At 67.8% G+C, this 57,671-nt stretch carries 55 protein-coding genes (1 of these 55 running past the window's edge); 22 read left to right on the top strand and 33 right to left on the bottom strand.

Annotation, left to right across the window (positions count from 1 at the left end; genetic code table 11):
• From HY726_09390 to HY726_09235, 32 genes are all read right to left on the bottom strand, one after another.
• On the bottom strand, positions 1–346 hold the 5' end (the start) of the coding sequence (locus HY726_09390; GenBank protein MBI4609211.1) for an alginate lyase family protein. 1,817 nt of this gene lie to the left of the window's left edge; 346 of the gene's 2,163 nt are visible here — the first part of the coding sequence; the start codon lies at positions 344–346; the stop codon falls past the left edge of the window.
• Between the two features lie 72 nt (positions 347–418).
• Positions 419–1,471, bottom strand: a complete 1,053-nt coding sequence (locus tag HY726_09385; protein ID MBI4609210.1) for a glycosyltransferase family 4 protein — start codon at positions 1,469–1,471, stop codon at positions 419–421.
• Positions 1,472–1,637: 166 nt separating this feature from the next.
• Positions 1,638–3,560 (bottom strand): asparagine synthase (glutamine-hydrolyzing), encoded by a 1,923-nt coding sequence (gene asnB, locus HY726_09380; GenBank protein ID MBI4609209.1) that lies wholly within the window; start codon positions 3,558–3,560, stop codon positions 1,638–1,640.
• An 8-nt stretch (positions 3,561–3,568) separates the two neighbouring features.
• On the bottom strand, positions 3,569–5,014 hold the full coding sequence (locus HY726_09375; protein ID MBI4609208.1) for an oligosaccharide flippase family protein: 1,446 nt from the start codon (positions 5,012–5,014) through the stop codon (positions 3,569–3,571).
• Between the two features lie 53 nt (positions 5,015–5,067).
• Positions 5,068–6,120 (bottom strand): polysaccharide deacetylase family protein, encoded by a 1,053-nt coding sequence (locus HY726_09370; GenBank protein ID MBI4609207.1) that lies wholly within the window; start codon positions 6,118–6,120, stop codon positions 5,068–5,070.
• A gap of 82 nt (positions 6,121–6,202) precedes the next feature.
• Positions 6,203–7,384, bottom strand: coding sequence for a GNAT family N-acetyltransferase (locus HY726_09365; protein ID MBI4609206.1), 1,182 nt, complete (start codon positions 7,382–7,384; stop codon positions 6,203–6,205).
• 112 nt (positions 7,385–7,496) lie between these two features.
• Positions 7,497–8,636 (bottom strand): DegT/DnrJ/EryC1/StrS family aminotransferase, encoded by a 1,140-nt coding sequence (locus tag HY726_09360; protein MBI4609205.1) that lies wholly within the window; start codon positions 8,634–8,636, stop codon positions 7,497–7,499.
• A 2-nt stretch (positions 8,637–8,638) separates the two neighbouring features.
• Positions 8,639–9,925, bottom strand: coding sequence for a GNAT family N-acetyltransferase (locus tag HY726_09355; GenBank protein MBI4609204.1), 1,287 nt, complete (start codon positions 9,923–9,925; stop codon positions 8,639–8,641).
• The gene (gene pelF, locus HY726_09350; protein ID MBI4609203.1) at positions 9,922–11,169 is read right to left on the bottom strand and encodes a GT4 family glycosyltransferase PelF; all 1,248 of its coding nucleotides are present in this window, start codon (positions 11,167–11,169) and stop codon (positions 9,922–9,924) included. Before pelF ends, HY726_09355 begins: the two co-directional genes overlap by 4 nt.
• 57 nt (positions 11,170–11,226) lie before the next feature.
• A complete protein-coding gene (locus tag HY726_09345) occupies positions 11,227–12,495 on the bottom strand; it encodes an O-antigen ligase family protein (protein ID MBI4609202.1) in 1,269 nt (422 codons plus the stop codon).
• A gap of 295 nt (positions 12,496–12,790) precedes the next feature.
• Positions 12,791–14,101 (bottom strand): nucleotide sugar dehydrogenase, encoded by a 1,311-nt coding sequence (locus HY726_09340; GenBank protein MBI4609201.1) that lies wholly within the window; start codon positions 14,099–14,101, stop codon positions 12,791–12,793.
• Positions 14,098–15,219: a uridine diphosphate-N-acetylglucosamine-binding protein YvcK gene (yvcK, locus tag HY726_09335; protein ID MBI4609200.1), complete on the bottom strand. Its 1,122-nt coding sequence runs from the start codon at positions 15,217–15,219 to the stop codon at positions 14,098–14,100. The genes HY726_09340 and yvcK overlap by 4 nt, the downstream gene beginning before the upstream one ends.
• Positions 15,216–16,154, bottom strand: a complete 939-nt coding sequence (locus tag HY726_09330) for a methyltransferase domain-containing protein (protein MBI4609199.1) — start codon at positions 16,152–16,154, stop codon at positions 15,216–15,218. Before HY726_09330 ends, yvcK begins: the two co-directional genes overlap by 4 nt.
• Positions 16,151–17,563, bottom strand: a complete 1,413-nt coding sequence (locus tag HY726_09325; GenBank protein MBI4609198.1) for a sugar transferase — start codon at positions 17,561–17,563, stop codon at positions 16,151–16,153. Before HY726_09325 ends, HY726_09330 begins: the two co-directional genes overlap by 4 nt.
• 246 nt (positions 17,564–17,809) lie before the next feature.
• Positions 17,810–18,058, bottom strand: coding sequence for a hypothetical protein (locus HY726_09320; GenBank protein ID MBI4609197.1), 249 nt, complete (start codon positions 18,056–18,058; stop codon positions 17,810–17,812).
• Positions 18,059–18,493: 435 nt separating this feature from the next.
• Positions 18,494–20,326: a glutamine--fructose-6-phosphate transaminase (isomerizing) gene (gene glmS / locus HY726_09315; GenBank protein ID MBI4609196.1), complete on the bottom strand. Its 1,833-nt coding sequence runs from the start codon at positions 20,324–20,326 to the stop codon at positions 18,494–18,496.
• Positions 20,327–20,333: 7 nt separating this feature from the next.
• Positions 20,334–21,368, bottom strand: coding sequence for a CpsD/CapB family tyrosine-protein kinase (locus HY726_09310; protein MBI4609195.1), 1,035 nt, complete (start codon positions 21,366–21,368; stop codon positions 20,334–20,336).
• Entirely contained in the window at positions 21,365–22,369 is a 1,005-nt protein-coding gene (locus HY726_09305) for an AAA family ATPase (protein ID MBI4609194.1), read from the bottom strand. Before HY726_09305 ends, HY726_09310 begins: the two co-directional genes overlap by 4 nt.
• Before the next feature lie 11 nt (positions 22,370–22,380).
• Positions 22,381–23,931, bottom strand: coding sequence for a hypothetical protein (locus HY726_09300; GenBank protein ID MBI4609193.1), 1,551 nt, complete (start codon positions 23,929–23,931; stop codon positions 22,381–22,383).
• A gap of 31 nt (positions 23,932–23,962) precedes the next feature.
• Complete coding sequence (locus HY726_09295) at positions 23,963–24,544, bottom strand: polysaccharide biosynthesis/export family protein (protein ID MBI4609192.1); 582 nt, start codon at positions 24,542–24,544, stop codon at positions 23,963–23,965.
• A 24-nt stretch (positions 24,545–24,568) separates the two neighbouring features.
• Positions 24,569–25,174, bottom strand: coding sequence for a polysaccharide biosynthesis/export family protein (locus HY726_09290; protein MBI4609191.1), 606 nt, complete (start codon positions 25,172–25,174; stop codon positions 24,569–24,571).
• 220 nt (positions 25,175–25,394) lie between these two features.
• Complete coding sequence (locus HY726_09285; GenBank protein ID MBI4609190.1) at positions 25,395–26,525, bottom strand: hypothetical protein; 1,131 nt, start codon at positions 26,523–26,525, stop codon at positions 25,395–25,397.
• Positions 26,526–26,611: 86 nt separating this feature from the next.
• The gene (locus HY726_09280) at positions 26,612–27,190 is read right to left on the bottom strand and encodes a hypothetical protein (protein ID MBI4609189.1); all 579 of its coding nucleotides are present in this window, start codon (positions 27,188–27,190) and stop codon (positions 26,612–26,614) included.
• Between the two features lie 461 nt (positions 27,191–27,651).
• A complete protein-coding gene (locus HY726_09275; protein MBI4609188.1) occupies positions 27,652–28,752 on the bottom strand; it encodes a hypothetical protein in 1,101 nt (366 codons plus the stop codon).
• A gap of 538 nt (positions 28,753–29,290) precedes the next feature.
• The gene (locus HY726_09270; protein MBI4609187.1) at positions 29,291–29,470 is read right to left on the bottom strand and encodes a hypothetical protein; all 180 of its coding nucleotides are present in this window, start codon (positions 29,468–29,470) and stop codon (positions 29,291–29,293) included.
• A gap of 137 nt (positions 29,471–29,607) precedes the next feature.
• A complete protein-coding gene (locus tag HY726_09265; GenBank protein MBI4609186.1) occupies positions 29,608–30,240 on the bottom strand; it encodes a response regulator transcription factor in 633 nt (210 codons plus the stop codon).
• 217 nt (positions 30,241–30,457) lie between these two features.
• Positions 30,458–31,090 (bottom strand): response regulator transcription factor, encoded by a 633-nt coding sequence (locus HY726_09260; protein ID MBI4609185.1) that lies wholly within the window; start codon positions 31,088–31,090, stop codon positions 30,458–30,460.
• A gap of 2 nt (positions 31,091–31,092) precedes the next feature.
• Entirely contained in the window at positions 31,093–32,394 is a 1,302-nt protein-coding gene (locus HY726_09255; protein MBI4609184.1) for a PAS domain S-box protein, read from the bottom strand.
• A complete protein-coding gene (locus HY726_09250) occupies positions 32,391–32,996 on the bottom strand; it encodes a SpoIIE family protein phosphatase (GenBank protein ID MBI4609183.1) in 606 nt (201 codons plus the stop codon). The genes HY726_09255 and HY726_09250 overlap by 4 nt, the downstream gene beginning before the upstream one ends.
• The gene (locus HY726_09245; GenBank protein MBI4609182.1) at positions 32,984–33,403 is read right to left on the bottom strand and encodes an anti-sigma regulatory factor; all 420 of its coding nucleotides are present in this window, start codon (positions 33,401–33,403) and stop codon (positions 32,984–32,986) included. The genes HY726_09250 and HY726_09245 overlap by 13 nt, the downstream gene beginning before the upstream one ends.
• A 15-nt stretch (positions 33,404–33,418) precedes the next feature.
• Positions 33,419–33,790, bottom strand: a complete 372-nt coding sequence (locus tag HY726_09240) for an STAS domain-containing protein (GenBank protein ID MBI4609181.1) — start codon at positions 33,788–33,790, stop codon at positions 33,419–33,421.
• Positions 33,791–33,802: 12 nt separating this feature from the next.
• The gene (locus tag HY726_09235) at positions 33,803–34,714 is read right to left on the bottom strand and encodes an STAS domain-containing protein (GenBank protein ID MBI4609180.1); all 912 of its coding nucleotides are present in this window, start codon (positions 34,712–34,714) and stop codon (positions 33,803–33,805) included.
• An 888-nt stretch (positions 34,715–35,602) separates the two neighbouring features.
• On the opposite strand from HY726_09235, the gene HY726_09230 reads away from it, so the two are divergent.
• The 8 genes from HY726_09230 (at position 35,603) to HY726_09195 (ending at position 42,480) form a co-directional block, all read left to right on the top strand.
• The gene (locus HY726_09230; protein MBI4609179.1) at positions 35,603–37,045 is read left to right on the top strand and encodes a GAF domain-containing protein; all 1,443 of its coding nucleotides are present in this window, start codon (positions 35,603–35,605) and stop codon (positions 37,043–37,045) included.
• A gap of 33 nt (positions 37,046–37,078) precedes the next feature.
• Positions 37,079–37,771: a prepilin-type N-terminal cleavage/methylation domain-containing protein gene (locus tag HY726_09225; GenBank protein MBI4609178.1), complete on the top strand. Its 693-nt coding sequence runs from the start codon at positions 37,079–37,081 to the stop codon at positions 37,769–37,771.
• 264 nt (positions 37,772–38,035) lie between these two features.
• Positions 38,036–38,791 (top strand): PilZ domain-containing protein, encoded by a 756-nt coding sequence (locus HY726_09220; GenBank protein MBI4609177.1) that lies wholly within the window; start codon positions 38,036–38,038, stop codon positions 38,789–38,791.
• A 262-nt stretch (positions 38,792–39,053) separates the two neighbouring features.
• Complete coding sequence (locus HY726_09215) at positions 39,054–39,440, top strand: hypothetical protein (GenBank protein MBI4609176.1); 387 nt, start codon at positions 39,054–39,056, stop codon at positions 39,438–39,440.
• Positions 39,441–39,481: 41 nt separating this feature from the next.
• Positions 39,482–39,760 carry a hypothetical protein gene (locus HY726_09210; protein ID MBI4609175.1) on the top strand — a complete coding sequence of 93 codons (279 nt, stop codon included), beginning with the start codon at positions 39,482–39,484 and terminating at the stop codon, positions 39,758–39,760.
• A 220-nt stretch (positions 39,761–39,980) separates the two neighbouring features.
• Positions 39,981–40,442 carry a prepilin-type N-terminal cleavage/methylation domain-containing protein gene (locus HY726_09205; GenBank protein MBI4609174.1) on the top strand — a complete coding sequence of 154 codons (462 nt, stop codon included), beginning with the start codon at positions 39,981–39,983 and terminating at the stop codon, positions 40,440–40,442.
• Between the two features lie 11 nt (positions 40,443–40,453).
• Complete coding sequence (locus tag HY726_09200) at positions 40,454–41,254, top strand: type II secretion system protein (GenBank protein MBI4609173.1); 801 nt, start codon at positions 40,454–40,456, stop codon at positions 41,252–41,254.
• A complete protein-coding gene (locus HY726_09195; protein MBI4609172.1) occupies positions 41,254–42,480 on the top strand; it encodes a hypothetical protein in 1,227 nt (408 codons plus the stop codon). Before HY726_09200 ends, HY726_09195 begins: the two co-directional genes overlap by 1 nt.
• A 14-nt stretch (positions 42,481–42,494) precedes the next feature.
• On the opposite strand, the gene HY726_09190 is transcribed toward HY726_09195, so the two are convergent.
• The gene (locus tag HY726_09190; protein MBI4609171.1) at positions 42,495–45,554 is read right to left on the bottom strand and encodes a GAF domain-containing protein; all 3,060 of its coding nucleotides are present in this window, start codon (positions 45,552–45,554) and stop codon (positions 42,495–42,497) included.
• A gap of 361 nt (positions 45,555–45,915) precedes the next feature.
• Here HY726_09190 and HY726_09185 point away from each other — a divergent pair, with 361 nt between their 5' ends.
• The 14 genes from HY726_09185 to HY726_09120 form a co-directional block, all read left to right on the top strand.
• Positions 45,916–47,325, top strand: a complete 1,410-nt coding sequence (locus HY726_09185) for an ATP-binding protein (GenBank protein ID MBI4609170.1) — start codon at positions 45,916–45,918, stop codon at positions 47,323–47,325.
• Positions 47,326–47,485: 160 nt separating this feature from the next.
• Positions 47,486–47,992 carry a Na+/H+ antiporter subunit E gene (locus HY726_09180; GenBank protein ID MBI4609169.1) on the top strand — a complete coding sequence of 169 codons (507 nt, stop codon included), beginning with the start codon at positions 47,486–47,488 and terminating at the stop codon, positions 47,990–47,992.
• A gap of 28 nt (positions 47,993–48,020) precedes the next feature.
• Positions 48,021–48,287, top strand: a complete 267-nt coding sequence (locus tag HY726_09175) for a pH regulation protein F (GenBank protein MBI4609168.1) — start codon at positions 48,021–48,023, stop codon at positions 48,285–48,287.
• Between the two features lie 3 nt (positions 48,288–48,290).
• A complete protein-coding gene (locus HY726_09170; GenBank protein ID MBI4609167.1) occupies positions 48,291–48,596 on the top strand; it encodes a monovalent cation/H(+) antiporter subunit G in 306 nt (101 codons plus the stop codon).
• 34 nt (positions 48,597–48,630) lie between these two features.
• A complete protein-coding gene (locus HY726_09165; GenBank protein ID MBI4609166.1) occupies positions 48,631–49,158 on the top strand; it encodes a DUF4040 domain-containing protein in 528 nt (175 codons plus the stop codon).
• On the top strand, positions 49,155–49,601 hold the full coding sequence (locus HY726_09160) for a cation:proton antiporter (GenBank protein ID MBI4609165.1): 447 nt from the start codon (positions 49,155–49,157) through the stop codon (positions 49,599–49,601). The genes HY726_09165 and HY726_09160 overlap by 4 nt, the downstream gene beginning before the upstream one ends.
• 77 nt (positions 49,602–49,678) lie before the next feature.
• A complete protein-coding gene (locus HY726_09155) occupies positions 49,679–49,975 on the top strand; it encodes a cation:proton antiporter subunit C (protein ID MBI4609164.1) in 297 nt (98 codons plus the stop codon).
• Positions 49,975–51,447, top strand: coding sequence for a monovalent cation/H+ antiporter subunit D family protein (locus HY726_09150; GenBank protein MBI4609163.1), 1,473 nt, complete (start codon positions 49,975–49,977; stop codon positions 51,445–51,447). The genes HY726_09155 and HY726_09150 overlap by 1 nt, the downstream gene beginning before the upstream one ends.
• Positions 51,448–51,449: 2 nt before the next feature.
• Positions 51,450–52,913 (top strand): monovalent cation/H+ antiporter subunit D family protein, encoded by a 1,464-nt coding sequence (locus tag HY726_09145; protein ID MBI4609162.1) that lies wholly within the window; start codon positions 51,450–51,452, stop codon positions 52,911–52,913.
• A gap of 4 nt (positions 52,914–52,917) precedes the next feature.
• Positions 52,918–53,124: a hypothetical protein gene (locus HY726_09140; protein ID MBI4609161.1), complete on the top strand. Its 207-nt coding sequence runs from the start codon at positions 52,918–52,920 to the stop codon at positions 53,122–53,124.
• On the top strand, positions 53,117–54,778 hold the full coding sequence (locus HY726_09135; GenBank protein ID MBI4609160.1) for a Na(+)/H(+) antiporter subunit D: 1,662 nt from the start codon (positions 53,117–53,119) through the stop codon (positions 54,776–54,778). Before HY726_09140 ends, HY726_09135 begins: the two co-directional genes overlap by 8 nt.
• 277 nt (positions 54,779–55,055) lie before the next feature.
• Positions 55,056–55,421, top strand: a complete 366-nt coding sequence (locus HY726_09130) for a DUF2294 domain-containing protein (protein ID MBI4609159.1) — start codon at positions 55,056–55,058, stop codon at positions 55,419–55,421.
• A gap of 583 nt (positions 55,422–56,004) precedes the next feature.
• Positions 56,005–56,409: a DUF2294 family protein gene (locus HY726_09125; protein MBI4609158.1), complete on the top strand. Its 405-nt coding sequence runs from the start codon at positions 56,005–56,007 to the stop codon at positions 56,407–56,409.
• A gap of 102 nt (positions 56,410–56,511) precedes the next feature.
• Positions 56,512–57,671: UPF0182 family protein (locus HY726_09120; protein ID MBI4609157.1), on the top strand; the 1,160-nt coding region annotated here is incomplete at its 3' end.

Raw genomic sequence — 57,671 nt, 5'->3', positions numbered from 1 at the left:
CGGAGACAGGGTCCAGGTGCCAGTCCACGGGGTCGCCAAAGAAGAGCCCGCAGTAGCCCAGCAAATCAAACTGACCGCGGCAGGCCGCGTCGGCACGGGCGATCGCCCGCGCGCAGGCCTCGGCCATCCTGTCGCAGAGGAGCCCCGGCGTGTCGGCGCTCACGGCGCCCTCGAAGAAGCGGTCGGGACCGGCCTCCAGAACGCGATCATCAAGCAGCCTCGAGACCCCATCGAGATGTCCCGTCCCGGCACGGGCATGGATCCGCTCCCACCACTTCGAGGCCTCCTGCCGACCTCGAACCGCCAGCTCGGTGATGCCCATCGCCCGAAGCCGGCCCCGCCTCATGCCCCGCCGCGGGCTCCGCTCAGTATGGGGGGAGCCCATGGGTCCTGAGACCCCAGGCCAGCCTGCCCGGCTTCATGTCGCTTCGCCCGAATAGACGGCCGCCCACGCCTCGCGCGTGTGAGGCCAGGTGTGCTTTTCGACTTCCTGCCGGGCGCGCCGGGCCAGGGATCGTGCGCGGTCGGGCTCCTCGAGGAGGGCGGCGATGGCCAAGGCCATCGCCGCCGGGTCTTCCGGGGGGACAGTGAGGCCGGTCTCGCCGTCGCGAACCAGGTTCGCGAGATCACCGGCGGCTGTGGACACCACGGGGAGCCCGGCCGCGAACGCCTCCAGCACCGACACCGGCTGGTTGTCGAGGATGGAAGAGTTGACGAAAATGTCGGCTCCCCCGTAGAGTCCGGGCATCGCGGGGGGCTCGATCCGTCCGACAAACCGGATCCCCGGGGTTCCGATGGAGGCCGCAAGCCGCCGCAGCCTCCCCTCCGCGCTGCCGTAGCCCGCGACGGTCAGGGTCGCGTCCGGATACCGGGCCTTGAGGAGCGCGAAGGCCTCGATGGTGACGTCCACCCGGTAGTAGGGCTCCAGGTTCCGGGTGGACAGAAGCCGCGGCCGCAGCGGCATCCGCTCCCGATAGCCAAAGTGGGACGTGTCCACGACATTCGGGATCACGCGGGCCCGATAGCCGTGGCGCGCGAACACCCCCCGCAGGTACTCCGACGGCACGACAAGCTCGTCGACCAGAGCCAACCAGGGGTGGACCAGCACGCCCCAGCGCGCGAGGTGGTCCTCCGCCTCGCCGCTGTGGTAGTTCAAGACGACCCGTTTCCCGAGCATTCGCCCCGCCAGGATCGCCGGCGCCGGCGCGAGCAGAAAGGACCAGTAGGAGGCGGAAAGAATGTGCACGACGTCAGCCCGGCGAAGGCGAACGAGGCGCGGGAGGTAGAGCGCCTGGTTCAGGAGCGTCCGGACATACGGGCAGCGGCGAATCCACCGGAGCCCCCGCGGAAAGGGGGGGTTGATCGGAACAAAGGTTACCTTGTAGCGATCGTTTCGAAGATTCTCGAGCAGCGCGCGCGCCTGGATCCCCTGGCCCCCGAGAATGTCCAGGCAGGCCGCCACCAGTCCCATTCTCGGACGCATGACGCGGGGCGGCGCGGTCGAGATTTCCGCTCCACGCCGGCTTCCCGCGCGCGCCTCCTCCCCTGTCAACGGATCAAACACACCAACCGGGATCCGGCAACCGCGGCTCCCACCCCGAACACGATCAGGGCAGCAGCGATCAGGTGGGCCACTTTCATGTTGCCCTCCCTTCAGGTTGCCTTCGGAACGCGGCGCTCGCTCCAACAGCGGCTCTCCTCGGCCCGGTATCGAGGAACGTCCGGCACCACAGCTCGAACGAGATCAGCGTCCAGAGCTGCAGGTCCAGCTCACGGCCGCGTTCGGGCCGGCGCAGAAGCTCCTCGATGTAAGCTCCGTTGAAGATCCCGCGGCGCCGGCTCCGCTCGGACAGCAGCAGTTCGCGGACGAACCCGCCGAGCTGCCCTCTGAACCAGCGCCCCAGGGGGATGGCGAAGCCGCGCTTCGGCCTGTCGATGATCGCGTCGGGCAAGATTCCGCGCATGGCGCGCTTGAAGATGTCCTTCGTCGTGCCGTTGCGCAGCTTCAGCTCCGGCGGAATCGTCGCCGCGAACTCGACCAGCTTGTGATCGAGCAGCGGCGGACGCGCTTCGATGGAATGGGCCATGCTCATCCGATCCACTTTGGTGAGGATATCGAGCGGGAGATACGTCTTGAAGTCCAGATACTGGAGCGTCGACAGCCAGTTGCCGTTCGTCCCCACCAGGTATTCCTTCTCCCGCCGCCAGGGGTCATACCCCGAGAACATCTCGACCACCTCGGGCCGGAACAGCTTCTTCTGTTCGCCCAGCCTGAAGAGCGTCCCCGCGTCCAGGTACCGTTCGACATCCGCCAGCGAGATGTGCCGCAAGAAGTTCCGTCCTCTCATCCCCTCCGGCATCATGCCGGCGATGATGCCGAGCCCTCTGCGCATGGGGGCGGGCACGAACCGATATTTCCGTTCCTTCTTTTCCACCACGTACTTGTCGTAGCCGGCGAACAGCTCGTCCCCCCCGTCCCCGGACAGCACCACGGTCACGTGCTCCGACGCCACCTTCGACACCATGTAGGTCGGGATTGCCGAGGAGTCGCCGAACGGCTCGTCCAGGTACCAGGCGAGCTCGTCAAGGATCTCGACCACATCTGGCTGGAGGAGCAGCTCGTGGTGCTCGGTGCCGAAGTCCTCCGCCACGCGGCGGGCATAGCCCAGCTCGTTGTAATCGTCATCTGAGAAGCCGATGGAGAAGGTCTTCACCGGGCCTGAGGCCACCCGGGCCATTGTCGCCACCACCGAGCTCGAATCGATCCCACCGCTCAGAAAGGCTCCCAGCGGCACATCGCTGACCAGGTGCAGGGTCACGGACTCGTCGAGCAGCTCGCGGAGCCGCTCCACGAAATACCCCTCGCTGCGCCCGTAGTCGGGCTCGAACCTCACATCCCAATAGCTCTCGATGACGGACCCGCGCTCCGCTGATACCGTCAACACGTGCCCCGGCTCGAGCTTCCGGATGCCCGCGATGATGCTCTCGGACCGGGACGTGGACAGAGACACGAAGAGGTGGTTGACCGCGTTCCAGTTCAGGCTGCGGCCGGCCTCGGGCAGCTGGAGAATCGCCTTCAGCTCGGAGCCGAAGACCAGCCTCCCGCCAAGCTCCGCGTAATACAGCGGCTTGATCCCCAGGCGGTCGCGAGCGAGCAGCAGTTGCCGGCGCCGCGCGTCCCACACGGCAAACGCGAACATGCCGCGCATTTTCTCCACGCAGCGCGCCCCGTCTTCCTCGTACAGGTGCACGATCGTCTCGCTATCCGTCGCCGTGTAAAAGCGGTGCCCACGCTGCTCCAATTCCCGGCGCAGCTCCCTGAAGTTATAAATTTCCCCGTTGAACACCACCCATACCGACCCGTCCTCGTTCCGGATCGGCTGGCGCCCGGTCTCGAGGTCTATGATGCTCAGGCGGCGCATCCCGAGCGCGACCCCCGGACCCGCGTAGAACCCGTTGTCATCGGGCCCGCGATGGACCAGCGCGTCGCACATCGCCCGCACCTCATCCACCGAAACGGGCCGCCCGCCGAAGCTCGCTATCCCCGCAATGCCGCACATACTCCGCCCTACCCTCGATCCGCCCCGGTGGCCTGGGCCGGGCCCACGGACGGTCGCTGCAGCCACCGCGTGACCACCATTGTTCCCGTCTCGCCGAACAGGCCCAACCACCAGGACAGACCGGCATACGAGGCCGCGTACACGAGGCTGGTCGTCACCAACACCGGGAGCGTCGATAGCTCCATCTGCGATTTCACGCCGAGCGCCACCGCTCCGGCCGCGGCCGCAACCGCGACAATCGCCGCGAGGCTCCTCCACGGCAGAAACTCGGCCACGCCGACCCCCAGGAGCCGCTTGATCCGCGCCAATGCCAGCACCTTGCCGACCACCATCGCGAGGACGGTCACCAGCACCGCGCCCAGCATGTGAAAGGCGGACAGGAACCCGCCGATCAACCCCGTAATCAGCACGAGCCGCAGGGTACTGACCCCGAACAGAAATCGGGTTTCCGCGTACACGCGCAGGGCCGCATCGGTCTGAAACGCAGCCAGCACGAGCGCCGCCGACCAGATCATGAACAGCGGGACGCTGGCGCGGTAGGTCTCCGTGAAGAGGAAGACAATAAGCTCGGGCGCCGCGACCAGTAGCAAACCCACGAGCGGGAAAAAGATCAGCGCGAGGTTCCGCGTCACATCCCGCCATATCCCCGGCACAGACTCCCGTTGGCCGTCCCCGATCTTCTCGCTCATCCGGACCATCATCACGTTGCCCGCGGATGTCGTGACCCAGTCGACCGCCGGTATCTGAAAGCAGCCCACGGCGTAGATCGCGAAGGTCGCCGCGTCGAAGCCATAGGACACCGCGTACTGATGGAAGTTCGCTTGCACGATCTCGACGAGGACCCACAGCTGGAACGGCAAGGCATAGGCCACTTGCTCCTTCAGCAGCGCCGCATCCGGCTTGAGTTCACCGTGAAACTCGCGCCTCAGATACAGAAGGACCGCGCAAAAGCGCAGCGCCGCGGAGACCACCCCACCCAGGATCAGCCACTCCAGCCGGCGCAGCAGGAGTGCGGGAATCAGGAACAGGACCGCTCGCAGCACGTCGAAAAGCGCGTACGAGCTGGACGCCAGGAAGTAGCGCTGCCGCGATATCATGACGATCTCGAGCACGGCCGAGACCAGCAGCAGGAGCAGGTATATCCCGATGAACGGGAGATGCGGTGCCAGCTCGCTGTTGCTCAGCCAGTGCGAAATCGCCGACCCGCCGAGCTCCAGAAGCCCGAGGCAAGCCAGCCCGGCCGCTGCCAGCACGAGCATCGAATTGACGACGTATCTCGCCGCGTCCCGCTGACCCGAGGGGAGGAAGTAAAACAGGCTCTCCGCCATCCCCACCTGAGCGATGCCGTACAACGTCGCGCAAATCAAAAACAGCTGCTTATACGTGCCGAATTCCGCCGGGGCGAAGATCCTGACGAGCACGACGGGGATGAAGAACGTCGCGGCGAAGGCCAATGCCCGTCCTGACATCAACAGCAACGCCGGCCTGAAGGCTGAATCCATGAGGTCTAGCCGCCCGCTGGCCCGAGGTCCAACACGACGCGAGACGCGCCGGTCTGGCCGTTCGGCCAGCCGTGATCCTGCTCGCACGCGGGCGCGAAATGGTCGAAGAGCCCGTGAGCCTGGCAGTGCATGATGGCCGGGGAAAAGAGCCCGCGCCCGTCGAGGCACGAATTCTCCCACAGGACCCGCCGCGGGATCGTCAGCAACGGATAGCGATCGTCACGGTGCCGACACACGGTATAGCCGAAGCGGTACCCGCGAGCCGCGACCGCCCGAACCACCGCCGCATTGAAGCGCCCGCTCGGATACGCGAAATGGTTGACCGGTACTCCGAGTCGGCTCTCCAGTTCTCGCCGCGAGCCCGCGATCTCCTCCAGCACCTTTTCTTCGTGTTCGTTCGGCAGCAGGACATGGCTCCGCGTGTGCGACCCGATCGTCATCCCGGCGCGGCACATCTCGGCGACCATCTCCCAGCTCGCAGGGCGAGCTCCGTCCAGCCCGCGCTGGTCCACCTCGCACCCGGCTTCGAGCGCCTCGATCACGCGCTCGATTTCGCTCTGGGACAACGCATCGAGCAGCGCGCCCAGCACGCCGACAGGGCTCTCGCCCAGACAGGTGGGCACCGTGCCGCGCGGGCTCGCCCGTTTGCCGCTCGCTCGTGGACCAGGCGTGCGGGACATGACCGAACCCCATTTCGCAAACCTCTCTGCGAGCAACAGGTAGAGCCTGTCGTACACCGGCAGGCGCGAGGTGCCGATCAGGTCCGTAATGACGAAAAACGCCGCGGGGATGCCTTTTCGCTTCAGGATCGGGAACGCGTTCTCGTACACATCGCTGTAGCCATCGTCGAACGTGACGGCGGCCACCGGCCCGTCGAACGGCTCCCCGGACTCCAGCCGCGATCCTAGCTCGTCGAGCGAGATGAAGCGGAACCGCAGCCCGATCCAGTCCAGGTGTCGCTCGAGCACTCCGCGACTGATCAGCATCGCGGGCATCACAGTCCTCTCGTCCGGATCAAAATGCTCGACCACCCGGTGGTAACAGACCACCAGAGGCATCCGTTCCCCATCGCCCAGGACGCGCGCCAACCGCTCAGCTCTCGTCCAGGTCGCCGCGCGCGCGACGCCGCTTTTGATCAGGCTACGCAGCCGTACGCCATTTCCACAGATCAATCGGTCCTCCAGTCTCGATCTTCTTCACGATCGCGTTCGGGAGCACGCGCCGCGCCAGTCTTCGCGCGGCTCGACCCAGCTCCACGGCGCCCTCGTAGAGCAGTCCTCGCACGCGAGGGGGGTACAGCTCGACCCGTTCGAGTTCGCGCGCCTCACGCGCCCAATGCAACTTGTACTGCTCGTCCCCGTGCAGCAGATCAAATTCGTCCACGCCCTCTTCGATCGCGTTCTGTATGGCGAGGCCCAGGGTGACGAGACCCACGCTCTGCTTGGTGTAGCAGGGGTCGAAGCCCGCCTGATAGAAGTAAAAGGTCCGTCCGTAGGCGAATCCGTAGAGCGCTGCCGCAGGTTTCCCGTCAACCCGCAGGACAAAGAGGCGCAGCCAGCCGCGCTGAAGCGCTAAACGGCTGACCTCCTCATGGAACGAGCGAAGGCCAGGAGTGCAAAAGGCCGTGGACCCCCCTCGTTCCCGCCAGCGCACGTCGTGCAGCGCGAAGAGGGCCGACAGCGTCGTCCTGCGCTGCTCTTCCCATGCCACTCGTTCGAAACGTACGTCAAACCGCTTCGTCAGGTTCCTCAGCCTCCGGCCGAAGTTGTAGCGGTGTTCCGCGCCCAGGGTCGCGAGATAGGATTGCCAGGAGTGGCCGGATAATCGTATGAACGGGCAGATGTCCGTCGTCGCCCGGCTGCGCCGCCAGCCTCGCAGCATCAGCTGCGTGGCCAGGCCCGCGGCCAGACACGAATGCCTGTTCACCTGGGCCAGCTCCAGCATGAGCTTTCCGTCGGCCAGATGCTCCACGAGGGCGCGTATCGCTTCCCGCTCCCGCCCTCGCCTGATGATGAGGTCCAGGTAATCGGACCCGACGCTGCCGGTTCCAAGGAATTCGAGTACCCGAAACGGAACCAGGCCGGTGACTCGACGCGGCCTCACGGTTAGCGGCGCCACCGCGATCAGCCGGCCCTCGCACCGAACCGCAATCAGCGATAGCTGCCGGCCTTCCCCCAGATGTCTCCACCACGTGTGCAGCCATTCCCAGGTCAGGAACAGACAGTTGGACGCGCTCTCCTCGAGCAGCTCGTCCCACTCGTCCCTGAGCTTCTCAAAGCCCGCCGGATCCTCTATCCTCTCGACCATGCTCGCAAACCGCATCAGGCCTGGCTAAAAGCCTGTCGGAGTATGCCCTTCGAGCGCGGGCTTAGCCCGCGCAACAGATTCCTGGGGGAGGCCTCGGAGGGGGCCGTCCAGGCCCCCTCCGATTGTCCTAGAAATACAGCTTCAGGCGCACCACCTGATCCGCCATGTAACTGACCTGAGCCGGCGTGATGTCCTGATGGATCGGCAGCTCGAGAACATGGGCGCGAAGGAACCGGGCATCCGCGAACTCCTTCCCCTCCGCCCCGGGATCACCGTAGTTCCAGAACTCGACCGCGGCGATTCCGCGCTCGCGTAACGCCCGGGCGGCGAACCGTTTGTCCGGGACCAGAATCGGAAAGAACAGGGGACACACGCCCTCCTCAAGCTCTTTGTCCAACAGCGTGGCTTTGCCAACCAGCTTCTCGCGCAGCCGCCGGAAATTCTCCCGACGTCTCCGGCGTATGGCCTCATAGTCAAACCGCCGCAACAGGCCGAGATTCAGGGGCGAGATCCCGACGTTCACGCTCGACAGATCGAACCCGATCTCACCGACCGGCAATCGGTCGACGCCGAGCGCAGTCAGCACCCGCCCGGTCCCTCGCTTGAGGGAAAACAGCATCCGCGCGGGAGAATCCGACCGCGCCCGGAGCCACTCCAGCATCAACTCCGCGGTTCTGCCCGCGACCGACGCCACACCGCATGGCTTCAGCTCGAGCCTGGTCAGCTCCTCCAGCACGTGATCGTTCTGGACGAGCAGCCCGCCGTGCGGCAGCGGCAAGCTCTTGTACAGGCAGAACACCGCGTACTGGCCGAACGTCCCGAGGGGTCGCCCACGGGTCTCGCTGAGGAGCGAAAGCGCACAATCCTCGATCAGGAGCATTCCCCGCTCCTGACACAAGGCCAGGAGTTCCTTCACCGGTTGAGGCCAGCCCAGATAGTGAATGATGAACAACGCGCCCGGGTCGGCGGATCTGCACACGCGTCTCAAGTACTCGAGATCCGGTTCCAGGTTCCGACCCACGCGGTAATAGCGTATGGCGGCCCCGGCGGCGCGGATCGCCCAGACTTCGTTGCCACTGTGGTAGTCGGGCACGAGAACGGTCTTCCCGTTCTGGCCGCCCAGGGCACGGAACAGGTGGTAAATCGCATTCCGCGCCCGATAGAAATACGCGCGCTTCGGCGCGTTCAGCGGGAACGGAGCGTGTTCTGCGGTGCGCCACCGAACGAGGTAGGCTGGGTCGAGGCCCGGCCATGCCGGCACGTACATCTTTATGGGGCTTCCCCCCCGCCGATCAGCGGCCGCGCGGTCGCGACCTGGCTACCGGCGCCGTCGCCGGAGGTTCTTCGGTCTGGAGGCGTCAGTCCGTTGGTCCTGCCTCTTGCGCGCAACACGGTATCGCGAAGCGACAGGTAAAGCCGGTGCCGCTGAAGTCTCGGGACCAGCTGGAACTTCGCCCAGTGGATGAGCCGCGGGCCCATGGCGTTGGGGAACAGAAACAGCCAGTAGTGCGGCCGCGTTTCCCTTGTCCATTCCAGTTTCCACTTGTCCTTCGTCCCCATGAAATCACATTCGGCCAACCCCTCCGCGAACGCCTTGCGCAGGACCCCGTCGCAAAGCAGATTGAACGGCGAATACTGGGCATACTCCGGGTCGTAGCCGATCTTGAGCAGATAGAGTCTGTTCCTGTAGCACAGGGAGTAACTGAATGCGATCCGCCGGTCACCAATGGCCATGAAGGACAGGCGCAGCCAGCCGCGCCGCGCCGCTCGCTCCGCAAGCCTTGTGTAAAACGCGTGGACCGCGGGGTGGCAGCGAATGGCGGTCCCGGCTTCTCCCTTCCACGCGGCGGCCTCGAGTCGCAGCCCCGCTTCCAGGGCGCTTCCCAGTCGCTCATCCGGCGCAACGACCTCGAGCTCCACCTGTCCGAGCCGGCTCAGCCGTTTGAGCCGGTTGCGCAGATTGGCCCGGTGATGGCTGCGGAGCCCCTTCAGGTAGCTCTCCCACGTTCCGACCAGGGGCACGTAAGGAGACTCGGCCGAGCGCCAGAGACCGATGCGGAATCCGTCCCGGGCCGCCAGCCTCGAAAGCTCGTCCAGACTGCGCGAGCCGGCCTGTAGCTGATTCAGCTCGAGCACGTCCCAGAGGCCCTGCTCCCTCGACAGCGCGCGCCAGATCGCCCGGTACGCGTCGCCTGCTCGACGCGCGATGATGAAGTCGCAGCGGGGGGTGTGGTCGTTCGAGATGAACTGGAGCCGGCGCACCCGCACGCCATACATCCACCCGACGCTCCGCATCAACGGAGCGATCGCGACCGGCTCCCCGCCGGCCTTCACGACGAGAATGTGAAGCTCCTTGCCGGCGCCGAAGGACTCCCACCACGTGCGCACCCACTCGTGGCTCAGAAACGGGTGATCGATCCCGGCGGCTTCGACAACGTCATTCCAGGCCGCCTCCGCATCCAGGAAGGAGTTGAAATCGGAGATGGTTTCCACACGCCACGCGGGAGTCGCGGGCGATCTATCCCCGGGCACGACGACCGCTGCCGCCGCCTTCACCGTGCCTCCCTCATGACCGGGTCCGTCTCGCCTGGCCCAGCGTCACCTGCCGCGCCGGCTTCGGCAGCGGGCGTCGACCGGCCGTCTCCCACCAGCTTGAGGTACAGGCGCTCCGTCTCCCGTACCATGCCTTGGAGCGAGAAGTGCTCGGCGACCCGCTGCCGTCCGGCTCGGCCGAAGCGCGCCGCCAGAGCCGGGTTCCCGAGCAGCACGCCAACCGCATGCGCCAGCGCCCGCGCGTCACGCGGCGGCACCAGCCATCCCGTGACCCCGTCCTCCACGGCCTCCCGGTTGCCCCCCACGTTCGTGGCGACGACGGGCACCCCGGCCGCCATCGATTCGAGCAGCACGTTGGAGAGCCCTTCGCTCAGCGACGGAAGCACGGAGATCGCGGCCTCCGAAAGCAGGTCGGGCACATCCAGCCTGAACCCGGTGAACACCACGCGCTGGCCCACGCCCAGGCGGCGCGCGTACTCCTCCAGCTCACTCCGATACGCGCGGTCCCCCACCACCTGCGTCCGATCCCGGTAACACACGCTGTCTCCGACGATCAGAAACCGCGCCTCGGGAATCCGCCGCGACACGATGGCGGCCGCTTCCAGGAAGTACTCGATTCCTTTCATGCGGATTAACCGTGACAGCACGACCACCACGGGCGCGGCCGGCGGAAGTCCGATCTCCCGACGCACCGCCGCCCCTTCGCGCTGCCGCTGGAACCTGGACAGCGCGATCCCGTTTCTGATGACCGCGATCTTCTTCGGGCTGTACCCCTCCGCGATCAGCCGCTGCTTCACCGCCTCCGCGTTCACCAGGACACAGTGGGCCAGACGGCAGACGGCCCGCTGGAGGCGCCGCTGGATGGGAGTCCACACATCCCCCATGTCCCGGATCGAAGCCACGATGACGGGCACGCCGGCCAGGCGGGCGGCCGGTATCGCGAAGACGTTGCAGTAGAAGCCGTACGAATGCATGATCCCGATCCGGTTATCTCTCAGGAACCTGGCAAATCTCAGCTGCGCTTTGAAGGTATTGAGCTTGTAGAGGCTGTTGATCCCGTATTCCAGGATCGGGACCCGGCATGCCTCGAGCTCGCCGAGGAAGTGTCCAGACCGCTTCAAGCACGCCAGCTGCAGCTCGAACCGTGCGGGGTCGAGTCCCCGCGCCAGGTTGACCACATGCCGTTCCGTCCCGCCGACGGCAAACAGCGCGACGAACTCGAGGAGCCTGATCCGTTCCCCGTCCATGGCCCGCCTCCCTGGATGCTCCACGGATACCGATCCCACTCCCGGTCGCTGGAGCGATTACCGGTCCAGGCCGGTCCGGTGGGCGCCCGCCTCGTACACCGCCTTGACCGCCACCGCCAGGCCGCCGAGGTAATAGAAGTAGAAGTGGTAGGCGGCCGGATAGAAGAGAGCGGCAACGGCAAACGCGGCGAGACTGATCTGGATTCCTTCCGCGAGGTAGAACAGTTCCCGGAGCGCCGGCACTCCGGCGGAGCGCCGCTGAACGAACGTCGCGCACCTGAGGCAGCCGAACACGAGGACCAGGAACAGCACGAGCCCGGGAAGGCCCAGGTCCACCGCGTACTCGAGATACACGTTATGGACTTCCCTCCACGTCGCCCCTCTCAGCTCGTTCAGGGCCAGCGCGTTCATGCCTACCCCGGCTCCGACGATCGGATTTGCGAGCACGAAGCTCGTCGCGGCGTTCAAGTCGGTCCACCGCGCCTGTGCGGATCCGGTCGGGTCAGACTGAATATCGGTAATCGTCTCCAGGCGTCCGACGTACCCCTCCGGGAGGAACGGCAGACCCGCCAGCACGACGAGGGGCACCGCCAGGGCCCAGCCCCATTCCCGCCGCCCCCGGAGCTTCCACAGATACATGGCGACGATCGTCGACAGGGCCAGAAACCCTCCCCGGGAGAACGTCACGATCACCCCGACCACGCTCAGCACCACGCTGCCGAGCAGCAGGACACGAAGCAGGGGCCTCCGGGTTGCCAGCACGAGCGCCACGCTCAACGGGAGGATCAGGCTGAGCATCAGCGCCAGATCGTTTGGATTGCCGGTCAGCGGCGCGTCGAAGCCGTGGATGCGCCTGTGCACTCCCCCGGCGATGAACTCACCCGAGAGATAGTTGCTGACCCCCGAGACGGCCAGGGGCACCGCCATCAGGCTCAGCCCCTGCGTCAGCAGCCGGACCCTCGGAAGGCTGGTCACGACGTTGCCGATCAGCCAGAAGACCGCGAGCGCTTTGAAGTACTGGCCGAGAAGAAGCGACACGCTCCCTCCCGGCCAGTAGGAGAGCGGGAGTGTGACGATCGCCCATCCGACCAGGCACGCGGTGATCCACACCTCCCGGGTGAGGCTCATGAACGGCCGCCCGCGGACGAAGCGACCACCCAGATGCGCCGCGATGGCCAGGCCGGCCGTGACCAGCGCGATGCGTAAGGGGGCGAGGGCCGGAACGAGGCTCTGGGGCGCGAGCAACAAAATGAAGGTGAACGTCATGAGGCCCCAGAACGGCACGGAGCCATCAGGGACGTTGGGAGCGGCCACGGCAGGAGCCACCGACCGATCACGGCGTTCCTGCACCAAACCGGACCGCCACCCTGCCGGAGGGGAATTCGGGTTCATCCTAGCCCCATCGGAGGGGGACACCCACGCCTCCGGCGTGGGTACCCGGGCCCCCTCCGAGGCCTCCCCCAGGAATGGTGGTTCGAGCGTGGCGGGTTCGGCCATGCCGCGAGGCAGGCCACCCGCCGCACGAGCCCGGAGTCAATTGCGCGGGCAGAGCCCGCGCTCGGACGCGATGGAATTTCCCCGGCGGCATTACTCGGACACGCTCCTGGGATTCGCGGTTCATCTACAACGTGACGACCCGCCCGTCCGGCGCGGGGATCCCCCGGGTGGCACTCCGCGTGTCCACGACAAGGGACGCCATCTCCACGACCCGTCGGTAATCGAACTCGCGGTGGTCGGTGAGGATCAGCACACAGTCGGCCGACGCGAGGACCTGATCCGTGGGCTCCACGGCCTTGAGGACGACCCCGCCGAGCGTGACCGCGGGGACGTAGGGGTCCGCGTACGAAGCCTGCGCCCCTTTTTCGCGGAGCCGCGCGAGGATCTCCAGAGCCGGAGACTCGCGGATGTCCCCGACCCCGCGCTTGTACGCGACCCCGAGCACGAGGATCCTGGCGCCGTTCAGGCAGCGCCGCCGCCGGTTCAAGGCGTCGGCCACCAGCTCCACCACGTAGGCGGGCATGGCGCGGTTGATTTCGTCGGCGAGGTGGATGAAGCGGGCCTCGTACCCGTTCAGGCGGATCTTCCACGCAAGGTAGAACGGGTCCACGCCGATGCAATGGCCCCCGATGCCCGGGCCCGGATAGAAGGCGAGAAAGCCGAAGGGCTTCGTGGCGGCCGCGTCAATCACCTCGCGCGTACTCACGCCCAGGCGGCGGCACATGAGGGCGAACTCGTTCGCCAGCGCGATGTTGACGTTCCTGAAGACGTTCTCGTAGAGCTTGGCAAGCTCGGCCACCTTGGGGCTCGAGACCTCGATGACCGTGACGCTGATCTGCCGGTAGAGCAAGGCCGCCATGCGGCCGCAGGCCGGGGTGACGCCCCCCACCACCTTCGGAATGTCGCGGAGCCTGAAGGTCCGGTTCCCCGGGTCGATTCGCTCGGGCGAGAAGGCCAGGAACACGTCCACCCCGACCTTGGCTCCCCGGGCCTCGAACATGGGGCGGAGCAGCTCCTCGGTGGTCCCCGGGTAGGTCGTGGATTCCAGAACAACGAGCTGGCCAGGCCTGGACCTGGCGGCGACCTGCTCTGCCGCCGCGACGACGAAGGAGATGTCCGGGTCCTTCGACTTCCGGAGCGGCGTCGGCACGCAGATCACCACGACGTCGCTCCGGTCGAGGACGGAGACGTCCGACGTCGCCGCGTACCGACCGTCGCGGAGCAGCGCCACCAGGTCTTTCACGTCCACGTCCGGGCTGTGCAGCCCGCCCGCGTTGAGAGCGGTGACCCGGTGCGCATCCGTGTCGAGGCCGCTCACGGGAAATCCCGCACGGGCGAACTCGACCGCCAGCGGGAGACCCACGTACCCCTGGCCGACGACGGTCAGGCGTGCGGTGTGATTTCGGATCAGCTCCGCAAGCTCCGCCTGATTCATTCCGGCACCCCAGCCGCCAGCTCCAGCACCGCCCGCGCGAGCTTCTGCGGATCGTGCCGAACCAGCGGACCCCCGCCAAGGAGATCCCGCTCCACCGGCCGGCACCCGACCGCCTTGAGGACTTCCACCTCCACGGGCATCGGGGCGGCGCCCTCCGCCGCGTACCGCTCGCTCAGCTCCCCGGGGATCCTGGCGCTGTTGACGAGCACCGCGTGAATGGGCACCTGGGGGGTATGACGGCGTAGCGCCTGGAGGAAGTCCGCGGCGGTGTAGCCGTCGGTGTCTCCCGGCTCGGTCATGAGGTTCATCACCAGCACCACCCGGGCCCGAGAGCGAGCGATGGCCTCCGCCAGCTCTTTCACCAGCAGGGTTGGCAAAAGGCTCGTGTAGAGGCTCCCCGGCCCGATCACGATCAGGTCCGCCGCAGCGATGGCGTCCAGGGCCTGGGGCAGCGCCCGGGCGGTTTCCGGCTGAAGACGGACTCGCCGGATGGGGCGACGGACCGCCGCGATCCGTGATTCGCCTTCCACTCGGCTCCCGTCGGCGAACTCGGCCAGGAGGGTGACGTCGTCCAGTGTGGACGGCAGGACCCGCCCCCGGATCGCGAGGATGTCGCTCGCCCGCTCGACCGCCTTGAGAAAGTCGCTCTCGAGCTGGCTCAGGGCCGTCAGGATGAGATTGCCGAGCGTGTGGCCCGCCAGCTCGTTCCCGCCATTGAAGCGGAAGCCGAAGATCGCCCCCACCGTGGAATCGCCTTCCGCGAGGGCGAGGAGGCAGTTGCGGATATCGCCGGGGGCGAGCACCCGGTACGCCTGTCGGAGGCGGCCCGAGCTTCCCCCGTCGTCCGCAACCGTCACGATGGCGGTGAGACGGTCCCGGTCCTGATCCCGCGGCGATTCCCCCGGCCATCGGCGGGGAAGGAGGGCTTGCTTCAGGCCTTGCAGGACGACGGGGAGCCCGGTTCCGCCTCCCAGCGCGACGACGTTGGGAGCTCGGCGGGCAGGTCGCCCCGTCGGGAGCAAAAGCCGCTCCCCGGGGGCGACCCGCCACCGGTAGAGGCCGGTGTGCTCGTGGTACTCGACCACGTAGTGCGGCGCGCTCAAGGCCTCACCCTTCACCCGGTCTTGATCCCGCGGATCCGAATCGCGTCATCGAAGGCTTCGATATCGAGGAACCCGTTCGCCCGAAACCAGCGGATCACTTCGGGATAGCGAAACTTCCACTGGTACGTCGGCGTGTACCAGTCGAACGTGTCCAGCCAGCGCCAGCGCCAGCTCGGGTGCAACGAGATCGGGCAGACAAGCTGCAGCACCTTGCCGAGTCCGGGCACCCCATAGAGGTAGTAGAGAGGGATCGCTGCCGCGGCGAGCGCGATCATGAGCGGGGCGGGCAGGCGCGTGGTCAGCCTCCGAATCAGGTCGGAAGAACGCTGCGCGAAGCCGTAGCCGTGATACACGTAGATGGCGAGCCCGCCGCCCTTCTTGACCGTGGCGGCAACGCGCTCGAAGGCGGCCCGCGGATCCGGGGTGTGATGCAGCACGCCGATCGAGTAGGCCAGGTCGAATGTGCTCTCGCGAAACGGCATCGCGAAGATGTCGGCCTGAATCAGGTGGACTCTCTCGTGTCGGCCGATGTTGAGGTATGCCGCGTCCACCGCCGTCGTCAGGTCGATCCCGACCACCTCTCCGCCCTTCTTCGCGACGATCTCCGCGAACCGGCCGGCGCCGACCCCCGCGTCGAGCACGAGGCGACCCCCGTAATCCGCGTCCGTCCACCCCGTTGTGGACTCCAGGGCCCGCTCCGACCGGCTCGTTCCGCTGACGGAGTCCAGCTGCACCGTCCGAAACCGATGCCACTGGTACCCGAAGCTGGACGCGTACGCGCCGGACCTCACGAACCTGGGAACACCGCCGACGATCGGGTACCCGACACCACATCCCCGGCACTCCAGAGCGCCCTCGACGACCTCGCGGCCTTCATGGATCTGCGCGCGGAGACCCAGCTCCGACTTGCATTCAGGGCAGACGAGGAACTTCGTCGCGGCAGGCTTCATGCGGAGCGTGATATGTGGCGCGTTCTGCGCGCGCCAAAGACACCCGCCACCCTCGCTCCGATGCGCTTCGGATCTCCTCCGTCACCCGCGCCGTCGGAGCCGCTTCCACCGGCGCTCGAGAGCGCTGCGAGCCCCCGTTGCCGGCCCGTTCCGGCGGGGACCTCGCGCCTCGAGGCAGCGGCCGCCTCGGCCCCATGACCCAGGAGGATGACCCTGACGGTTTCGAACACGATGCGGAGATCCAGCCACAGCGACATGTGCTTGATGTAGTACAGGTCGTAGCGCATCTTCTCCGTCTCTTCCGCGAGGTTGTTGGCGTAGCCGTAGCGGATCTGCGCCCAGCCCGTCACCCCGGGCCGAACCGCGGACCGGAGGGAGTAGTACGGAATCTCCTGGCCGGAGATGTCGTTGAGATTCCGATGCACCAGCACGAACAGCTCGTAGTTCGAGACCGGGTGCGGTCGCGGACCGACCAGGTTCATGTCGCCGTGGAGGATATTCGCGAACTGGGGAAGCTCGTCGAGGCGAAACTTTCGCAGCCACCTCCCGGCCCGCGTGATGCGATCGACGTTGTCCTGCACCCACTCGGATGTCGCGCGGTCCGCCGGGTGCATGGTGCGGAACTTGATGAGTTTGAAGCGCCGGCCGCGGAGACCCACCCGCTCCTGGACGAAGAACACCGGGCCGCGTGAATCCAGCTTGATGGCCAGGACGATCAGGCCGAGGAGCGGGGCGAGGCCGACGAGGCCGATCAGCGCGGCGAGGATGCTCAGCCCGCGGCCGACCACCAGGGCGACCCGGGACTTCCGGAAATCCCTGGAGAAGATCAGGCTGCTCGGCGTGAGCGATTCGATGGCGAGCTTCCCCGTGAGGCGCTCGTAGACCTCCACCGCGTCCTCGACGACGATCCCGGCGCGCACGCGGGCCGCCAGCAGCTCGCGGACCGGCAACCGCCCCCGTTGCTCGGCCAGCGCGACGATGATCCGGTCGGGGTGGACTTCGCCGATGATCTTGCCGAGACGCTCGAGCCGCCCCAGGAGCAGGTGGCGGAACGCTTCGGCGGAGGCCGTGGCCTCATCCACCACGCCGACGATAGTGTAGCGGCAGCATGGCCGGGCCTCGATCTCCTCGATCAACTTCCGGGCAACGGGGCCGGTCCCCACGATCAGCACGCGCTCGCGGCGCGGACGGGCTCGCGGGACTCGATCGGAGACCGCGCGGAGCAACAGGAGGAGCCCGGCACCGATCAGGAGGCCCGCGACCGCGACCCGGGCGTTCGGAGAGAGCGCGTACAAGGTCCCTAGCAGGGTGAAGGCGACGCCCAGCGCGGGCGCCAACCTGGAGGTAAGCCCGGCAAGGCTCCGGGTGACCCGGAAGCTATGGAAATCGTCGGTGTGGTCAGCGAACATGGGACCAGATGCGGATCATTGCCCTCGGCCGCACACGCGACTCAGCGCTGACCCGAACGCGCCTCGCGGCTCGATCGCAGGGGCCTCCCGTCTTCGTCCACTCTCCGCAGCGCCAGGGTCAACCGCCTGTGCGCCTTCCGCCGCGCCTCGCGCTCGCGAGAGGCCGACGGCGGCTGCGGGGGGTAGAGTGCCTGGTAGCCGACCCACCAGTCGGCGAACAATACGTGGTGACGAACCGTTCCGTCGCTATGAACCATCGCTGGTTCCGCCATCGTTCTCCTCCTCCTTCTGTCTGCGTGCCTCCACGGTGTGTCCCGCGGTCTCACGCTGTGCCTGCTCGATCTTTAGCGTTCCGATCCCGTGGGTACTCGGCATGACCTCGTCCGCCGACTCCGACGCTTCACCGGTCGCCGATCGTTCCCGATAGAACTCGCTGATGCCCTCCCTAATCTCGCGGAGCAGCTCCCGTCGTCTTCGCCTCAGCACGAGAAGCATCACGCACCTCCGGTTCCCCTGCGGTGGAGAGGTCCCCGCATGTCCCGGCGATCTTCTCCTTTCGCCTCCGGCACAGCTCGCAGAAGCGGTCACCGGGCCCCTGGGACATGTGGAGCCGGTTGCACCACCCGAGACAGGGAGCCATCTTGGGATACCCCTGCCGGTACGCCGGACCCGTGCCGCGGAGTTTCTCCTTGCGAACCATCATCGATCCTCGGAGGGGGGCTCCGCCCCCCTTCCGAACCTCCCCCCGAGATTGCGCGGGCCAAGCCCGCGCCCGAAGCGCTTCGGCTGTCCCCAAGTGGACCCTTCGAGCATTCGCGTGGAGTTTTTCAGCACGCTGTTAGAGGGTCTTGGCTGCCTGTGGGCTGGAGCGAACGGGCGGCGCGAGCGCGATCAGGTTCGACGGATCGGCTCTAACGTGAGAGCTGCGCGTCACTCCACCGTCACGCTCTTGGCGAGGTTCCGCGGCTGATCCACGTCGCAACCCCGCAAGACCCCCGCGTGATAGGCGAGGAGCTGGAGCGGCAGCGCAACCAGCAGCGGCTGGATCCAGTGCAGAGCTGGCGGGATGGGGATGACGATGTCGGCCTTGGCTCTGATCTCCTCGTCCCCTTCCGTCGCGACCGCGACCACAGTCCCGTCCCGGGCTTTCACCTCTTCGATGTTGCTCGCCATCTTCTCGTAGGTGGGCCCCAGCGGGGCGACAGCGACGACGGGCATATGCCGGTCGATGAGGGCGATCGGGCCGTGCTTCATCTCGCCCGCCGGGTACCCTTCGGCATGGATGTAGGAGATCTCTTTGAGCTTGAGGGCCCCCTCCAGGGCCAGAGGGTAGTGGATGCCGCGCCCGAGGTAGAGGAAGTTCCGGCTCCCGGCGAAGCCGGCCGCGATCCTGCCGATCTCGTCGCTCTGCTGGAGCACCGCGGTCATGAGGTCGGGCGTCTCCGCCAGCGCCTTGACCGCCTGGCGAACCAGCGCGGGCTCGGTGAAGCCCCTCGCGAGGCCCAGCTTCAGGGCGAGGAGGATGAGCGCGGTGATCTGCGCCGTGAACGCCTTGGTGGACGCCACACCGATCTCGACCCCGGCACGGGTGTAGAGGACGCCGTGGGCCTCGCGGGCCAGCGAGCTGCCGACCACGTTACAGACGGCCACCACCCAGGATCCCTGCTCCCTGGCCTCGCGTAGCGCCGCCAGCGTATCGGCGGTCTCTCCCGACTGCGAGATCGGGACCGTGAGCACGCGGCCGTCGAGGACGGGCCGACGATAGCGGAACTCCGACGCGATATCCACCTCCACGGGAAGCCGGGCGAACTCTTCGACCAGATACTTTCCGACCAGCGCCGCGTGCCAGGACGTGCCACAGGCGACGAAGCAGAGACGGTTCAGCCCGGCCAGCTCCCAGTCCCTGAGTCCCAGCTCGGGGATGTGGATCTCCCCCGCCTCGGCGTCCACGCGATCCCGCATCGTGTTCCGGACAGCCTCGGGTTGCTCGAAGATCTCCTTGAGCATGAAGTGCGGATACCCCCCTTTCTCGGCCGCTTCTGCGTCCCAGGGCACGACGGACGGGGTCCGCCGCACGGGAATCCCGTCGAGCCTGCGGATGCTGATCTCGCCACGGGTCAGGAGGGCGACCTCACCCTCCTCGAGGACCAGGATTTCCCGCGTCTCCCCCAGCAGTGCCGGGATATCCGAGGCGAGGAACATCTCCCGATTCCCGAAGCCGATGACCAGGGGGCTGCTGCCCCGACGGAGAGCGACCAGCAGATCGGGGGCATCGTCCCCGATGCAGGCCACGGCATACGTGCCCCGCAGGTCCCGGGCAGCCCGGCATACGGCCTCGGGCAGCCCGTTCGCCCGGTAGCGCTCGATGAGATGCGCGATGACCTCCGTATCCGTCTGGGAGCGAAAGCGATGCCCCTGGGCGCCCAGGGACTGGCGGAGCTCCCGGTAGTTCTCGATGATTCCGTTGTGGACGATGGCGAGTCGCGAGCCACAATCCACGTGCGGGTGCGCGTTGGCATCCGACGGGCGTCCGTGGGTCGCCCAGCGCGTGTGGGCGATCCCGAGGGTTCCCTGGGGCCGGCCCGCGGCGATCAAGGCCTCCAGCGCGGCGATCTTCCCCACCGTCTTCCGCACGTCGAGACGGCTCCCGTCGAGCGTGGCGATCCCGGCGGAGTCGTACCCCCGGTACTCCAGGCGGTGAAGGCCCCCGATCAGGAACGAGATCGCCTCGCGCTGGCCGATGTATCCGACGATGCCGCACATAGCGTGATCAGCGTCGCGGCGCCCGGGCGGGCCGCGCTCCCCGGAGGAACCGCCGCCCCCGGATCGACCCCTCGAGCTTTTTCGCGGCGCGGCCCCACCATCCCAGCAGGTCGCCCTCGGCGGGCCCGTAGCCGTAGTAGTACGCGTAGTACCCGGAGAGCGGTCGATCGTCTCGGTTGAATACGAACCCGACAACCTTGTTCGGCTCGATGAGGTTCAGGGATTCCTCGACGAGCTTGCGCGGCGTCCTGTTGGCGGCCACGACGATGAGGAAGCCGTCCACCCACTGCGCGAGCTCCTGGCAATCGGGCACCGCCAGCAAGGGAGGCATATCGAGCACCAGGTACTCGTAACGACGGCGCGCGTCCGCGATCAGCTCTCCGAGCCGCGGCGATTTCAGCAACTCGTACGGAGCGGCCTCGCTCCGGCCGGCGTGGAGGATCGACAGATTGAACACCGGATGGCGGCACACCACGCTCTCCAGGGTCAGGTTCGGGTCCAGGATCGCCCGCACGAGCCCGGGCCCCGCGGATTCGCCGAGCGCCAGCTTATGGGCGACGGACGGCCGGCGCAGGTCCGCTTCGACGAGGAGCACCTTCCCGTCGACCGCCTGCGCGAGGGCGCCGGCGAGATTGATGGCGGTGACGGACTTGCCATCACCGACCGAGGGACTCGTGACCGCGACGACCGAAAGGTTGGCATTCGCATGGAGCTGCTCGACTACATAGCGAAGCCGCCGATACTGCTCCGCCGCGAACGCCCTCGGGGTGATGAGGCTCACCATGTGGCCATCGACGCCAGCGGGAACCGCTCCGTCTTCGGACCGCGCCTCCGGCTGGCTGACCTCCACCTCGACCGGCCGCTCGACGCCCGTTGACACCGGCTCCTGGACCGTCGGCGGGGCCGCTGCCGGCGGGGTCTCTTCTGGTGCGACGTCACCGGGAGGCTCGACCGCGACCGCACCGGCTTCCCGTTGGCGCGCCTGCTCCCGCAGGATGCGCTCCTGTTCGGCTCGCTCGAGCGCCCTGAAAAATTCGCTCATTGGGCGCCCAGCGCGTCCGCGAGGCTCGAGAGCGATCCGGACACCAAATCGGACACGTACGCCACCGCATCGGGCTGCAACGCCAACCCCGCGAGGATGCCGATCACGGAGGCGATGAGCGCTCCGACGAGCCACCGGAATCCCCGCAGCGGCGCGAGCGCGGCGAACCCCTGTCGCCGCGGGAGCGCCAGCGCGCCCTCCTCGAAGTACTCGATCGCCCGCTCCACGATGTCGCGATCGATCCGCCGCGTCTGGTCGGCGTACCCGATGAGGAGACAGTGGTCGCAGACCAGGTTCACGACACGCGGAATCCCGCCCGCGTACTGCGCGATCCGGCGCACCGCGCGCTCGGTAAAGAGGCTGAGATCCCGCGCCCCCGCGATCCGGAGGCGGCTCCGGATGTAGTCCCCGGTCTCCGCCGCCGTCAACGGCGAGATGGCGCAGCGGAGCCCGATCCGCTGCCTGAGCTGGCGCAGCTCCGCAAGCTCCAGCTTGGCCCCGAGCTCCGGCTGGCCCACCAGCACGATCTGCAGCAGCTTGTCCGTGGCCGTCTCGGCATTCGAGAGGAGCCGGATCTGCTCGAGCGTCGACGGATGCAGGTTCTGGGCCTCGTCGAGGATCACGGCGGTGTTCTGGCCGACGCGCCGCCGCTCGATCAGGAAGTCGTTCAGCGCGACCAGGCATTCGACCCGGCTCTTCCCGACCTTCCCCAGGCCGAAGTCCTCGAGCATGTACTCGAGGACGTCGTCGAACGAGAGGGCCGAGTGGAAGACGAAGGCAACCGCCGTGTTGCTGCCGTCGAGCCGCTCAAGCAGGGCGCGGAGCAGCGTCGTCTTGCCGGTCCCCACCTCACCCGTGAGCACGATGAACCCTTTCTGCTCCTGGACCCCGTACACGAGGTGCGCCAGCGCCTCGCGATGACCCGGCGTGAGGTAGAGAAACTTCGGGTCAGGCGTGTTGTTGAACGGCTTCGCCTTCAGGCCGAAGAATTCCAGGTACATGGAGCTCGGCCCTACGACCCGCCGCGCGCCAGCATCGACACGAGCTGCTCGTTGCCGTGCGCGATGAAATAGGACATCCCGACGATGAGGAGCAGACCCACAGCCGAAGCGGCCGCGATGAGCCAGGCGCGCCGGCGCTGCCGGACGATATCGTCGTCGGTGACGATCGGCGGAATGCTCACCAGCACCGGGACGCTCGTGAAGCCCCGCAGGCTGTCCACCGTGTGGAACGACGTGTCGACCTGCTCGGCCGCCACCACCACGCCGACGGCCAGCGCCAGGGAAAGCATCAGGCCCATGGCGATCAGCCGGAAGTGGTTCGGCGCGACCGCATGGTTCGGCACCACGGCGCGATCCAGCATGCTGAACTTCTCCCCCTTCTGGTCCTGCTCCAAATGTTCCGCCTGCTGGGCGTCCGTGTACCGCCTCAGCAGCGAGCTGTAGAGGTCTTTCATCGTCTCGTAATCCCGCAGGAGCTGGGTGAACTCCTGCTCCCGGACCGCCGTGTTCTCGATCCGCCGCTGGTACGCGGCGATCGCCTCTTTCAGCCGCTTCTCCTCGTCCTTGAGGGCGTCGATATCGGTCTCCGCCTCGCGGAGTGACCGCCGCAGCCGCTGGACAGCGGGGTCCGCCTCCGCGTCCGGCTTCGCCTCGGCCTCGCGCTCCCGGGCGGCGATCTCCGCTTTCAACCGGATCACATCCGGGTACTTCTCGGTGTAACTCCGGCGAAGCTCGATCAGCTCTTCCTTCAGCTTGCCGAGCCGATCCGCTCTGGCGCTGGGCCCGCCCCCCGCGCCGCGCGGAGCCGCCTCGGCGAGCTGCCGCGCCAGGATTTCCCTCCGCTCCATGAGCCGGGTCAGCCGTTCGATGTTCAGCCGAAGCTGAGCGCTGAGCCGCTCCAGCGTGAGCAGGTTCGCCTGCATCTGAGGAGGAGACTCGCCGGGATACCGTCGCTTCGCCTCGCCGACCCGGCGTTCCTGCTCCTCCAGCCGCTTCCGCATCTCGTCGAGCTGGACTTTGAAGAACTCGGTCGTCTCCGTCGCCTGCCGCCCGCGGATCTTCCAGTTCTCCTCGATGTAGAACGACGCCAGCGTGTTGGCCACGTTGGCGACTTTCTGCGGATCGCGCCCGCGGTAGCTGAGCGCGAAGGCGACGGTCGCGCCGCGCCCGACCGTGTGCTCGACCTGCTTGAGCTCGAGCTTGATATCGCGCCGCATCCGCTCGACGATGTGCTCAAGCGGAGCTCGGCCTTTCACCTCCGGGTAGAGGTCGAAGAGGTTGACCAGCTCCAGCAGCCGCGCGCGGCTCAGGGTCTGCTCGCTGATGGTCTGAAGCCTCGTGTCGAGCTCCACGGTGACCGCGGGCCTGACAAACGTCGCAGGGACCTGCTCGCGCTCGATGAGCACCGTGGCCGTGGCGCGGTAAATGCTCGGGAGGAAGTTCACGACGCTGACCACCAGGCTGAACGTCGCCATGAAGACCAGGATGGCCGACCACTTCCGGCGCGACCACACTTCCTGCGCCAGGTGGACCCCGGACCCCTGTTGCGCCTGATCGGCCATGCCGTGCGCCACGCGTCCCCCCCCGGACCGCCTACGGCACCACGATGACGTCGCCGGGCCGGAGGAAGAAGTTCTCCTGCTGCCCGTCCGCCAAGACGGCCTTGTTGTAGTTGAACGGGATCCGCTTGGTCTTCCCGCCCTCGTTGCGCAGGATCACGATCCGCGAGCGGGCGGCAAAGTCGCTGAACGGGCCGGCGATGGCAAGGGCATCCAGCACCGTGCTCCGAGTCGTGAGCTCGTAGCGGCCGGGTGTCTTCACCTCGCCAACGACCGAGACCGCGAAGCTGTGCACCTCCCGGACAATCACGGAGACCTCCGGAGCGGCGACGTAGGCGGCCAGGCTTTTCTTCAGGATGTTCCGCAGCTCCACCGTGGTGAGGCCCGCCGCCTGCACGTCGTTCAGGACCGGGAGGGAGATCTTGCCGTCCGGCCGCACGGGGACCGTTCGGCTGAGCGCCGCGTTGTTCCACACGGAGATCTCCAGGACGTCCCCGGGCCCGATCCGGAATTCACCCGGCTCCTGAGCCTTGCCGGGTTGCTGGGCCGAGACCAGACCCGGCCCGCCCACCGCCAGGATCACCAGCAATGCACCGAGTCGCGCGCGAGTCGTCATGTCGTTCCCCCCCGAGGGTGCCGGCTACGGCACCAGGATGATGTCCCCGGGCTGGAGGAAGAAGCTCTCCCCGTTCACGTGCCCCGAGATGGCCGTGTTGTAGTTGAACGGGATCCGCTTGATGCTGCTGCTGCCGTCGTGGCGGAGGATGATGATCCGCGAGCGGGCGGCGAACTCGCTGAACGGGCCGGCCATGGCAAGGACATCCAGCACGGTGCTCCGGCTCCGCAGCTCGTACCGACCCGGCGTCTTCACCTCGCCGAGAACCGATACCTTGAAGCTGCGCACCTCCCGCACGATGACCGACACTTCGGGCTGAGGCATGTACTCCACGAGCTTCTTCATCAGGACATCCCGGAGCTGCATCGGCGTCAGGCCCGCCGCCCGGATGTCGTTCACGAGCGGGAGCGAGATCTTGCCGTCCGGCCGCACGGGGACCGTTCGGCTGACCGCCGTGTTGTTCCAGACCGCGATGTCGAGCACGTCCTCCGGCCCGATCCGGTAATCGCCGGGCTCGACGGCGGCGGCCCCTTCCTCACCGCACGCGCGGCCGTGTCCCACGGCCAGCGCGGTCGCGCCGACGATGAGCGCCGGGATCACGAGTCGCCAAACGAGCCGCGCAATCACCATGGCGTTCCTCCGGATCGGGAGGCGTGTCGCTTGAAGAATCGGGGTGGGGCGAAGGCCGCCTGCCGCTCAAGCCGACAGGCGCGGCCCTCGAGGAACGGGGGCGGAAACCGACCGCCTAGTAGCGTGTCGGAGTCAATGCCCTTCGAGCGCGGGCTTCGCCCGCGCAACCGATTCGTGGGGGAGGCTTCGGAGGGGGCCGTCGAGGCCCCCTCCGACTGTCTTAGTAAATGCGGTAGGGCTGCTTGACGGTCAGCCGCAGCAGGATGATATTGTGGGAGATCTCCTCGTCGCGTATCGCGTTGACGCCGCCCTCCTGGAAACTGAACTCGTAGGCGCCTTCGAGGGAAAGCCACGCCGTGATCTTGTATTCGGCCGTCAGATCCAGCGCGTACACCCTGGCTTCCCGGTCGGCGTCGAAGGTCCGAAGGAGGCTCGGCGCGGCGCGTACCTCCAGCGACGGCAGGGGCTCGAGCACCGCGGTGGCGATGAAGGCCTCGTTGTCCACGCTGCCCGCCCGCCCGATGACCGTGGTCTGGCTGCGCGAGTACGTGAACGAGACCTCCCCGAGCCTGAGCCGATGGCGGATCGAGGCCGAGACTTCCGGGTCCACCGACCCCTCGCTGAAGCGGGGTCCGCCGCGAAGCGTGAGGCTCGTCAGCGGCGTGAGCTGGCGCGTCCAGCCGAGCGTGACCGCATGGGAGGTGGTGGTGCCGCCCGGGTCGAAGTCGAACTCGCGGAGGGTATAGCCCACGCTCCCCGTGTCCAGCGGCGTGATCCGCCGGTCGAGGCGAAGGTCGCCGACATGGGTCAGGATCGTGACACCCCCCGACAGCTCGTCCTCCGTCAACGTGTACTCCGCAGCCCCGGCCGTGAGGGGGTCGAACTCGTAGGCGACGCCGGGCTTGGCGGAGAGGCGCTGGGCGCGCACCCGCCCCACCAGAATGCCGGTCGCCACGTTGAGCTGGCCGGGCGTTTGCGTTTCCAGGAATGCCCCGTCGAACGACAGCGTCAGCGTCCGGTTTGGCCGGGACCGGAACTCGATCCCGGCTTCCTGGCGCACCTGGGCGTCGTCCAGCTCCGGGTGGTCGGGATAGATCTCCGCGTCGAACGTGTAGCGACCCAGGAGCGTGAGCGGGACGGACTGGTAGCCGGCCTGAATCCCCGGGCTGAAGCGCGAGATCAGGTCCTTCTCGCGTCGGGAGGGAGTGAAGAACAGGTTGTCGTCGTACACCTCGGCGATGGAGAAGGAGGGAGTCACGAAGACGCCAGGCTGAGCGCCGGCGAGGCCCGGGACGAGCACCGCTCCCAGGAGCACGACCGCCAGCGCGGCCCCTCCCGCCCGCATCGCCATGCTGTCGCTTATAGCATCCCACTGCGCGCTTCTTCAACTCCTAAAGCACACGCCCTGCCGGTGCCGCGGACCGCCGGTCCAGGCGCCTACGCGGCGGCCACGCGCGTACAATCGACCTCCACCGCGATGCTCCGCTTGAGCAGGTCCACGGAGAGAACCAGCAGCCCTTTGTTCGGTCTGCGCTGCACCAGGATGCCCTCGATATCTGCCAGCGGCCCGCCGGTGATGCGCACCCGCTGGCCTTCCCGCAAGTACGCATACGGCAGAACCGGGATGCGCACGCGCAGAACCCGCTGGATCGCTTCGATCTCGCTGTCCGGGACCACCTCCAGGCGATCCCACCGCTCCCCCAGAACGCGGACCACGCCCCGCGTCTTGAGCACCTCGATGTAACTGGACTTGTCCATCGTGTGGTTCAGGAAGAGGTACCCGCGGAACATCGGAACGTCGATGAGACGCCGCACGCCCCCGCGCCTGGACCAGGCGCCCAGCTTCGGAAGAAACGGATGATACCCCTTCGCCGCCAGCTGATCGTGTACGAGCTGCTCGCAGTTGCTCTGGGTCCAGAGCGCGTACCACTTTGCCTCGGCCGACCGGGCGCTCTCCGCTCGACTGTTCACCGGCCAGCCGCGCATCTCTCCCTCGAACTCGACGTCCCCTGGCAAGGCTTCGCCCCCTTTGGTTCGCGCCCCGTCTCGAAGGCCGAACCCCGCACGCGTCTTGGACCTTCTTTGCTCCGGCGACCAAGTCCCTGCCTGAGAAGGCAAGAGGTCTCGTCGCCCCTGCCCCTGCGACCCGAGCGCCGAGGCCGGGCGCCTCGTTACCGGTCTATGCCGCCAGGATACTCAGCGAACGCGAGCGATGGCTGGTCCGAGGGCACTTCACGGCGACTCTCACGTTCAGCCTGGAGGTCAGCGCCGATTTAAAGTCGCTCAGAGCGTTCCGGTTCAGCGTTTCGCTCCCCTCAAAGGCAGCCGCGCTCGCGTCGATTCTTTCTCACCGTAGCGCACGGTACCGAAGACCCGGAATCGGGTGAATCCCGGAAAGGAAACGAGGAAAATGCCCTAAAGGCGAAGCGGGGGAGAGCCCCGCACGGAGCTCTCCCCCTGGGTCCGGTCAGCGGCCGCTACTTGTGGGCCTGATGGTTGCCAAAAGTCAGCGTCTTACCCGGCTCGGGAATCAAGAGGACGACGGCTCCGCTGGCGTCCCTGATGATCAGCCTGCGGATCCTGTCGCTCGTGCCGGGTTCCCCGGCATCGGTGAACACCCACTCCGCCGTGGCCCCGGGCTGTCCGTCAACGAGCCCGGTCCCCCTGCCTTCGTAGGTGTCGAACGGCGCCGCCGGGGGATTAGGCGAGATGGTCGGGTCGTCGGTGCACTGGGCAAAGGTGAGCGTCTGCAGGTGGAACCGATGGCTTGCCTCGCCGCCCGGATGCCAGTTGACCTGCAGGCGGTTAGGTTTCCGATTCACATCACAATGCAGCTCGAAGCCATGGGTCACCCGCATGCCGGTGTCCGTGAACACGCTCCCGCCACCCGTCATGCGCCCCTCGACCTGCGGCGGAGGCGGCACCTCCTCCTCGGCCCTGATGATCAGCTCGGCCGCCGCGCCTTGCCCGATCGGGCCGCCCTCCAGGTTGACCTGAGGGAAGAAGAAGACCTCGGCGACGTTGCGGGCGACGCGCGGGAAGCTCACGCCGGAGGTGCCGATCAGGGTCGAGGTCAGATCGAGCCGGAAGAGGATCGACTCCCCAAGGTCGAGCGCCCGCCCGATGGCCGCGGGCATGTTCAAGATCGTCACGACCACCACGTTGCCCATCACGACCACGTCGAGCTGGGCCGACGGGACCTCGGCCAGGACCTCCCCGGTGTCACTGACGTGAACGGCCCCGACGGCACTCACGTCGGGCGAGGTCAGCCGGAACTCCTCGGGCAGCGTGTCAAACATCCGCGCCGAGTTGGCCTGGAACCCCGTCTCGTTCAGGGCGGCCACGACGGCAATGACGCGCGGCGGAACCGTCGCGACGACCGTCCCGCTTCCGTCCACCACCGCTCGCACGAGCGGAAGCCCCGTGGCGGCGTCGGTCGGCAGTGGGGCGCCGTCCGGCGCGGTGAAGAACTTCTCGACCAGGACATGGCTCAGCGCGGGCGTGGGAAGTGCGAGCAAGGCGATCGGGAGGATCGTGAGAAGGAGCAAGCAAAACTTACGAGTAACGCTTCCTGCCATAGCGTTTCTCCTCTGGCCGTTTACCGGCTATTTTTCCCTGCTAGCTGTGGACTTGAATGGTTCGTCCGCTCCGTTCTTTACATCTTCCGCCCCTCCTGTTTGTGCTTCCCGAGTTGTCGGCAGCCTCGAAATTCCGCCCTCCGTAAAGGCTAGGCGGCGAGCCAGCAGGCTTACAATCCGTCGAACGCTCCAATCGGGGGGCGGAAAATCCCCGAACCTAACGCAGTTCGATCGGGAATTGCGCTGAAAGATCTCTGAGGATGGCGGGCCGGGAGAGGGCGGCTGAAGGCCGGGCTGCAGCTAGAACAATCGAAGGGGGCCTCGACGGCCCCCTCCGAGGCCTCCCCCAGGAATGGTGGTTCGAGCGTGGCGGGTTCGGCCATGCCGCGAGGCAGGCCACCCGCCGCGCGAGGCCCGAGTCAATTGCACGGGCGAAGCCCGCGCTCGAAGGGCATTACTCCGACACGCTCCTAATCATCACGGCCTATCTAGAAACGCGGCTCCGCTTCAGGAGGGCGCTGCGCCCGGGTGAGGGGACCTATTGCGCAGCCTGCTCGGCCCAGTCAAGGCATCTCACGCCGAGCACGATGACGCCGGGTTCCTCTTCTTTGGCGTAGGCGTAGGCCAGGTTGGTCTTGCAGCCACGCTTCACAAGGGCCTGAACCATCTCAACGAAGGCGGCCTGCCCCTGCTCCAGGAAGTTTCTGCTGTAGCGCATCTCGCGAGTCACCTCGGCGTCCATGCCGTCGGCGCTCCGGACGGGTCCCCCTCCCAGGAGCGCGGAGGCGAGGAGGCATGCCGCGACGACGGGCCATTCGTGCCTCGTCAGAGGCAGCCCGCGCGAGCCAGGGCGGCTCACGGCTGAATCAGGCCGTGGCGGACGGCGTAGCGGACCAGGCTGGCGGTCTCGTGAATGTTCAGCTTCTCCATGACCCGCGCCCGGTGAGACTCGGCGGTCTTCACCCCTATTCCCAAGAGCTGGGCGATCTCCTTCGTCCGCTTCCCCTGGGCGATCAGCTGTAGGACCTCGCGTTCCCGCGGGGTCAGCGGGTCGGGGGGGAGGTCGCTCTTAGCCAGATAGGCCTCGACGACCGTGCGGGAGACGCCGGGGCTCAGGTAGATCGCTCCCCGGGAGACCTCCTGGATCGCCCGCACGAGGTCCGCCGCAGCCTGGGTCTTCAACACGTAGCCGCTGATCCCCGCCTGCAGCGCCTTCACGACGTACGGATCGTCGGCGTACACCGTCAGCAGGATCGTTCGCGTCCGCGGCGAGACGGGGGGAATCTCGCGCGCCGCATCCAGGCCGTTCAGCAGCGGCATGGCAAGATCCAGGACTGCCACGTCGGGATGATGCTCCCGGGCCATCTGGACCGCCTCGTGGCCGTCTCCCGCCTCGGCGACCACCTCGAACCCCTCGCGCTCGAGGACCGCCTTGACGCCCTGGCGAACAATCAGGTGGTCGTCAGCTAAGAGGATGCGTAGCGGCAACTCGAAGTCTCCCCTGCAGACGACGATCCCCGTCCTTGTGGGGCACCCAGCCCTCCGACGGCTTCCACCGTGCCTGACGATCAACCGTGCTCAACATAGTAAAGTACGAAGAAAGTGTGGCCTTTCCACGCAGGGCAGGGCAATCCGGTGAACTCTGGATTACAAGGGAGGGGAACCCCTGAACGGGAAAGGGGGCGGCCCGCGGGGGCCGCCGGGGTCAGGGCTCGACCAGGCCCCGACGGATGGCGTAGCGGACCAGGCTGGCGGTCTCGTGGATGTCGAGCTTGTCCATGAGCCGGGTCCGGTGGGACTCCGCGGTCTTGACGCTGACCCCGAGCAGGGTCGCGATCTCCTTCGTCGTCTTTCCTTCGGCGATCAGCTGGAGGACTTCTTGCTCCCGGGGAGTGAGGGGATCGGCGACAAGCTCGGTCTTGGCCCGATACGCCTCGACCACCGCGCGGGAGACGCCGGGGCTCAGGTAGATCCCTCCCCGGGAAACCTCCCGGATCGCCTGGACCAGGTCCGCGGCGGCCTGACTCTTTAAGACGATCCCCTTGAATCCGGCCCGGAGGGCCTCCAGGATGTACTGGTCCTCGGTATGCATGGTCAGCAGGATCGTTCGCGTCCGGGGGGAAGCCGGGTGGATTTCGCGCGCTGCGCCCAGCCCGTTCAGCAGCGGCATCGCGAGATCGAGGACGGCCACATCGGGGGACACCTCCCGGGCCAGCCGGACTGCCTCGTGGCCGTCCGCCGCCTCGCCGGCGATGCCGAACCCCTCCCGCTCGAGGATGGCTTTCAACCCCTGACGGACGATCTGATGATCGTCGGCCAAGAGGATCCGAAGTGGCATCGTCAGGTCCCCAGGGGAATCGTGATGAGCAGCTCGGTTCCCCGGCCGGGGGCGGAAATGACCTCGAGCGTGCCCCCTAACGCGCCGGCCCGCTCCCGAATCCCGACCAACCCCAGGCCGCGGTCGCCCCGTCGCGCCAGGACGGTCCCCACGTCGAAGCCGACACCGTCATCCCGGACGGAACACCGGATCGCGCGGGCCTCCCGCCGGAGGTGGACCCTCACGCGGGTGGCCTGAGCGTGTCTCGCCACGTTGGCCAGGGCCTCCTGCACGCTCCGGTACAGGGCGGTCTCCATCAACGGTGGCAGCCGCCCCCCCGTCGAGCCCTCGACGCCGATCCGGAGTCCACTCCGCTTGGCGACCCTTCCTGCCAGGAATTCGACCGCAGGCACGAGCCCCAGGTCGTCCAGAATCGTGGGACGGAGCTCGTGGGAGAGCCTCCGCAGTTGCTCCTCGATCTGGTCGAGCAACGCCGTCACCTCCTGGAGACGCCCGCGGGCCCGAGCGGGCAGCTCGCGTCCGATCTCTTCCAGCGCGAGGTACACGGAGACCAGGAGCTGCCCCGCCTCGTCGTGGAGCGCATGGGCGAGCCGTCTCGTTTCCTCCTCCAGCACCTCGTTCAGCCGGCGCACCGCCTGCTCGGCCCGCTTGCGCTCGGTCACATCGCGGGCAATGCCCTGGATCCCGGCGGGCTTCCCCTCGTGGTAGATCAGCCGGGTACTGACTTCGAGCGGGACACGGCGCCCGTCCTTCGTAAGGATCTCTAACTCGTAACTGGTGCGTTCCGCCTGGCCCGTGAGCTTCCGCTGGAGCATCGTCCACGCCCGCTCGAGGTCCTCGGGTGCGATGACCGCCGCGAAGCTCATCGAAGCCGTCTCGTCGCGCTGGTAGCCGCTGAGTTGCTCGCCGGCCCGATTGATCGAGGTGAAGTTCCCCTCGAGATCCGTGGTGAAGATGATGTCGTTGGCGTTCTCGAACAGCTCGCGATAGCGCGCCTCGCTCACCTGCAGCGCGGCATTCGCTTCGCGGAACCCGCGGTGCGTCATCTCGAAGGGCGACAGGCTCTCCGCCAGGAAGTTCCCCGCCGCGCTCACAGCCTCCGCGACTTGATCGAGCGCGGCAGGCGAGACGTTCACCATGGCCTCCCGGTGGAGCGTGACCATTTCCACCACGCCCAACCCGCCGGCGAGCGCTTTGCGTCCGAGTTCGTAGGCGCGCTGCAGAAGCGCTTCCTCCCGGCCGGCCAGGTACTCCTTCAACGCCGCCGTATACTCTTCCGCGAGCGCCTGCACGGCGTCCTTCATCCCGCCTTGCCCACGTACCGCGCGACCACCACCAGCGCGTCGTCCGTGCCCTTACCGTACTCCGCCAGGATGTGATCGGCGATCTGCTGGGGCTCACCGATCGTGTTCGCCGTGTCGGCGAACTCGGGGCGGATCCCGTCGGTGGCGAGCATCAGGGTGTCGCCAGGCGCCACCGTGAAAATGCTGCCGCGGAGGTCCGGTAATTGGCCCCCGACAACGCCGCCCCGGAGGAGGAGCGCCTCCCGCCGCGGGTTGGCGTCAGGGTCGGCGCGAACCAGGATCCCTTCGACGTTCCCAACGCCCAGCCACGTCATCGTCTCGTCGCGCGGGTTGAACGCTGCCAGGCTCATCACGACGCCCCGGGTCGCGCGGAGCATTTCGTGGCACCGTTTCAGCAGCGGGATGAGGGACTCGTGGGAGAAGGTTTCCAGCGTGGTGACCGCGATTTGGGCCGCGAAGGCGGCCTCCCCGCCGTGTCCTAAGCCGTCGATCGCCGCGACCAGGACGCCGTGGGAGAAGGGCTTGACGACATGGCGATCACCGGATGCGGTTTGCCCGGGCAGCGGGAGCGCCCCAACGGCCCACTCGATCACCGTTTCCATTTCCTGATGGTGACGGTCGTGCCCTTGCCGAGCTCCGACGAGATGTCGAACTCGTCCATCAGCCGTCTCACCCCCGGCAAACCCAGCCCCAGGCCGCCGGAGGTGGAGTAGCCGTCCACGACGGCCCGCCGGACGTCGGCGATGCCCGGCCCTTCGTCGCGAGCCACGATAACCATCCCGCGCTTCTTGCTCTCCTCCACGAGCCCCAGCACCATTTCCCCGGTGCCTGCATAGAGGACGATGTTCCGCGCCAGCTCCGAGATCGCCGTGGCGATCAGCGTCACCTCGGTCGGCGAAAATCCCAACAGCAACGCCACGCCGCGCCCCTGCTCGCGGGCGGTCACGATGTCCCGATCCGACCGGATGGGCACAATCGTCTTCTCAACGAGCGTACGCGCGCTGGCCACGGTGCGCTGACCCGCTTATCTTACCGTCGTTTTCCGCTTCGTCTTTCGGTCGAGGTACGCGAGCCCTTCCTCAAGGTCGAGTGCGGTGGCCACACCCTCGAGCGTCAGACCCAGCTGGGTCATCGCAAATGCCACCTCCGGCTGAATGCCGACGATGACCGTCTCGGCGCCACGCAAGCGGCTCATGTGCGCGAGATCGCGCAGGGTGCGGACGGCGAACGAGTCCATCACGTCCAACGCCGTGACGTCCACGATGACGCCGCGGGAGCGGAACTCGCCGACCTGCGCGACCAATGCGTCGCGGAGTTTCCTCAGGTCGTCGTCTGTGAGCGCCGCTTGAATGTTCGCGATCAGATAGTCACGCTGCTTGAGGATGGGGACTGCCATGGGCCCCTCGCGCTATGAGGTCGCTACCGGCGCCTCAACCGTGATCGGGATGACCTTGTAACCCAACAGCCGCTCGGCCTCCTCGATGCCGCCCTGCAGGTCGCCCACCGTGTTCATCTTGCCCAGGTCCACGCCGATGTTGACCAGCGTCTGGGCGATTTCGGGCGACAGGCCGGTGACGATGACAGTGGCCCCCAGGAGCCGCGAGGCCTCCACCGTCTGCACCAGGTGGTTGGCCACCGTGGCGTCCATGGCCGGCACGCCCGTGATGTCCATGACCACCACCTTCGCGCGGTTGATCCGGATGCCGCGGAGGAGCTGCTCCGTCAGCTGCCTGGCGCGCTGGGGGTCGATGATACCGATAACCGGGAGGACCAGCAGCCGCTCCCGAACCGGCAGCACCGGAGTGGACAGCTCACGGATCGCCTCCTGCTGCTGGCGGATGACCCGCTCCCGCTCCTGGACGAAGCCCACGGCCACCGTGTTGGCGATCCGGTTGGCCGCAGGCTCGTAGGCGTCCAGGATGCGGTTGAGCTGATGGAAGTCTTGCTGGTACTTGGCGAACAGCGACCGGGCGAGCACGTCGCGGAGCAGGAGCACGATACCCACGACCTCGTGCGTCTCGACCCCTCGCGGAATGATCCGCTCTGACAGGTTGCGGGCGTAGGTTTCCAGGGCCTCGATCGATCCAGTCTCCAGGGCCTCGAGGTAGTTGTCGTACACGGCCGTGGCCTCGGCGAAGATCTCCTCCGGGGTCATCGCCGTCAGCAACTTGGCCTCGGTGATGCGCCGCGCCCATTCCTCGCGGAGCTGGGTGCGGCTCTGCCGAAGGTGCGCCACCAGCTCGCGGAGGAGCACCGTGGTGGATTCGTCTCGAGCGGGCGGACTGATAACCGGGGTCGAGCTCATTCGAGTGTCAGCCATAGACACCTTCCTCCTTAGCAGACCTCAGGGGAGGCCTGGACTATCTTGGTCAAGTCGATGGGAGCCTCCGAGGCCAGCAAGGAGACCCACCTCGTCAGGGACCACCGGGCGCCATTCGCGGGAAAGGCCTCCGGGTTGCTCTCCCTTCGAGGGACGAGGGATGCCCGCGCATAAGGAAACCAATCGTCTCATAGCTGGACCGAAGGGAGAAGTCCGAATGTCATCTTTTACTCTGCTGTGATCCCGCCAACGTTGTCAAGGCCGGCCATGGCGCCGAGAGCATCCCCACCACCTGCTCGGCGCGCTCCAACCCGGCGGTCGCGCGGGCGGCGCCCGAAGACGCTGCTGGCCGTCGCACCTGGTTCGGCGACGCCGCGGGGATGGATCCGTCTGGTCCGGCTTCATCGCGTCTCTCCCCGGGCTGGCGCTTCGATATTGGGCCTCGCCTCGTGACGGGCCTGCCTGCGGCATGGCCGACGCCCCTCGGCTCGAACCTCATTGGGCCTCGCCTCGTGACGGGCCTGCCTCCGGCATGGCCGACGCCCCTCGGCTCGAACCTCGCAGCAGTGCAGCATGAGGTGAACCTAGGCGAGCTGCGCGACGTGCGAAATCAGGTAAATACCTGATTCCATGCTCCGGAGAATCCCTGAAGCCGCGGCGCGGCCGAGGCCTGCCAGCGAGGGGCGAAGCCCCCGAAATTAAAGGCAAGTCAGAACGCTCAGGCTCGCCGCTTGGACGACGGCCGGGAATACGCGAAACCCCCGAGCCGGCAGCAGCGAACACCTGCTCCCCCCGTCAGGGTTTTTCTCGTCCTCGGCTGAGGGATTGACCGGATTCATGCCGCGGGGCTCAGAGTTTATTCATGGGGTGACAAGGCTAGGAGTAGGTGTGACGACGCTGGGAGAGAGCGGTGCCATGAACTCGACCGGTAGGGCTTCATCGGCTCAGGGCCCCAATCGAGAAGATTGGGGCGAGCCTCGTCCCGCTGAAAGCCCACAGCAGGCAACCTCCACCATCCTCAGCCTCAAGACCCCGCCGGATGCGGAACGGCCCTTCTCCGGGCCGCTCGATCCGAAGCAGGTCTGGCAGAAGACAGCAGCCAGCATCCACGCGCTGCTCCGGGCCCTGAACGCCACCCTCTACCGCGTGGACCGGGAGTCAGGGGCCCTCGAGGTGCTGGCCTGGGCCGGCGAGGTGGGGCCGACCGTCGGTCCGCACGTAGTCTTTCCGCGGCGCACCGGCCTGGCCGGTCTCGCCGTTCGCAAGCGCCGTCCGGTCGTCACGCCGAACCAGCTCACCGATCCCCGCGTCAGGCTCACGCCCGACGTGCGCGCCCACCTCGAGCTGGCTGGCCATCGCGCGGCGCTGGCCGTGCCGCTGATCGCCGCGGGGGTGGTGATCGGCGCGCTTGAGGTCGGGGACCGGGCGGGGCGCGTATTCAAGGACAAGGAGATCCACCTCGCGCAAACCGTGTGCGAGCTGGCGGCCTTGGCTCTCGAACACGCGCGTCTCCATGCGGAAGCTCAGCGGGCATTGGCCGGTCTCAAGGCGACCCATGAGGAGTGCCTGCGCGATGAAACGCTGCGAGCTCTGGGGGAGCTGGGGGCCGGGGCCGCCCACCACCTGAACAACCTGCTGACGGTCCTGCTCTTGCGAATCGAGCTGCTGCTCCCGACGGTACACGCGCCCGCCACCCGGGACTCCCTGAAGATGATGGAGCAGGCGGCCACGGATGCGGCGGAGGTGGTGCGGCGTCTCCAGCGATTCGTGCAGATGCAGCCGGTGGATGAGGCGGAGGCCGTGGACCTGAACCAGGTGGCTGCCGACGCGCTGGAAATGACGCGAGTCCGCTGGCTGGCGCCGATCCAGGGCCAGGGCATCCCGATCGATGCGGCCCTGGAGGCGGGGGATGTCCCACCGGTGATGGCGAGCGCCGTCGCCCTGCGGGAAGTGGTCATGAACCTGATCCTGAACGCCCTGGAGGCCGTACCGGGGGGCGGCCGGATCACGCTTCGGACTGTCCTCGCGAACCGGATGGTCTGCCTCGCGGTCAGCGATACCGGCGCCGGGATGTCCGAGGAAGTGCGGCGGCGAGCGCTGGAGCCGTTCTTCACCACCAAGGGGCCCCAGCGCACGGGGCTCGGGCTCAGCCTGGCCTACGGGATCCTCCAGCAGTACAGGGGCGAGCTCGCCATGGAGAGCGCCACGGGACGGGGGACCACCGTCACCATCCGCCTCCCGGCGGCTCAGACGACGGCACCATCGCACGGGCAACGAACGCGATCGGAACGGTCGGACGACCGAGACATGGTCCGAACCGCTCACGGCTAGCCAGGGCGGCACTCGAGCGCGGAGGGACAGAAGATGAACCGAATGAGGGACCAGGGTGGGTTCACGCTGATGGAGATGGTCTTCGTTCTGGCGGTCGTGGGGATCCTCGCGTCCATCTTCTTGCCGCTCGCGATCGACCTGCTCGATGATGCGCGCCTCACGCAGGCGGACGTGGACGTGGCGGAGCTGGCGACCGCCTTGAGCCAGTTCTTGAGGGACATGCGGCACTACCCGACGTGCAACACCGCCGACTGTGACCCGATCAATGGCACCGGGCCCGGCGACAACAACAACCTCAAGTTCCTGCGGGTGGGCGAGAGCTCCGGCGTGCCGGCGAGCGTCACGTCTCCCGATCCGACGGACGCCACCGGCGCATGGAACTTCGCGCTCAACCAGGAGCCGACCCCCGCGAGGAACAATACGTTCAACCACCTTGTCGTAAACAACCCCAACGCCGATGGAATTATAGCCGGCATCAACACCGACTACTCATCGACCGGCACGGTGATCTGGAGGGGCGCGTACGTCGCGCGGCTCCACGCCGATCCCTGGGGGAACAACTATATCATCAGCGTGGGGGCGATGGAGGCGAGCGGGTCCCCGATCGTCCCCAACGCCAAGGGGTGGATCCTCTCGGCGGGCCCCAACGGCGTGCTCGAGACCGCACCCACCGATTTGACCCTCGGCGGCGACGACCGGGGCATACTCTTCTTCACGGCCCGATAGGAGCGCCTCGAAGTGAAGCCCTTCGAGCGCGGGCTTCGCCCGCGCAACCCATTCCTGGGGGAGGCCTCGGAGGGGGCCGTCGAGGCCCCCTCCGATTGTCCGGTGGCGGCCCCCTCGGCCCGGGGGTTTTCCTCCACCCGATTCCGGGATTTCCCGGATAGCACTTCCCATGCCCGCGGGCTATGGTTCGTAGCACAGGGGGAGAAAACCCGCATCGTGGAGCCCGGGGATCCTATGAGACCGAATCGACGACGACACCCTCGAGTGCGCGCGACGTTTGACGTCGCCCTGGAAGCCGCCGGCTATCAGTGGCGAGGAAAGACGATAGACGTGAGCCCGGATGGGATCAGAGTGGCTTTGCCGATCGACACGGGGAAGCTGCCGCACGCGACCTGCGTACAGGTGCGCTTTCGCCTCCCCGGCGAGGACCGTCCAGTGGCCCTCGTGGGGCGTGTGCGTCGAACGACTCCCGAGAGCCTGATCGTCCACTTCACCGATGTCGAGGACCAACAGTACCTCCAAGATCTCGTGGGGTGCCTCGTTCTCGACGAATGGCAGGAGTTGCTTCGCCAGCTCGGAGGCGCGCGATCGCCGGACAGCCACCCGAGCAGTCCCAGGGGCGCCGGAGTGCAGCCAGACCTCCTGCCAGCCAACCCACCGGTGGAGCGGGGCGGCGGATCCAACGGGGCAGCGCCCGCGAGCTCCACGGCCGGCCAGCGGGGGCAGCCCGCCGCGTTGAAGACGTCGTCCATCATGCCCAGCGACGAAGAATTCGATCAGGGCAGATGGCAGGCCCTGCTCCGGAAATTCGGGCTCGAGCTCCGCCTCCCCCCCAGCCGCATGCTCAGCCTTCAATGGCGGAACTTCCTGAGGCAGCTTGAGGCTGAGGCCCATGGGACGCGAACCGCCAAGCGCGTGGCGGACGACGGAGGCAAGCAACCGGCGGGAAAGGACCTCGCCGCTCGAGCACGTCGGGGCGTGAGCCGTACGGCACATCCGGGAGTGAGCCAGGGGAGATGAGCGGGTCTTGCGCCCGTACTGGACAGCCTTGAGCAGATTTTTCAAGGCGCTCGCGCAAGCTGAACGGGATCGCGCCCTGCTGCAAGGGGCGCGCAGGCAGGACGCCCCCGCGGTCGCCCCCGAGCGTCCCGCGTCGGATCGGGACAGCGGTGGAGCGAGATGGGAGACCGCGGACAGGACGGGCGTTCGAAACCAGGATGGTTCGGCGTCGCCGCACGACGGCGAGAAGGACGCGGGGGTCGATATGGAAGGAACGCATGTGATGGAGACGCGACAGCGACTGACCAAGTGGTCCGAAGACGGCCAGCACATCCTCGGCCGGGTCCAGGGACTTCTCCAGGAGAGCCAGAGTCTGGTCAGCCTCATCCATGGACTGCTCGAGCAGAACGAGCAGTTGCGGGCGAGGGTGGAGGCCACCGAGCAAGAATGCGAGAGGCTCCGCCTGGAGAGCACTACGATCCGGAGCGAGCGCGACGATATCATCGGGGCGTTCGGAAAGCTTCTGGGCGAGATGCTGCAGCCGATGAACGAGATGATGCAGAAAATCCGCGGGATGCAGCGACGGAGCCCCTTTGAACGCGATCGCAGGCCAGCGCCAGCGAGCGAGCTGACCCCCGTGGCGTCTTCGCAGCCATCGGCTGGGCGATAGCCATCGCCCAGCTTCAGGCCTGCAATCCCTGAAGACGAGGGGTGCCGGATCCCGCCGGCAAGCAGGGGAGCGGTGTGACGGAGGGCAAATCCGTAGTGCGGGACGACCCGGTTGCGGCCGTCAAGCTGATCGCCTGGGATGAAGCCGCCGCACAGGCCATCAGCCGCTACCGGACCAAGCGTGGGTCCCTCGTCATCAAAGGAAAAGTCGTCCTGGAGCCGGTCGACGGAAACAACGGGAACCCGCCGCGGCTCCGGGTGATCACGGACGACGTGATCTTCCTCGAGGAGCATGCGGCGAGGCTGCTTCGCCCGGAGTGACGGCGTGCCCCGCACCGGATCCGATTTCCCCGAGCCCCGGCCGACACCGCCGCGCTGGCGGCTCGGGGTTTTTCCCCCGTTCGATTCGGGACTTCACCTGATTCCGCTTCCCCAGGGTTTTTCCTACCCTTCCTCTCAGTAGGGCACCGGATCGGCGGCGGCGTTTCATTCTCGACCGCCGCGCGTACCCGGGCCCCCAAGCGGAGGAGGAGGACCAAGCGTGGATGAGCGTGGCCTGACGCTTGTCGAGGTGCTGGTCGCGATCGTGATCCTCGTGGTCGGCCTGCTGGGGCTGGCCGGCACACTGGCCGTTCAGGGTGGCGGCGCGGCAGCCGCCGTCTCCGCTGGCCACGCCGGGATTACGCGGGGCTACTACGTCTCGACCGCCACGATGCTGGCCCAGCAGCGGCTCGAGGCGGTCAAACGACTCCAGTACTGGGTCGGACCACCCGCGGGCGATGAGTACGGGAGCGACCCGACTCCGACGGGGTTCCCCGATGAGCCGGCGGGCACGATCCCGGGGTATCCGAACTTCATCCGGCAGGTGAGAGTCCAGACCGGAGTCCCGGCCGCGAACATGAAGACCGTGACGGTCACGGTCGGCTTCAACCTGCCGACCCAGATGGGCATCAATCGGGAGGGCGGCGTGGCGGTGAGCACGCTCATCGCCGCGCGGCCGTAGGAGAACCTGCCGTGGTGCGCGTGCTGACTCGCAACGACGGCTATTCCCTGGTCGAGCTGCTCGTGACCATGGCGCTCGTCGGGCTGATCGCGAGCTCGAGTCTGGGGATCTACCAGGTTGCCCAGCAGACCTACACCCGCGCGGTCTCCCTGGAAGACGCCCAGAGCGCCTCCCGGGCCGTCCTCGACCGCATGGCGTCCGACTTTCGCTTCATCGGGTCCTTCTGGACCGGCGCGAGCGGCGCAGGCTCGGCCATCACCGCAGCCACGTCCGGCAGCATCACGTTTTACGGCGACACCGACGCCAACACCCTCGACAGCGACGGCAACGAAGACACGCTGGCGCTGGACGCCTCCAGCGGGAGCACCGTGATCACGGTGAGCCGGGCGACAGGGGCCGACGGCGCGGCCGCCTTCGTCCCGGGCGCCTACGTGTACCTCGACAGCGGTGCGGCACGGGAGGTCCGATCCATCACCGCCGTCCTGGGGACCGCGATCACCCTGGGCACTGCCCTCGCCAAGACCTATCCCGCGGGCAGTCTTGTTCGGGCGGTGGAAACCGTGACCTACACCTTCAATCCCGCCCCGGCGAACACGCTCACCCGGAGCCTGAATGGGGGGACAGCCGAGGTCCTGGCCGCCAACGTGACCGGGCTGACGCTGACGTACTTCGACGGATCGAGTCCGCCCGCTGTCACGACCACCCTCGATGCGATCCGGCAGATCGAGGTCACGCTCACCGTCCGGGGCCCCGACGGGAGCGCCCGCCGGATGACCACGCGGGTGAAGCCCCCGAACCTGGCGTTGACCTGATGACGCGCGCGCGGCTCCCGTGGTCCCGGTGCTGGCGCGACGAAGGCGGAGTCGCCTTCGTCCTGACGCTGATGGTCTTCCTGCTCCTGGCTGCCCTGTCCAGCGCCCTCCTCAGCATCGGGGGGAGCGAGGTCCAGATCGCGGCCAACCTGCTCCGGAGCACGCAGGCGCAGTACCTCGCCGAAGCCGGCTTCGAGGACGCGTTCAACGTGTTCAGGACCGACCCTACGCTTATCGGGTCGGCCCCGAGCACCGCGACGGCTGTGCCCGGTCTCGCGGGGCCCGGGGCCACGCTGGAGCGCGTCGGCAGCTACACCGTCCAGTACCAGAGCGCCGGCCCCAACTCCGCCCGGGTCGTGGCAGTCGGGACGACCAGCGGCTCCAGCGCTGCAGCGAGCCGGGCCGTCAGGGCGCTCCTGAGCTTCCAGAACCGGTACGCGATGCTGGTCAACGGCAACCTCTCCCTGTCCGGCAGCGCGAACGTGAGCGGGGCCTGCGGCAACGTCCATGCGAACAACGCGCTCAGTGTGGGCGGGAGCGCGATCGTGACGGGAAGCGCGACCGCGAGCGGCTCATATGCCCTCAGCGGGAGTGCTTCCGTGGGACCCGGCAGCGGCGGAGGAAAGCGGCCCCGGAGGATCGGGGCCATCAATCCCGGGGATTTCCTGGCCACGGCCCAAGCGACCCTGCCGGCCAACCAGATCTTCCAGATGAAGGCCACCGGCCAGGTGCTCGACGGCAGCGGGATGCCGCTCACGCTCCTGCTTCCCGGAATGAGCTACCAGGGCTGGACCTACAAGGGGGGCATCCCGGCGACCTGGGAGTACGGCACCAGCTCGACGTACACGGGCGTCTACTACCTGGAAGATAACGCGACAGTCTCGGGCAGCCCCGGCACCACTTCGACCCCGTGGCAGACCACGATCCTGGCCACCGGCGACGTCTCCATCCCCGGACAGCCGCAGATCCAACCGCTCCTCCCGAATACCCTCACCGTCGCCGGGGGGAACGCGACCATCAGCGGAAATCCCCTGGGAGGCTACCAGGGGCTCATCGCAGCGGCGGGCGCGGTGACCATCAAGACCAACCGCACCGTCACCGGCACCGTCATCGCCGGCTCGGGGACGGTCGAGGATGCGCTGCTGGGGAGCCCCAAGATCGCCTACGACTGCGGCCTCAACACGCCGGTCGTGGCCGAGGTCACGATTCTCGCGCTCGGACGCTGACCCGTCCGGCCGGCTCAGGATAGGACCGCGGCCTCGCTGAGGGCCTGCCGGATCGCGCGGCGGATGTCGTCCATGCTGAAGGGCTTGCTCAGGCAGCGCGCCCTGGTCTGCTCGAGGAACTTGAGCGTCTCGGCGCCGAGCACGTCCCCGGTCATGAACACAAAGATCGGCGGGCTGGACAACCGGCGCCGCTCCACCTCGCGGTAGAGGGCGGGACCGTCGAGGCCCGGCATGCGGATGTCGCTGACGATCAGGTCGTAGAGGCCGTCGTCCAGCATGCGGAGGGCGGTCCGCGCGTCCGGCGCGGCACCGACCCGGTGGCCGTCCAGGGCCAGCACGTCCGAGAGGAGGCTGCGCACCGGCGCCTCGTCGTCCACCACCAGGATGGTCCTGGCCGGGACCGCAGCGGGCGTCGCCGTCTCCGCTCCCCCCGGCTCCAGAGCCAGCGGGCGCTCCACGGGCACCTCCACACGGAACACCGCACCGTAACCTGGGAGGCTCTCCAGTGCGATGGAGCCGCCGTGGCTCTCCACGATGCCCTGGCAGAGGGAGAGGCCGAGACCGGTGCCCTGCCCCACGGGCTTGGTGGTGAAGAACGGCTCGAAGATGCGCGCGCCGATCTCCGGCGGCACCCCGGGCCCGGTGTCGGCCACCCGAAGCACGGCCCGGCCGCGCCCGGCGTCGAGGCGCGTCATCACGCTGAGGCGGCGGGTGGCGACCTGCCGCACGGCGTGGTGGGCGTTGGTGAGCAGGTTGACCACGACCTGCTGCAGCTGGTGGGGGTCCGCCCACAGGTCCGGCAGATCGCCGGCCAGGTCCTGGGTGATCTTGACGTCGTCCACCCTGAGCGGGTAGGCCAGCAGCTCCACCGACTCGGTCACCACCTCGTTGAGGGCCACACGCTTGCGCTCGGGTGGGCGCTTGCGGGCCAGGGCCAGGAAGTTGCGGACGATGCGTCCGCAGCGGTGGGCGGCGGTCTCGATGTGCCCGGCAGCGCTCTTGGCCGAGCCGTCGGGCAGCGTCGAGCTCAGCAGCGTGGCGTAGCCCACGATGGCCGTCAGCGGGTTGTTCAGCTCGTGAGCCACGCCGGCCAGCAGCTGGCCCATGGTGGCCAGCTTCTCCCCCTGCCGCAGCGCCTCCTCAGCCTGCTTGCGCTCGGCGGCCATGCGGCTTTTCTCCAGGAGTACCGAGGTCTGGTCTGCGAAGGCTCCCAGGAGCGACACCTCATCGGCGCTGAACGGCCGCCGCCGCGCGTAGACGTACAGGACGCCTGCCGCGGCGCCGTCGCTGCCCGCGATGGGCACGCCCAGGAAGCTGTGCAGCCCCGCGGCCTCGGCCGCCCGACGGTGGTCGGGGTCGTAGCGGGGCTCGGCCAGGACGTCGTCCACTACCAGGGGGGCGTTGGTGGCCACCACCCGCCCGGTGAGGCTCTCCCCGATCCGGAGCCGGGGGCGTACGGGGAAGCCCCCCGGCGATCCCGTCCAGGCCTTGAGAACCAGATCCCCCTCCTCGACCAGGCGCAGGCCTGCCACCTCCACGCCCAACAACCGGCTGGTCTCCTCCACGATCAGGTCGAGGATCCGGTCGGCCTCGTTCGCGGTGGCCAGCCGCCGGGCCAGCTCGTAAAGGACCTTGATGCGCCGGCGCTCGCGCTCGGCCTCCTCGTAGAGCCGGGCGTTGCCCATGGCGATCGCCGCCTGGTTGGCCAGCACCGACAGCAGCTCCAGCTCCTGGCCGTCGAAGATGGCGCCCGAGAGCTTTTCGCCCAGGAGCAGGATGCCCGTCACCCGGGTCTCCAGCTTCATGGGCACGATGAGGGAGGCGTTGACCTCCTCCAGCTCGCTCAGGGCCGGCTCGAAGTGCTGGGCGATGCGCCGGTCCAGGATGGCCTCCTCCTTGACCAGCACCCCCTCGGTCCGCTCCAGCCAGCAGACGATTCGCCCGCTCCGTGGGATGGTCCGCACCCCCGCCGTCTCCCCGCTGGTGGTCTCTTCCCGGCAGACCACGAAGCCGTCGGCCTTGTCGTCGTAGACCAGCAGCGCGCAGTGGGTGACGGGGATGCCCCGGAGCAGGCCGCGAACCAGGGTGTCCACCAACCTGCCGACCTCCAGCATCATGCTCATGCGCTTGCTGAGGTCCACCAGCGTGTCGTGGCAGCCCCGAGGCTTGTCGAAGGCCAGCCGCTCGATCCAGTCCTCCAGGGGGCGCCCCAGGGGCGTGCGCACCAGCGTGAGGATCAGCCCCAGGGGCGCGACGATCCACACCGCGCTGACGCCGTGGAGCCCGAACGCCTGCTCCACCACCCAGGTCAGCGCGATGAGGACCGCCGTCACCGCCGCGCCGACCGCGCCGTAGACGGCGACCTTCTTCACCACCACGCTGAGATCGAACATCCGGTAGCGCACGATGGCAGTCCCGAACATGACGGCGCAGATCAGGTTGGCCGGGATCCCGACCGGGTAGACGCGCTCGAGCCCGGGCACCACGGGGGCCAGCGTGAAGCGGATGATGTCCACGAACCCGCCAGCGATCGTGAGCGTGGCGCCCAGCAGCACGAGCTTGATGCGGTTGCGGCGGAAGCCGGAGCCGGCCCGGCGGTAGGCGGCGGCCAGGTGAAGCAGGCCGGCCAGCAGGAAGAAGTAGAAATAGGCGAAGAAGACGTTGTAAAGCGGGCCAGCCGCCGGCGCCCAGCCCCAGGGCGTGGCCAGCACGCCCTGCATGAAGGCCGAGGCGCCGCTGAGGTTGATGGCGGAGAAGACGACCGACACCAAGTAGGCCGTCACCAGCCAGGGGCGCCGCCGCACGGTGCTGTCCAGGAAGATCAGCACGAAGTGGTAGTAGAAGGCGGGCATCGCGATGACGCCGACGTGGATCGCCACCTCCCAGAAGTAAGCGGCGGAGGGGTCGGGCGCGCGGCGCAGCATGAAGACGCCCAGGTTCCATACCGCCATGGCCGACACGAAGTAGGTGAACACCCGGTGGAGCCGGCTGCCGGCGTTGTGGAAGAGGGCGAGGGCGGCCAGGGCCAGGTTCAGCCCGAAGGCCACCAGCGGAAGGACATGGTGGAGGCTCACCGGCCCGGCCTCCGGCCCCGCTCCCGGCCCACCGCCGTCGATTCGCCCGCCCTGGGGTCGCGCATGGCAGTCCTCCCAAGAGTTATCGGCCGGAGGGCACCAGGCGCGGAGGGGCCCAGACAAACTATTTCGTCACGCTCGCCGGGCCTCCAGCGCCGGATCGCATCGGAGCCTGCTCTGAAGGAACCGGACCCTACTCCTGGGTCGTATACTCCAGAGTAGACTTGGAGGTGGGTCCGGGCGTCCAGGCGGGGAACGCCCGAAGCGCTAGCCGGGCGAGGCGGAGTGCCCTGTAATATCGCGTAAACAGTCTACTTTGGAGTATACTACTTTAGAGTAGACTCCTGTGGGCCAGGGGCCAATGAAGTTCATCGACCGGGAGATCGATCTGAGGTGGCTGGAGCAGCGCTGGAGCGCCCGCGATCCGCAGCTGCTCATCGTTTACGGAAAGCGCCGGGTCGGGAAAACGGAGCTTCTCAAGCGATTCATCCGCGACAAGCCGGCTGTCTACGTGCTCGCCGACCGCCGGCCGGACCCGGACCAGCTCAAGGAGGTCGCCGCCCGCCTCGGGACACACTTTGACGATCCGTTTATCGGGCGTAAAGGCTTCGCTGGCTGGCTGGAGGCCTTCGAGTACCTGAATGCAAGGCTGCCTCGAGGGAAGACCAGGAAACCTCATGAGCTCGTGCTCGCCATTGACGAGTATCCCTACCTTGTCGAGAACAACCCCGCCACCTCCTCGCTGTTCCAGAAGGGGTGGGACGAGACCCTGAGCCGTCTTCCCCTCTGCCTGATCCTCTGCGGATCCTCGATGGCGATGATGGAGTCGGAGACCCTGGTCCAGCGCGCCCCGCTCTACGGACGGCGCACGGGCGACCTCCTGGTGCTGCCGTTGGATTTCTCAGGCGTCCGCGAGTTTCTTCCAAAGCGCTGGTCGTTCGAAAAGTGCGTCGAGGTTTACGCGCTGCTGGGGGGAATGCCCGGCTACCTCCGCCAGTTCGACCTGAGGGCCGGCCTGGACGAAAACGTGCGGGGGCAGATCCTCACGCCCGGCGCCTTTCTTTTCCGCGAGGTGGATTTCCTTTTGAAGGAAGAACTCCGCGAGCCCCGCAACTACGCGGCCATTCTCCGGGCCCTCAGCCAGGGCAAGCGCAAGTTCGGCGAAATAATCAACGACACCGGGCTGGCCAAGAACGTCCTCCATAAGTACCTCCATGTGCTCGAGAACCTCCAGCTCATCGTGCGCGAAGTGCCGGTCACCGAGAAGGCGCCCCAGCGATCCAAGCGGTCGCTCTACAGCATCCAGGACCCCTTCATTGCCCTCTGGTTCGAGTGCGTGTACCCCTTCGTCAGCGACCTAGCCCTGGGCGAGACCGGACCGGCGCTCCAGCGGTTCCGCCAGATCCTCCCGCATCTCCTGGGCCGGGCCTACGAGCGCATCGCGCGGGAGACGATCCGCCGCAGCGACGCGCTTCCGTTCCGGCTCCAAAGGGTCGGCCGCTGGTGGGATGACCAGGGCGGGATCGATATCGTGGGCGTCAACGAGGCGGAGAACGCGATTCTGTTCGGAGAGGTGAAGTGGAGCCCGAAACCCCTTGGCACCAATATTCTTCAGGAATTGAAGGCCAAGGCCGCCCGCGTCCAGTGGGGACGGAAGGGGCGTCAGGAAGCGTTCGCCCTCTTCAGCCGGAAAGGATTTACGCCAGAGACGCGGAAGGTGGCACGCGAAGGAGGGCTGCTCCTTGTTGAGCGCGACCTGCAGGTCGTGTAGTCGTCGCGCCCAGGCCGACGGGCTCAACGCGAGGCCGTGAGGCGTCCGGGTGCCCCGCAGGAGCCTCGATCGAGCCGACGGGCTTGCAGGCAACCACGGGACAGGGCATAGTAGTGAAGCTGTCAGCGCGGGAAACGGAAAGAACGCGAGCCCGGTCGAGATGAAACCTACCGCCGTCATCTTTCTCATGTCCCTCGGCTTCTGGTTCGTGTTTTCGGGGGAGCTCGACGCGTTGCACGTGGGCTTCGGCGTCGTTTCCGCCGCGCTCGTGACCTTCCTGACCCGGGACCTCGCGTGGATCGGCACGCGCCTGGACCGGACCGGGCGGCCCGTGCCCGTCTACACCTTCTCGATCCGGTGGGGGCACTTTCTTGCGTACCTGCCGTGGCTCCTCTGGCAGATCGTCCTGGCGAACCTCCAGATCGCCTGGGTCATCATGCACCCCCGGCTTCCCATCGCGCCCGCGCTGGTGCGGTTCCGCACGACGCTCGTCGGGGATGTGGCCCGGACCACGCTGGGCAACTCCATCACGCTGACGCCGGGGACCATCACGGTGGACGTCGAAGGGGACGAGTTCGTCGTCCATGCGCTGACGCGCGAGGCCGCGCGGGGCGTGCTCGGCCGCGCGATGGAGGAACGCGTCGCGCGGGCTGTGGGCCCGGCGTGAGCGTGCCGATGAACGGAAGCCGGTGGACCTGACCTCGACCTTCGTGGCGGTGGCCGCCTGCGCGACCGCCTTGGCGCTGGCCTACGTCCACAGGCTGGCGGCCGGGCCCACGGTGTTCGACCGGCTGCTCGGACTCAGCGGATTCGGGACCAGCACGACCACCATCCTGGTGCTCGTGGGCTCCGTCTACGGCCGGCTGGACATGTTTGTGGACATCGCTCTCGGATACGCGCTGCTCAATTTCGTGGGCGTGGTCGCGGGTGCCCGCTACTTCGAGCGCCTGGACGGGCGGTGAGCGATGGGGGTGCTGATCACGGCGCTCCTGGCGGTCGGCCTACTCTTCTCCGCCATCGCGAGCTTCGGGGTGCTCAGGCTGCCCGACTTCTACACGCGGCTGCACGCCCTCAGCAAGGCCGAGACGCTGGGCGTGCTGTTCACCCTCGCGGGCGTGGCCGTGTCGCAGGGTCTCTCGCCGACTACCGTGAAGGTCCTGCTGGTGGCGCTCTTCTTCTTTCTGACCAACCCCATCGCGAGCCACGCCATCGCGCGGGCCGCCCTCCGCACCGGCCAGCGCCCGCTCGGCGAGACCCTGGACCACCGATGAGACTCACTGCGTCGAACGCGCCCCCCTCCGAAGGATGAGCGTCCTCCTGACCGATCTCTTCCTCACGCTCCTGATGGTGCTGGCGCTCGCCGCCGTGCGCGTCAGGGACCTCGTGGGAGCGGTCTTCCTTCTCAGCGCCTACGGGCTCGTGATGTCGATGGTCTGGGCCGGGATGGGAGCGGTGGACGTCGCCTTCACGGAAGCGATGGTGGGGGCTGGGGCTTCCACGGTCTTCTTCCTGGCGACCCTTCTCCGGACCGTGCGGACCGAACGGGCTCGCCCCCCGCGCGGCCGGATCGCGAGCCTGGCGACCGCGCTGGCGCTCGGCGGCCTGCTCGTCGTCGCCATCCACGAGTTCCCCGCGTGGGGCGATCCGGGCTCCCCGGCGAGCCTGCATGTCTCCCCCCGCTACCTGAGCGAGGGGTACCGCGAGACGGGAGCGCCGAACATCGTGACGGCCGTGCTGGCGGACTACCGGGGCTACGACACCCTGATCGAGACCGTCGTGATCTTCACCGCGGGCCTGGCTTGCTGGCTGCTGCTGGAGAGGCGCGAGCCGTGATCCGGGAGCACGACAGCGTCATCGTCCGGACCGGCGCCCGCATGCTCGTCCCCCCGATCCAGATCTTCGCCCTCTACGTCGTGATCCACGGGCACGGAAGCCCGGGGGGTGGGTTCCAGGGCGGCCTGATCCTCGCGGCAAGCTACATCCTCATCGGGCTCACGCTTGGCAGGCAGGAGCTCCGCCGCCGGGCCCGTGAAGGGGTCCTGCTCGCCCTCGCCTGCCTCGGCGTGTTGGTGTTCGCCCTGACCGGCGTCGCGACCCTCGCCCTGGGCGGCGCGCTCCTCGACTACACGGCCCTGCCATTCCCGGGGGGCGGAACCGCGGCGCGCTCGCTCGGCATCCTGGTGATCGAGATCGGCGTCGCCATCGGGGTCGCAGGCACGCTCACGCTTATCTTCTGCCGTCTGGCGAAGGCCGGGGAAGGAGAAGAGGCGCCGTGATCGACCAGCTGACCTATGCGGCTCACCACTACGCCTACTGGGTGTACGTGTTCCTCCTGCTGGTGGGGTTCCACGCGATGATCACCCACGGCAACCTGCTGAAGAAGCTCATCGGGATGAACATCTTCCAGACCGCCGTCATCCTCTTCTTCGTCGCCACCAGCACCAAGCGGGGCGCCACCCTCCCCATTGTCCCAAAGGACGCGGCCGGGACCGGTGCGGCGGCTGCCTTCATGAACCCGCTCCCCCACGCCCTCATGCTGACCGCCATCGTCGTGATGGTCGCCACGCTCGGGGTGGGCCTGGCCGTGCTGATCCGCATCTACCGGACCTACGAGTCATTCGAAGAGGACGTCATCCAGGCGCGGATGTAATGCTCCTCGATCACCTCCCGGCCCTCCTGCCGGTCGTCCCCCTCTCCGTCGCCCTGGCACTCCCCGTGGCCGGGCTGGTTCGCCGGGGCGTCGTCTACCCCACGGCCGTCGCCACCGGGGTGGCCACCACCCTGCTGGCCCTCCTCGCCCTCCAGCGCGTCCTCGCGGAGGGAGAACTGCGCTACGCGGTGGGCGGCTGGCCGGCACCCTGGGGGATCGAGCTGGTGGTGGATCACCTGAGCGCCTTCGTCGCCGTTGCGGTCTCGGGAATGGTGGCGCTCGCGATCGTCTACGCCGCCCCGCCCCGCCGGGCGCCCGAGAGCGCGGGAGCGTTCTACGGGCTGGTCCTCCTCTTTCTGGCGAGCCTCATGGGCATCGTCGTGACGGGCGACCTCTTCAACCTCTTCGTCTTCCTCGAGGTGGCCTCGCTGTCGAGCTACGCGCTCGTGGCCTCGGGCGGCGGGCGCGCGCTGCTGGCGGCCTTCCGCTACCTCCTCCTCGGCACCGTGGGCGCCTCCTTCTATCTCCTCGGCGTCGGGCACCTCTACGTCCTGACCGGAACGCTCAACATGGCCGACCTCGCGGCCCGTCTCCCGGAGCTGGCCGGCTCCCGCGTCTTCGCGGTCGCCGTGGGATTCCTCGTCATTGGCCTCGGCATCAAGATGGCGCTCTTCCCGCTCCACGGCTGGCTTCCCGACGCCTACACCTACGCTCCGCCGGCCGTGACGGCGCTCCTGGCGCCGGTGACGACGAAGGTGGCCGCCTACGCGCTCGCCCGGGTCCTCTTCTCGGTGCTCGGGGGCCCTGAGACGCTCGGTCGGATCCCGCTCGGCGTCCTCGCGTGGGCCGGAGCCGTGGCGGTCGTCGCGGGCGGTGTCCTCGCCCTGCGCCAGTCCGACCTGCGGCGGCTCCTGGCTTACTCGAGCGTGAGCCAGGTCGGTTTCATCGCCCTGGGCCTGGGGCTGGCGAACCAGCCGGGACTGGCGGGGGCGTACCTCCACATTCTGAGCCACGCCCTGATGAAGGGCTGCCTCTTCTTTGTCGCCGGGGCGGTCGTGGTGCGGCTCGGCGGTCCGGCCCTCGCCGACCTCCGCCTCATGCGGGAGCGCATGCCCTGGACGACCGTGTGCCTCGTCGTCGCCGCGCTCTCCATGATCGGTATCCCGCCGACGGCGGGCTTCTTCAGCAAGTGGTACCTGCTGGTCGGGGCGATCGAGGCGGGCCAGCCCCTCCTCGCCGCGGTGATCGCGGGGGGCGGGCTCCTCACGGCCGTCTACATGTGGCGCGTCGTCGAGCACGCGTGCCTCGCGCGCCACGGGGACAGCCGCTCGCACGCGGGCCCGCGCGCCGAGGCGCCTCCAGCGATGCTTGTGGCGCTCCTCGCCGCCGTGGCTGGCATCCTAGCCGTTGGGATCTGGAGCGCGCCCCTCGTGGCGCGGGTGCTGCTTCCGGCCGCCTCGAGCGTCGGGTAGCCGTGCCCGCGCTCGCGCTGCTCCCGTCGCTGCTGGCCGCCGTCCTCATCCCGCTCTCGGCCCGGCGCCCCGCCCTCCGAGAGGCCTGGAGTGTCTTGGCGGCAGGGCTCCAAGCGGCGCTGGCCATCGCCTTGATGCCGGCAGCAGGCCGGGGGATCGTGCGCGAGACGATGCTCGTGGAGCTGGCCCCGGGCCTCCCGCTCGTGCTCCGGGCCGACGCCCTCGGGTGCGTCTTCGCGGCGCTCTCCTCCGGGCTCTGGGTGCTTACCACCGTCTACTCGATCGGCTACGTGCGGGGTCTCAGGGAGCACGCGCAGACCCGCTACTTCTGCGCCTTCGCGCTCTGCCTCTTCGCGACGCTCGGCGTGGCCTTCGCGGGAAACCTCCTTACCTTCTTCCTCTTCTACGAGATCCTCACGATCGCGACCTACCCGCTGGTGATCCACAAGGAGACCCTCGAGGCCGTGCGGGCGGGCCGGATGTACCTGGCCTACACGCTGGGCGCGGGGGTGGCGCTGTTCGCGGCCGTCGCCTGGACGCTCGGGCTCGCCGGCACCGTGGAGTTCCGGCCAGGCGGGATCCTGGATCCCGCCCTGCCGCCGGGGACGCTCTGGTCCCTCGGGGCGCTCTTCCTCCTCGGCGTCGGGGTGAAGGCCGCGGTCATGCCGCTTCACTCATGGCTCCCCGTCGCGATGATCGCGCCCACACCCGTCAGCGCCCTCCTTCACGCGGTCGCGGTGGTCAAGGCCGGCGTTTTCGGCGTCGTGCGCGTGGTCGGCTACGTCATGGGGCCAGATCTTCTGGCCGAGCTCGGGGCCGGCCGCGCGCTCGCGTGGCTCGCCGCGGCCACGATCCTGGGCGCCTCCCTCCTGGCCCTCGCCCAGGACAACCTGAAGCGGCTCCTCGCCTTCTCCACGGTGAGCCAGCTCTCGTACGTCGTCCTCGGGGCCGCCCTCGGGACGCCCAGCGGGCTGGCCGGGGCCATCCAGCACATCGTCAACCACGGGGTGAGCAAGATCACCCTCTTCTTCTGCGCCGGGGCCATCTACGTGGCGACGGGCAAGGAACGGGTGAGCGAGTTGCAGGGAATCGGGCGCCGGATGCCCGTGACGATGGGGGCCTTCGCCGTCGCGTCGCTGGGGATCGCGGGGGTGCCGCCGGCAGCCGGCTTCCTATCCAAGTGGTACCTCATCCGGGGGGCGCTTGAGGCGGAAGCCTGGCCGTTCGTCCTGGTGCTGCTGGCAAGCTCACTCCTGAACCTGGCCTACTTCCTGCCGATCATCGTCAGCGCGTTCTTCCGTCCCGGCGCCGAGGGCGAGGCGGTGGCGGAGGCGCCGGGCACCCTCGTGTGGCCGCTGGTCGTCACCGGCGCCGCCGCGGTGTGGCTGGGGGTCCTGCCGGACGCCCCGCTCGGGTTCTGGAGCCTGGCCTCCGGCGCCGCGGCGGCGATCCTCGCCTCGCGGTGAGGGCATGGTGAAGCGCCTCGTCTGGATCGCGCTCGCGGTGAGCCTCGCAGCGGAGCTGCTCTTCCCTGCCGCCGATCCGTCGCTCCCGTGGTGGCACCGGATGCCGGGGTTCCACGCCCTGTATGGCCTCGCGGGGTGCGCGGTGATCGTGGCGGTCTCGAAGGCGCTCGGCAAGGCCGGGCTCCAGCGGCCGGAGGACGAGGATGGCTGAGCTGACCCATCCGGGGGCCGTCTACCTGTTGGGGGCGCTCCTGGTCGCGCTCGTCCCCGGGCGCGCGCGCCGCCCGCTCCTCATCCTCGTCCCCGCCGCGGCCCTCGCCCTCGGCGCGACGCTCGGCGAGGGGCACCGTCTGACGGCCGCCTTCCTCGGCCAGGAACTCTCGCTCCTCCGCGCAGACCGCCTGAGCCTCGTCTTCGTGCTGGTCTTCGTCATCATGGGCGCGCTCGGGACACTCTTCGCCCTCCACGTGCGCGACCGCGGCCCGCATGTGGCGGCCTTCGTCTACGTGGGCGCCGCCCTGGGAGTCGTCCTCGCCGGCGATCTCCTGACGCTCTTCGTCTGCTGGGAGGTGATGGCGGTCGCCTCCACGTTCCTGATCTGGGGACGCGGCACGGCGCGGGCCCTGGCCGCGGGTTTCCGCTACCTGCTGGTGCACGCCTTCGGGGGCGCGTGCCTGCTCGCGGGGATCCTCCTCCGGGCCGCGGCCGGCGAGGGCCTGGCCTTCGAGGCGATGCCGCTGACCGCCGCCACCGCGCTGATCCTGCTGGGGTTCGCCGTCAACGCGGCCATCCCCCCGCTTCACGCGTGGCTCACCGACGCCTACCCGGAGGGAACGGTGACCGGGAGCGTCTTTCTCTCGGCCTTCACGACCAAGGCCGCGGTCTACGCGCTGGCGCGCGGCTTCCCGGGCGAGGAGCTCCTGGTGTGGGCGGGCGCGGCGATGGCGGTCTACGGCGTTGTCTTCGCCGTGCTTGAGAACGACATCCGCCGGCTGCTCGCCTACCACATCGTGAGCCAGGTCGGGTACATGGTGTGCGGCGTCGGCCTGGGGACCCCCCTCGCGCTGAGCGGCGCGGCCGCCCACGCCTTCTGCCATATCCTCTACAAGGGGCTCCTCTTCATGTCCTCGGGCGCGGTCCTCCACGTCACGGGGCGGAGCAAGCTCACGGAGCTGGGCGGGCTCTGGCGGCGCATGCCGTGGACGCTCGTCCTCTACACCGTGGGGGCCTTCTCCATCTCCGGCGTCCCCCTCTTCAACGGCTTCGTCAGCAAGTCGCTGGTCGTGGCCGCCGCGGAGGCCGAGCACCGCGCGGCCGTCGAGTGGATGCTGATCCTCGCCTCGGTCGGCACCTTCCTCCACACCGGGCTCAAGCTCCCGGTCTTCACCTTCTTCGCCGAGGAGCGTGGCCTCCGCGCCTGCGAGCCGGCGTGGAACATGCGCCTGGCGATGGCGCTGGCGGCCGCCCTCTGCATCGGAATCGGGATCGCCCCGGGCCTGCTCTATGCGCGGCTCCCGTTTCCCGTGGAGTACGAGCCGTACACCGGCCGGCACGTCGTGGCCACCCTCCAGCTCCTGCTGGGCACGGGAGTGACGTTCGTGCTCCTCATGCGTCACCTTGGCGGCGAGCCGACTCTGACGCTGGACACGGACTGGGTGTACCGGCGGGGTGGCCGGCTCGTCCTGGCGCTCGGGCAGGCCTGGGCCGGTGCCGGCGCGCGAGCGGGGGCGTTGCTGCTCCGGGCGGGGGGAGCCCTCGCGACCTCGGCCCTCTCGCGCCCGGTGCGGGTGGACGCGCTGCCGGTAGGCTACTGGGTGCTGGTGAGCGTGGGCCTTCTGGGTCTCCTGATCCTCTTCATGATCTAGCAGTCGGAGGGGGCCTCGACGGCCCCCTCCGAAACCTCCCCCAGGCTGGGTTGCGCGGGCGAAGCCCGCGCTCGGAGTGGAACATCATTAACTCGGGCCGCTGCGGGGCCTCCCCCAAGGGCCCGACGGCCCGGCGGCGCCGCCCTCACCGACCGGTTGAATCGCCGGGGGATTTCGTGTCATCGTCCAAAGCTGGGAGCCGGCGGATGCGCGTTGTTGGCTTCCGCTGGCTCGTCTGCGGGGACTCAGCGGGTGGTGAAACTCAGGGCGCTCGACGATGACTCGAAAAACCAGGGGCCAAGTAGAAGCGCTGATCAGCCAGACCGTGGTGAAGTTCGAGCGCGAGTACATGGGACGAGGCCCATTCGACGTCAAGACCGACCTGGTCAGGGACATGGCCATCGTGCGGCTCAAGGGGATCCTGACCCCGGCGGAACAACAGCTCGTAAAGGCCGAGGGCGCGGAGCTGATCAAGCAGGTGCGGAGCAAACTCCTGGAAAGTGGCCGGGAGCGGCTGGAGAAAGGCATTCGGGACGTCACGGGCCTGCCGGTCCTCAGCATGCATTCCGACCTGAGCACGCGGACGGGTGAACGGATCATCCTCTTTGTTTTCAGCGAGAATATCGAGGCGAGGTTCGCGTGAAGGCCGGACGAAACGGCTTCCCTTCGCCGAACGGGAACCCTTGACAAACCCGTCTTGATCACATAACGTTCAGGCGGACCCGGAAGGCAGATTAGGCCCAGGGCCGGCCCGACAGGGTGGCCAGGGGCAGGATAGGCCGATGTGACGCCGGCGAGGCGGGACATCGGCCTTTCTTTTCTTTCACGGGGTGAGGGTCCGAAAGCCGCGGTGACGTCGAGGAGGAAGAACATGTGGCCGTTCGGAAAAGCCACCTGCGAGGCGTGCGGACAGGTCGCCGCGAAACGAAGCATGCGCTTCTCTCCCCGCGAGCGAGGCTTCGGCGTCTGTCGCGAGTGCGTGCAGCGCTGGGAAGCCAAAGGCCGACGGTGCGCCCGTTGTCAACACGAAGTGAAACCTCACCAGCAGCTGGCGCTTTTCCGGGAACCCAAGGGGTTCGGCCACTTCGACTGCGGCGGCACGCCGATCTGAGATACACCGCGATGGTGATCAGCCGATGTCCTCTCAAGCGTCCGGTCTGAGCCGTCGCGTCCCGCGGGCTCCCCGCCAGCGCCCCTTCGAGGGGATGTGACGGAGTGAATCGAGCATGGCGAATCCGGGTTTCTTCCCGCAGCGATTCCAGGGGTCGCCGATGCGTCGCGAGCTAGCGCAGCGAATCAGCGAGCTCACCCAGGGGTTTTTCCGAGGCAAGCTCCGCCTGAGCCCTCGGTCGGTAGAGGTCGGCGAGATGGGCCAGACCCTGGTCGTCACGGTCAGAGGGTTCCTCACCCCGAGCGAACGGGCGATCATGGACCAGCCGAGCGAGCGACAAGCTATCGAAGATTACTATCTTCGACTGTTGGACCAGATTGCGCCGCTCATGCGCACAGGGGTCGGAGAAGCGGGTCCGGTCGTCACGTTCCGAACTCTTTTGGATCTTCCCGGGGATGAATGCACCTTCATTGTGACCTTGGGGAAGGCGGAAGAGGCAGCTCGCGTGGACTCCCCGTGAAAGGAGGAGCAGAGCATGTGGCCTGAGCGCAGCATCGGGCATTTGGCATTTCGATTGCGGAGGAACCCCGCTTAGCTTATAGATATGGGCTGGAGGCGCACGATGAGGCGTGTACCGATTCTGGTCCTGCTCGTCACCCTGCTCGTCCTGCTCCCGCTCGCCGGCCAGGCGGTGACCCTCTACACCGACTGGCTCTGGTTCCAGGAAGTGGGCTTCTCCGGGGTCTTCAAGACGATTCTCTTCGCCAAGGTCGTCGTCGGGCTCGTCGCCGGGATCCTGGTGTTCCTCCTCCTCTACGCCAACCTCCGGCTGACAGCCCCAGGCCAGGGCAAAGACGTGCTCGCCGTCCTGGAAGACGAGATCCCCCAGCTCCCGAGCTGGCTCATGATCCAGCCGCTCTACCGGCGGCTGCTCCTGCCCGCATGCCTTCTCTTGAGTCTCTTCGTCGCCGGCCAGGCGTCGGGTCAGTGGCACGGAGTCATCAGGTTCCTGAACCGGGGTCCGTTCGGGTTCGCCGATCCCCTTTTCCAGCGTGACGTGGGCTTCTATGTCTTCAGCTACCCGCTCCTGACCTACGTCTACCAGTTCGTCTTCCTCACCCTGCTCGTCACGCTGCTGGCTGCGGGAGCGGTCTATGTCCTCTCCCGGGGCATCCGCCTGAGCCCCCAGGGGCCCGTCGTGACCCCCTGGGCGAAGGGCCACCTGCTCACGCTGGTCGCCGCTCTCCTCGTGGTCAAGGCCTGGGGGTACTCGCTGGACCGCTACGGCCTGCTCTTCTCGCCGGGCGGCGCGTCCTTCGGGGCCAGCTACACCGATGTCAACGCCACCCTGCCGCTCCTGAACGTCCTGATCGCCCTGGCCGGGCTCGCCGCCATCGGCTGCCTCGTCCAGATCGGGCGCCCCGGGATTCGCCTCGCGCTCGGCGGGGTCGTCCTCTGGCTCGCGGGAAGCCTGCTCGGCCTCACCGCCTATCCGACCGTGATGCAGCGCTTCCGGGTCGTCCCCAACGAGATCGCAGCCGAGCGCCCGTACATCGAGCGGACCATCGCCGCGACCAACCGCGCCTATGGCCTCGACCGGATCGAGGAGCAGCCCTTTCCGGTCCGCGAGGAGCTGACCGCAGAGGTGCTCCGAAGGAACGACGCCACGATCGAGAACATCCGGCTCTGGGAGCACCGCCCGCTCCTTGACTCCTACGCCCAGCTCCAGGAGTTCCGGACCTACTACACGTTCGTGGACGCGGACAACGACCGCTACTGGCT

Source organism: Candidatus Rokuibacteriota bacterium (assembly GCA_016209385.1).
Classification (GTDB): domain Bacteria; phylum Methylomirabilota; class Methylomirabilia; order Rokubacteriales; family CSP1-6; genus JACQWB01.
This window is presented reverse-complemented; position numbering and strand designations above follow the sequence as displayed.

Excerpts from the sequence above, each read along its gene's own strand:
- HY726_09385 (MBI4609210.1), bottom strand. The coding sequence starts at position 1,471 with ATGGGACTGGTGGCGGCCTGCCTGGACATTCTCGGGGGCCAGGGGATC.
- asnB (MBI4609209.1), bottom strand. The coding sequence starts at position 3,560 with ATGTGCGGCATTGCGGGGATAGCGAGCTTCGGCGGGCGGCCCGTTTCG.
- HY726_09370 (MBI4609207.1), bottom strand. The coding sequence starts at position 6,120 with ATGCCTCTGGTGGTCTGTTACCACCGGGTGGTCGAGCATTTTGATCCG.
- HY726_09365 (MBI4609206.1), bottom strand. The coding sequence starts at position 7,384 with ATGCGGTTTGCGAGCATGGTCGAGAGGATAGAGGATCCGGCGGGCTTT.
- HY726_09360 (MBI4609205.1), bottom strand. The coding sequence starts at position 8,636 with ATGTACGTGCCGGCATGGCCGGGCCTCGACCCAGCCTACCTCGTTCGG.
- pelF (MBI4609203.1), bottom strand. The coding sequence starts at position 11,169 with ATGGACGGGGAACGGATCAGGCTCCTCGAGTTCGTCGCGCTGTTTGCC.
- HY726_09340 (MBI4609201.1), bottom strand. The coding sequence starts at position 14,101 with ATGAATCAGGCGGAGCTTGCGGAGCTGATCCGAAATCACACCGCACGC.
- HY726_09330 (MBI4609199.1), bottom strand. The coding sequence starts at position 16,154 with ATGAAGCCTGCCGCGACGAAGTTCCTCGTCTGCCCTGAATGCAAGTCG.
- HY726_09325 (MBI4609198.1), bottom strand. The coding sequence starts at position 17,563 with ATGTTCGCTGACCACACCGACGATTTCCATAGCTTCCGGGTCACCCGG.
- HY726_09320 (MBI4609197.1), bottom strand. The coding sequence starts at position 18,058 with ATGCTTCTCGTGCTGAGGCGAAGACGACGGGAGCTGCTCCGCGAGATT.
- glmS (MBI4609196.1), bottom strand. The coding sequence starts at position 20,326 with ATGTGCGGCATCGTCGGATACATCGGCCAGCGCGAGGCGATCTCGTTC.
- HY726_09310 (MBI4609195.1), bottom strand. The coding sequence starts at position 21,368 with ATGAGCGAATTTTTCAGGGCGCTCGAGCGAGCCGAACAGGAGCGCATC.
- HY726_09305 (MBI4609194.1), bottom strand. The coding sequence starts at position 22,369 with ATGTACCTGGAATTCTTCGGCCTGAAGGCGAAGCCGTTCAACAACACG.
- HY726_09300 (MBI4609193.1), bottom strand. The coding sequence starts at position 23,931 with ATGGCCGATCAGGCGCAACAGGGGTCCGGGGTCCACCTGGCGCAGGAA.
- HY726_09295 (MBI4609192.1), bottom strand. The coding sequence starts at position 24,544 with ATGACGACTCGCGCGCGACTCGGTGCATTGCTGGTGATCCTGGCGGTG.
- HY726_09290 (MBI4609191.1), bottom strand. The coding sequence starts at position 25,174 with ATGGTGATTGCGCGGCTCGTTTGGCGACTCGTGATCCCGGCGCTCATC.
- HY726_09285 (MBI4609190.1), bottom strand. The coding sequence starts at position 26,525 with ATGGCGATGCGGGCGGGAGGGGCCGCGCTGGCGGTCGTGCTCCTGGGA.
- HY726_09275 (MBI4609188.1), bottom strand. The coding sequence starts at position 28,752 with ATGGCAGGAAGCGTTACTCGTAAGTTTTGCTTGCTCCTTCTCACGATC.
- HY726_09270 (MBI4609187.1), bottom strand. The coding sequence starts at position 29,470 with ATGCGCTACAGCAGAAACTTCCTGGAGCAGGGGCAGGCCGCCTTCGTT.
- HY726_09260 (MBI4609185.1), bottom strand. The coding sequence starts at position 31,090 with ATGCCACTTCGGATCCTCTTGGCCGACGATCATCAGATCGTCCGTCAG.
- HY726_09255 (MBI4609184.1), bottom strand. The coding sequence starts at position 32,394 with ATGAAGGACGCCGTGCAGGCGCTCGCGGAAGAGTATACGGCGGCGTTG.
- HY726_09250 (MBI4609183.1), bottom strand. The coding sequence starts at position 32,996 with ATGGAAACGGTGATCGAGTGGGCCGTTGGGGCGCTCCCGCTGCCCGGG.
- HY726_09240 (MBI4609181.1), bottom strand. The coding sequence starts at position 33,790 with ATGGCAGTCCCCATCCTCAAGCAGCGTGACTATCTGATCGCGAACATT.
- HY726_09235 (MBI4609180.1), bottom strand. The coding sequence starts at position 34,714 with ATGGCTGACACTCGAATGAGCTCGACCCCGGTTATCAGTCCGCCCGCT.
- HY726_09225 (MBI4609178.1), top strand. The coding sequence starts at position 37,079 with ATGAACCGAATGAGGGACCAGGGTGGGTTCACGCTGATGGAGATGGTC.
- HY726_09215 (MBI4609176.1), top strand. The coding sequence starts at position 39,054 with ATGGAGACGCGACAGCGACTGACCAAGTGGTCCGAAGACGGCCAGCAC.
- HY726_09195 (MBI4609172.1), top strand. The coding sequence starts at position 41,254 with ATGACGCGCGCGCGGCTCCCGTGGTCCCGGTGCTGGCGCGACGAAGGC.
- HY726_09185 (MBI4609170.1), top strand. The coding sequence starts at position 45,916 with ATGAAGTTCATCGACCGGGAGATCGATCTGAGGTGGCTGGAGCAGCGC.
- HY726_09180 (MBI4609169.1), top strand. The coding sequence starts at position 47,486 with ATGAAACCTACCGCCGTCATCTTTCTCATGTCCCTCGGCTTCTGGTTC.
- HY726_09170 (MBI4609167.1), top strand. The coding sequence starts at position 48,291 with ATGGGGGTGCTGATCACGGCGCTCCTGGCGGTCGGCCTACTCTTCTCC.
- HY726_09165 (MBI4609166.1), top strand. The coding sequence starts at position 48,631 with ATGAGCGTCCTCCTGACCGATCTCTTCCTCACGCTCCTGATGGTGCTG.
- HY726_09155 (MBI4609164.1), top strand. The coding sequence starts at position 49,679 with ATGATCACCCACGGCAACCTGCTGAAGAAGCTCATCGGGATGAACATC.
- HY726_09150 (MBI4609163.1), top strand. The coding sequence starts at position 49,975 with ATGCTCCTCGATCACCTCCCGGCCCTCCTGCCGGTCGTCCCCCTCTCC.
- HY726_09140 (MBI4609161.1), top strand. The coding sequence starts at position 52,918 with ATGGTGAAGCGCCTCGTCTGGATCGCGCTCGCGGTGAGCCTCGCAGCG.
- HY726_09135 (MBI4609160.1), top strand. The coding sequence starts at position 53,117 with ATGGCTGAGCTGACCCATCCGGGGGCCGTCTACCTGTTGGGGGCGCTC.
- HY726_09130 (MBI4609159.1), top strand. The coding sequence starts at position 55,056 with ATGACTCGAAAAACCAGGGGCCAAGTAGAAGCGCTGATCAGCCAGACC.
- HY726_09125 (MBI4609158.1), top strand. The coding sequence starts at position 56,005 with ATGGCGAATCCGGGTTTCTTCCCGCAGCGATTCCAGGGGTCGCCGATG.